Source organism: Streptomyces sp. NPDC001100 (genome assembly GCF_053598575.1).
Genome location: NZ_JBSFKO010000043.1, coordinates 1 through 56,416 on the forward strand (window position 1 = coordinate 1; position 56,416 = coordinate 56,416).

Below are 56,416 nucleotides of genomic sequence, written 5' to 3' on the forward strand. Positions count from 1 at the left end.
AGGGTCAGACGACCCAGGCCGGAATCCCTGGACTTTAGGCCAGGGAGCACGTCAACTACTGATTTCTTGGCTCCAATCCTGGTCGGCATCGTGAGCAGCTTGGAGACCCGGTCCCGCCCGACCGTGTTCAGTCGATGTCCGGATCATCGGACGCTTCGAGGAGGCGGGCGGCAAGGGCGTCGGCCCACTCCACGGCCCAGGTGCGAAGAGCCGTAATGGTGGCTTCGTCGAGGCCGTAGGCGGCGAAGGCTTCGTCGTCGGTCCACTCGGCGCCTGTGAGGTTCGACTGCAGATCCTCGCGCTCGAAGCGTCCACGGGCGTGGCGGCGGCCGAACTCCTCAAGCTCGGCACTGGTCCAGCGGCGGGAGGCTGCGAACACGTCGATCAGATCGCGGGGCGCTCCGCGGTCGGCCAGGGCGCGGACCTTGGTCCCGATCACGTCCTCCTCCGCGAGCACGGGCCCGTACGGGCTCTGGGTGACCGGCCGCCAGAAGATCTCCTTGAGGATGTCGACTTCGCAGTCCTGTCCAGTGGCCGGGTCGGACACGGTGAAACGGGCGGACAGCGGGGCGGTCTCCAGTGCCTGTACCTGCCAGCCCCGAGCTTCCAGGCCGCTACGGAGCGTCGCCGCGATGTCGGCCATCGGTGCCGGGTTCTCGGTGGCGACGTCGAGGTCCTGGCTGGGGCGGTTCACGAGGCGATGCGCCCGCACGGCGTATCCGCCGGTGAGGACCAGTGGATACGGGGCGCCGAGGGCGATCACATCCGCCAGGAGCCGTGCGTGCAGCTCCGGCATGTCCGTCACGCGGCTGCCCGGGTGCGGGAGGCGAGCTGGGGGAAGGCGTCTTCCCATACGGTGCGCACGGTGCGACCGACAAGGGTCCGCAGTACCGGCCACATCTGGAGGAGCAGGTTCTGGTCGAGGAAGCGGGGAAGGTCGTCGCGCAGGCCCTCGTGCAGGACGGTTCGGTACAGGCCCATGCGCTGGCGAGGATTGCCCATGTCGTACGAGGTCATCCCGGACCAGGCCACGTGCAGTGGCAGCTCCACGACCCCGTGTGTCGGGCCGCGCAACTCGTCGAGCGACTCCGGCAGACGCCGCCGGAACTTCTCCCGATACAACGCGAGATCTTCGGCTTCCGCACTCGAGAGGTTTCTCGACGTGGGTGCGGGGTGCTGTCGGCTGGAGGGCATGCCGTCATTATGGCGGCTGGGAAAGTCATGCGTGTCAATCCCCTCGCAGTGTGGAGACGATCTATGCGGCCAGTCCCTCGGCGAGGGTGGCTCGGTACTCGCGTTCGTAGTCGATCGGGCTTTTGAACCCGCATACGCTGTGTAGCCGCCTAGTGTTGTAGAAGTCGGTGATCCAGGTGGCGATCCTGATCCGGGCCTCGGTGCGGGTGGTGAAGGTGTGCCGGTGGACGTACTCGACCTTGAGCACACTGTTGAACGCCTCTGCAACTGACGGGGAAGGCACCCGCTTGAAGTTTGCCCGTGATCTCGGACACTCGATGGTTATGCCGCGAGGGTGTGTTGATGCCTTTGCCTGGTCTCGGCTGGGGTGAGGTAGCCGAAGGCCTTGTGCTTGCGCAGGCGGCGGCGGTTGTAGAAAGTCTCGATGAAGTTGAAGACCTCGGCGCGGGCGGTGGCCCGGCCGGGCCAGATTCTGGTGCCGATTTCCTCTTTGAGTAGGGCCCAGAAACTCTCCGCAGCGGCGTTGTCGAAGCATGATCCGGTGCGTCCGCAGCTCTGCCGCAGCCCCAACTCGCTTATGTGGTAGCGGAATTGGGCCGACGTGTACTCGCTTCCGCGATCACTGTGTATGACGCAGCCGGGTTTCAGACCGGCTCGGCCGTGGGCCATGTTGAGGGCATCCACGACGAGTTCGGCCCGGTGATGGTCGGCCATGGCGTAGCCGACGACCTCGCGGGTGGCCAGGTCCAGCCAGCAGGCGAGGTAGAGCCAGCCCTCGGCCGTCGGGAGGAAAGTGATGTCTCCAACCAGCTTCGTGCCGGGGATGTCGGCGTGGAAGTCGCGGCCGATCAGGTCCGGGGCCGGCCTGGCCTTCTTGTCCGGCCGCGTCAGGGACCGGCGCCGGCGACGGTGGGCGCCCTGGATGCCGTGCTCACGCATCAGGCGGGCGACGCGCTTGTGGTTCACAGACCGTCCCAGACGCCGCAGTTCGGCATGGACTCGCGGGACGCCGTAGGTTCCACGGGAGGCGAGGTGGATGACGGTGATCTCGTGGGTCAAGGCCGCGTCGGCGGCCTGGCGGGCGGCGCGGGTCTTCTGCGCGGCGAGCCAGGCGTAGAAAGAGGAGCGGGCCACCTTCAGCAGCCTGCAGAGGAAAGCGACGCCGTGGGTGGTCTTCTCCGCCTCGATGAACGCGTACGTATCGTTCACCGATCGCTCTCTTTCGCGAAGAAGACCGCGGCTTTTCGCAGGACCTCGATCGTCTTTGCCTGCTCGGCGTTCTGCCTGCGCAGCCGCCTGAGCTCCTCGCGCTCCTGCGTGGTGAGCTCGCCAGGGCGGCCCTCGCCCTGGTCTGCCCTGGCCTGGCGGTACCAGCCGCGCAGGGACTCGGAACTGATGCCGAGCTCCCGGGCGACGGCGGTGACCGTCTTGCCCGAGGAGTCGACGAGCGCGATGGCGTCCCGCTTGAACTCCTCTGTGTACCGCTTCGTGTACTTGCTTCCCACCTGGTGCTACTTCCTCTGGAACATCAGATCCCAGTCTCCAGGTGTCCACGATCAAGGGGAAGCTTCACAAGTTGAAGTGACCCCTTGAACGGCATGCAGAGAGCCACGTTTCTCGCGAGGGTGCGTGGTCCCCGTCTTTGGCGGTCCGCCGGGTACTAGCTTTCGTGTTCGTAACCCGAATATGGTTGGTACTTGTTCAAGCGCCTCCTGCCGACGCAGCTGCAGACGAGGGAGGTGACGTTGGTTGGGGGACCAATGAACGTGGATGATTGGTCGGCGATATCCAGTGTCGCGTCTGCCACATTGGCCTTGGCGGCGATCGCAATCGCTGTACGGACTCATCAAACAGAGTACCGACGATCTAGGTTTGAAACCGCTCGGAGTCTGCTCCAAGAAGTCAATTCTGGTGAGACGGTGGCCGTTCGCCACCGCGTGGCACAACTCCATTATGGGCATCAACACGGGATCACCCCTGATTTGAGCGATGAAAATCAGGTGCGGCTGTACTTCGCTGCCTATTACACGATGCTTTGGTGCTTCGAACGAGTTGAGGCTGGGCGGACCTCTCTTGTTGCGGGCCGCTTTGATCATGGCCGTGACCCAGTTATCGAATACCTGGACAGGCGATTGGCGTGGCATGTTGCCGAGTTTGCCTGTGCATTTCCAAAGGCTCGTGAGCGACTGGCGACAACTGCGTTCGACGGGACAGTCAAGGATAGGGATTCGGTTAGAGGTTTCCTTCGCCTGCTGTCCGCGCTCCAAGCTCGCGGGCTCGTCGACCACGTATTTTCGTCTGGACTCTGCCCAGGGAGCGAGGTCTGTCCGTGTGAGTGTCATCAATGATCAAGCAAGGCTTGGGTAAATGGCGCCCTCCACTTACTCCCGATGCTGGCCCGACATACATAGCAGGGTCTTGGTCCACTCAAGTCTGAGCCCGTATGAAAACGCTCATCCCGCCCAAGATGAGCGAGCTGATGGCCACGGCGGTAAGCACCCATCCTGCATTCAGATATCGATGCTTACGCAGAACGACCCGCGACAGATGGACGACATTGTACGAGAGGGCCTTTATCTCAAATTCGATGTCGGCCTGGCTGATGAGATCCATTGCTGGCGATATTGGGAGATTAGCTATGTCTCCGAAGTACCAAAGAACCTCGGGTTTATAGGTATGCGGATCTTCTGGATCTACTCCGAGTTGAACAAAAGTAGCTTGAGAGTTTGCCCCATGCCGCGACCACAGACACGCCACGGCGCACGTAACTGAACCTAAAACAGCACAAGTGGAGACGAACAGGAAGAACCAAGCTTCGGCGCCGGATATCTTAGTGCGCAAATTATCCGCCGTAAGACTTTGGGCGGTGATGCCGAAAAAAATGGTCACCAGTAAACCATTGACGGTGAGAATGATTTGGGCCTTCGTCTCGGCCACTTTGTACCAGTCCATTGCTCGCTCGTACACACGTCGCACATATTCGAGGTTGGCTGCAGTAGCCCTCGAAGGCCGGAGGGAACCCTCGGGCTCTGATACGTCATCTTCAGGCATGTGCCCCCCAGGCCCACTTTTGTGATTGAAACCTGGGAGCCGACCGTGAGCCTTGCGACAGGCCGAGATGCGGCGCGGGGTAGCCCAGGAGTTTTCGCCATGCGGCAGCTGAAATCAGCTGCCCCCTTTCTCCTCCGATTTGAAATAATATCCAAGGACGAAACCGAGGACGCCCACGAGGCCCGAAGTAATCGGCGCCATCCCTTCGGTGGTTGATTTGACTGCCGCAATCTCCGCGCCACCAACCAGCTTCACGATGAGCACAGGGGCCAAAATGCTCAGCAGCGTGATACCTATGTATCCGTAGACCAATACTACGGCGATGTTTCGACGAGCTCGCTGTTCCTCTCGTAAGAGATTCGCCCGGTCTCGGCTAGAGATTTCCCCGGCTTTGAGAGCCTCTGCAGCCTGGCGACTATTCGCAGATCGCCGGACAGACCTCTCCTCGCCAGATGATTCTGAGGTCACTACATCCTCCTATGACAAATCTGCTAACGATCACTAGGTGAATGGATGCGCTGACGTGTGTATCTAGTGATCGTTTCGGGATCTCTTGCCGTGGTACGGCATGGTTCTGACCTGGGTTTTCCTGGGGTAGTTGGGATGCGGGCAGGCTCTGAGGTGCAGGTTTAGTGATCACTTCGGAATTTAGTGATCGGCTCAGGATTTCTTTATGGCTGCGTGGCCTGGGTGGGTAGGTATGCGCTGGTCAGGGTTGGTCTGGCGGATCGTGGTGGTTACGAGCTCGGCTGCGGGAGCGGATCGGTGTCGGACCGAAAATCCTGCCCGCATGTCAGTGGTGGTGACGGCACTTGGTTCATGACGCTTGAGCGTGACAGCGGCGTCGGTGGGCAGCGGGGTGCTGGCTGGCTCCGGCATTACCAGCGCCCGCTGCTGGCTCGTGGGCGCGGACCGTGTCTGCGAGGCGTGGTGTGACTGAGGTGGATGTGCTGCTTCTGCTCGCGGTACACCAGCTGGTGTCTGCCCCTTCGCTCTCGGGGAGCTGGTCCATGAGAACGTCCGCAGCCGTGAGCGTGGCACGGGCCTGCTCTCCCACGACCCGGCCCAGCAGTACGCTCTGCCAGCGGCCGTGGCCAAGCGCGACACCCCGTGATGGCTGGCCGCCGCCCGTCGTGCGGCTCCGAGAGCGGTCACCCTGCGCAATGGGGCATCGAAGCCCGCGAACAGTTGCAGCTCAACCCCGAGACCACGGAGCGGATCTCATGCCTGACCTTCCAGCCCCTGGCCCCACCGGTGTGCGGATCGCCGGCGATAGATACCAGTGGCTGTGGGCCTGGCAGGGTTGCGTCACAGCACTACGGGACGCTGCCCTCCACACACCCAACCCGGTCGTCGGCGTCGGTGTCGAAGCCGACCAGGCGGGCAACCTGGACGATGTTGTCCTCTACCGGGCCAGCCCTCCGCACACCTACGCCCAGGTGAAGTACACCGCCGACGCCGCCACCCCCGTCAATGAGACGTACCTGTTCACTCCCAGCACCTCCGGCGGCACCTCGCTCCTGAAGAAGATCACCCAGAGCTGGCAGCGTCTGACCGCCGACGGGGCGCCCGTCGACCTGGCACTGATCAGCAACCGGGCGCCCGACCCCGCCGACCCGCTCGTCTCGCTGCGCGATCCACGCACCCAGACCCTCATGCCCAAAGCCGGCCAGCAAGGACCCCGGTCCGCGAAAGGCCGGGCCCGCAGCCGCTGGGCGGCGAACGCCGGGACCGACGAAGAACAACTTCTCGACCTGCTGCGCGTACTGCGCTTCGACATCGCCCGCGACGTCTCCCACCTCCACGAACACCTGCAACTGTTGATGTTCGCTGCGGGCCTTCGCCCCGACGCGGCTGCCGTACAAGCAGGCGCGGACTGGGTGGCCCGCCAGGTGATCAACGGTCAGCGCACGCTGTCACTGGCCCAGATCACCGATGCCGTCCAGACGCTCGCGCTCACGGCCGGTCCCAACCGCGCCGTCGTGTCGATCGCCACCCTCAAGCCCGACCCGATGGCCGACGACGCCGACTACGCCATCGACTGGGCCGACCGCTTCGAGGGAGACACCGCTTACTCCAAGTGCCGACCCAAGGCCCCCGCCACCTGGGCACAGCTTCAGGAGGAGATCGAGGCGGCGCCTCACCGGCTTCCCCCGGGGACAGCCGCTGTGGCGGTAACCGGCAGCCTGCGTCTTGCGCCCGCCTTCCTGACCGGTACCGCCTTCCGCATGGTCACCGGAGCCGACTTGGCCGTACTGCAGCGAGGCCAACTCTGGTCCTCCACCGAGCCCTACCACACTGTGCTCGCTCCCGCCCGGGAGACGCACGCGATCGACGCAGGCCAAGATCTGGCCGTTGCTATCGCGGTGGCCACCGACCCCACCGCCGATGTCCTAAAGTTCCTGCAGAACAGGCAGCTGCCGGTATCGCGGCTCCTGGTCCTGCGCCCGCCCGCGGGGGCGAAGGACAACTCGGTCCCGGACGCCGCCACTGCCAACGCCCTGGCCATCGGAATCCGTGACGCTCTCCGTACGGCCAGCCACGGTGCATCCCGGATCCACCTTTTCCAGGCCTGCCCCATGGGTCTCGCCCTCCTCCTCGGACACCGCTGGAACCGGCTGCGCCCCACTGTGGTGTACGAGCACGTGGCAACGGAGGACGTCTACGAGGCGGCCTTCACCGTGGACGCCTGAACCACACCCGCCTCACCCTCAGGAAGCAGACGTCAAGGCACCCACCACACATCTGACCGCTCCGGCACCACCCCGCCCCGCAGGCGGCGGATGACGCCGGGGCGTTGTCAGTGGCGGGTCCTAGGCTTGTCGGAAGGAACAGCTGTCGGTGCCTCCAACTCGACCCGCTGACCGTCTCCCGACGGCCGACGGCGGCGCGCACTCGGGCTGAACGGCGAGCCTGAGGAGGCACGTGATGGGGATCAACGACGCGTTCGATGAGCTCCAGGCAGAGGTCAACGCCGACATCGACCAGGTCAAGTTGGCGCGCGAACGCCGGGACACCTTCAAGAAGGCTATGTCCGGCGAGGAGGACGTCCTGGAGACGTTCGGATCGGGCTCCCTGAGCCGAAGCACTCAGCTCAAGCCCATCCACGACGTGGACATCGTCGTGGTCTACGACGTGACCGCGCACCCGGACTGGGGCGCACCGGGCGACAGCGCGGGCGAGGCACTGGACCACGCCGGGGATCAGATCCACCGGCTTCTGGGCCAGACCTACGGCACCGTCGCCCAGGAGGTCCGCCGGGCTGTGCCGCGCAACCACGCGGTCAAATGCTTCCTGGACGACAAGGACGAGGAAGAGGCGTTCACGGTCGACGTCATGCCGGCACTGCGCCAGAGCGACGGCACCCTGCTGATCCCGGAGAAGCTCAACCGCTGCTGGGTCCCGGCGGATCCGGAGTACCTCATCCGCAAGGTCGCCGAGCACCAGGGCGCGTGGGAACACTTCCGCCCGCTGGTGAGAGTACTCAAGGACTGGCGCCACAGCGCGCCGGTCCAGGGCCGCATCAAGTCCCTGGTCGTCGAGATCCTCGCGCTGGAGTGCATGCCGAAAGAGGGCAGCCGCGCGGAAGGGCTGAAGACGTTCTTCACCGCCGCCGCGGTCAGGGTCAACGAAGGAGTCTCGGATCCCGCGGGACTGTGCGGGGAAGTGCAGCCCGACCTGGACTACGACGGACTCTCCGACGCGTTCGCCGATGCCGCGGACCTCGCCGAGCGAGCCTGCGCCGCCGCTGCTGCCGGGGACACCGACGGTGCGCTGCGACTGTGGCAGGACATCTTCGGCGACGGCTTCCCCGCACCCGCCAAGCCCGCTTCGAAGATCACAGGCACACCCGCCCTGGTCGCACCCCGGCCGATCAAGGACGCACCCCAGGGATGACAGCCATGGACAGGTCCGACCGTGAACCGATCACATGGTGGAAAGCCGAACCCCGGCGCCTTGAACGAGATCAGTCCGAGATCACCGCACGGTTCAGCGGCCTGGTGTGGAACAGCGACGGCGCCGGCACCTGGACCGGCGTCCTGCCGCGCTGGCCGTTCGACCGCCCGCAACCGCCGAACCTCAGCGCCTGGGTGGGGGAGGAGGGGCTGCGCCTGACCGTTGCCTACAACCAGGCCTACCCCATGGTGGAACCCGCTCTGCTCCCCCTGGACCCCCTGCCGCCGCCCCAGGAGTGGACCCAGACCCGCTGGCACGTCAACGGAGACGGCACCCTGTGCCTGCTGCAGGAACACGCCTGGTGGACCGGACGGGACTCGCTCATCGACCTGCTCCTCAAAGCGGCTGGATGGCGGCTGGAGTACGCGCTGATGAAACACGGCGTCATCCAGGAGATGTCCCGCCGCGGCATCGTCAGCGACAACCGCCACGATCACCTCTTCTCCCAGCCGCCGCCCGCAGCCGGCCAAACAGATACCGCACCAGCAGCCGGCAAAGCGGACAACGGCCCGAAGACAGAGGCGCCGTGCTGATCCTCTTCCCGCACCTGGCCGCCGCCACGATCCGCCAGGCCGGCACATGGGGCCACCTGACCCTGCGGGTCAGCGCCCCGGACGAACTGGCCGTGGTGTGCGCCCTGTCGGACGGCAACAACCCCAAGGTCTCCGTCGACCCCGAGCCCGCCGAACGGCTCCTTGCCAACTGCGACCCCGCTCCCATCAGCCTGTGGTACCGGGTCGAACCCGCACTGCACCTGGCGTGGGCGCAGTGCCGCGCACGCCAGGACACGGTCATTCCCAGAACAGCGTTCCGGGACGCCGTAAGCGGCGGCTACCAGACCTTCGGAACGCCCTACCTCGCCATCACCTACGCACCCGGCCTGGCAGAGGCCTTCCCCGACGCCGCACTGCCCGACCTGGCCGCCTGGCAAGTCACCCCCGAAGGCGCACTCCCGCTCGACATCCTCATCCAGCCCGCCGTCACCGGCATCGCCCAGCTGGAGCCGCACTGGCCGGCAGCACACCTGCAGAAAACCCGTGCTCTCCTGGTCGGGGCCGGCAGCATCGGCAGCGCCACCGCCCACGCCCTGGCCGGCTACGGCATCGGACAGCTGACCCTGATGGACCCCGACCGCCTGTCCTGGCACAACCTGGTGCGCCACACCAGCGCCGGCCGCTACATCGGCCGCCACAAAGTCACCGCCCTGGCCGAAGAACTCACCCGGCTGCGCCCGGACACCCAGGTTCAACCGCTGCCCTGGGACGTGATCACCCAAGCAGACCGCGTACGGGCACTGCTCCCCGCCGTCGACATCGTGGTGTGCACCGCCGACGGCGTCGCGGCCCGCAGAACCATTGGCCACCTCGCACGCCATGCAGGCGTCACCGCCGTCCTGGCATGCGTCCTGCAGGACGGCGCCATCGGCGAGGTACTCAGGCTCCGACCCTGGCCCCGCCACGGCTGCCTGACCTGCCGCCGCCAGGCACTGGTCAACAACGGGGGCATGGACCCGGAGCCCGCCCTGGACGCCGGCTACGGCACCGGCACACGCCACCGGCCGATGACCGCAGTCGGCCCCGACCTGCACCTGGTCGCCCACCTCGCCGCCAAAACAGCCGTCGCCACCATCCTGGAACGCGCCGGGCACCCCGACCAGCGGCTGCCCGGCGAACACGCGCTCCTGGCACTGCGCCGTCAGCCCGACTGCTCCCCGCCCTTCGACCTGAACCGCACCGGCGAACTGCGCTGGCTGTCCGCACCGCCACCGGAACCGGGCTGCCCCACGTGCGAAACGCCATGACCCTCCAGCAGCCGGTCACCCGGGTGCGCATGACCACACGCGCGGTCCGCACCATCACGACGGAGCTGGCCGCCAACGACCACGCCACCGAAACCGGGGGCATCCTCCTGGGCCGTCACGATCGCGACACCGTCGTCGTCCGCCACGCCGGCACCCCCGGTCCCACCGCAGTACGGACACCGACATCCTTCCTGCGCGATCTGGCACATGCCCAAGCGCTCGCGGACCAGGCGTTCGCCGACGACGGCAGCATCTGGGTCGGCGAATGGCACACCCATCCCACCAGCGCCACGACGACCCCCAGCCAGCGCGACACAGACACCTATCGCCGGCTCCTGCGCGACCCGGAACTGGCCTTCCACACCCTCATCGCCGTCATCCTCGCTCCTCACCGGGACAGCTGGGCAGTTCAGGCATGGGCCTGTCGCCACCACAGGATCACAGCCACCCAACTGCAGCTTCCCGTCCACCTCATCGCCCCGACAGACCACCGTGACCGTGGATGCCCGCCATGACCACCCCAGCTGGCCCCGTGGTCGGGAGTGCACCTTCTCCTGCGTCATCGGCTGCGTCTTCTCCTGCGCGTGTCGAATTCCGCGGTGCGCTGTTGCCGCTGGTCAATTGCGTGGTCGGGAGCTTCCAGTTGGGCTGGCATCCCCTCTACGCCACCCGCACCCGCCCAGGACACAAGGAGGAAAGGGAGGTGGGGCGGGAGTGCGGGCGGCGAACGAGGGGATCAGGGCACCGGGTTGATGTTCCGCACGGCCCGCGCCGCGCGATTCCGCCGGCACTTGAGTGCTGGTCATGGGGCAGGGTGCAGCAACGGACTGAGAACGCCGCGCGCTTGTACCCGGGCCGTGTCCCCTTCTTCCGGGACGTCCTCGCCGACCAGGCGCAGGCGCCGCTGCCGGCTCGCGAAGCGGGCTGTCTGCTGGTGGGGGAGGAGCCGTGTCGAGCGGCCCGGCCGCCCGTGGCCTGGCATGCGTCCGGCGGTGTCGTCCGGGCGGTCGCATCATGTCAACACGCCGTCCGGCACGTGGTCCTGCCCGGACAGGACCGGCGACCGTCTTGGTGGGGCGGCCCGCATCGGCGCAGGGAGCGGAAACCTCCGGCGAACCGCACGTCAGAACAGGTCACGGACGGGGTCGTGTGTGCCGAAGGCGCGGGCGCTGGCGTCCTCGATGAATCTGCAGAAGGCTTCTTCGTGGCCGTCCAGGGTGCCGGGGGGACGGTTGTCGTCCCTGCTCCAGCGGGGCAGGCCTGAGCCGTCGATGGCGGGCTGGGGGATCGGGGTGAGCCAGTAGTCGCTGGTAATGACGCGGGCGGTTCCGTCGTCACGGTCGTGTGCGAGGGCCTGAGGGCAGTCGTCGCTGCTGTCGCCCGCGCCAAGGAGCACGGTGGGGGACTGCAGCGCGTCGGCGATCGAGCGGACCTTGCCCACCTCGTCCTCGGTCAGCTGGCGGCCGTGCCGTTTCACCTCGGCGGGAATGATGGTGCCGTCCGCCATGAGCAGGACGATGTCTGCCTCGCCGATCTGCTGCTTCCCGCGGTAGAACTCGACTCCGGGGTGCGCGCCCACCAGGTAGCCGGGCCGGTTCGCCAGCGCCGCGATCAGCCAGCGCATGATCAAGGCGTGGTAGACGGAATCGTCGTCGATGGACCGTCGCAGGGGTTCGGCCAGGCGGTAACGGAACGTCAGCGACGTCAGGGCGAACGGGTCCACCATGGTGCGGCCGCACCGTGGGCAGCCGGCGTTGCCGGTCTGCTGCACCGGGCGCAGGAGTTTGAAGCCGCAGTGATCACAGATGAGCTGGACGACCCGCAGGACGAGGCGTCGCTGCAGTGCCCACCGCAGCCAGGCCTCCGCGACCGAGCGTTTCCCGCCCAGCGCTTTGCTGAGGGAGCTGAGATCGAATGCGCCCGAGGTCTCGGCATCGTGGCTGACGTTGATGTCCGCGAGCAGTTCGGTGAACTGTGCCATCGCGGCGTCGGGATCTTCCTGAGCTGCGGCTACTTGCCTGGCCAGACGATCCGCCCGCGCCTTGAACCAGCTCATGGATGTGCTTGCCGCAGTGGAGTACAGCAGTGAGAGCAGGCCGCGATGAGCCAGCCAGCGAACCTCGTGCGCACCGCCGGTGAGTTCGGCCAGCGCGACGGCGTGCTGTCCGGGGACGGACTCCCGTACCGTCAGGCCGTGTTCACGCGCGGCCGCTTCCAGCAGGGTCCACGTCTGCGGCCACCGCACTTCGGCAACGCCCGTCGCTGACGCACTGACGATCGCGCCGCCTCCGCCGTACTCCGGGTACATCGACCAGCGCCCACCGCGTAGCGGTACCAGCGAAGGCAGCGGCTGCCGGTCGACCTCGACCGTGACACGGACCGACTGGTCCGTGTTCACCAGAGCCAGCGCCTCCCGGTCGTCCTCGGTCAGCGTCTGCGCCAGCGCACGGCCGGCGGCGAAGGACAGCGGCATGCTGGAACTGCGGGCCAGGGGCGCAGGCGTGGGCACCAGCACATCGCAAGGGCTGAGGGCGTACACCGCACGGCGGGGCAGAGCACACCCCACAGCCTCAAGGTCCTCCTGCGGCAGGGTGGCCGAGGTGAGCACCATCATGGGCGCGACGCCGATCACCCAGAACGGCTGACGAGCGACGGCTTCGATCCTCGCCTCCACCTCTGCGACGTCCAGTTCCCCAGCCCGGGTACGGGGCACCGGCAGGCCGATCGGCACGACGGAGGACCAGCCGTGCAGGGCCCGCAGGTTCCACAACAGGGCGGCGTCCGCGACGCTCCGGTGCCCGCAGAGGACGTAGACGTTGCGGCCCAGACCGCGGGCTGCCGCACCTGCTTCCTGCAGCCAGTCATCAACGCCGTTGGTGCCCATCCGCACCGGACGGGGTGTCAGGGACATCCGGCTCAGTCCCACAGGCGTGACCTGCCGGCACCGCGCCAGCAGGTCCTCCATCCCCAAGCTCTCGGGTGTCTGCCGCTCGAGGGCCAGGACATCGTTGAACTGCAGATCATCGCGGGCTCTTGAGTACGCCAGCAGGTCCTCGTCCGGCCGCTGCGGCAAGCGCCCCAGCATGACGCTGTAGACCAGCTCCCAGGGATCGTCCGCCGGTGTGTCGGTCACGGTCACCGTACGCAGACTCTCAGCGTTCCGGGTCCCGGCAATCATGAGAACCGGTGTCTCTTCGTTCGACCCCGTCGGCAGCCGCATCGTCTTGCCCAGTTCGCCGCATCGCTGCTGCCAGGCCTGTGACTCAGCATCAGGAACGACGACCGTCAGGTAGTCGAGCTCGCTGCGCAGCAGCAACGTCCGGTACAAGTCGCTGACGCTGCCGTCGGCAGCCACCGGAACAATGAGGTCGCCGACCCCGCCCCACACCTGGCAGGCACGCTCGATCACCCGCAGCAGGCCTGCGTAGTCGTCGTCGCGAATCAGATAGGCACGTCTGAAAGGCCGCACATGGCGGCGTGCCAGGACCGTTCCCTCCGTGGCAGTCCGGCTCAGAACATGGCGCATGCCGAGATCCCCCTTGCCGCCAGCCCCCGCACCCGCGACGGCCGGCCCGAGCTGTCCGCGGTTTCCTCGACCGATCATCTCGGGCCCGCGACCGGCGCGATGCCGGGACGGGTCAGAAACCGTGCGCGGACCGCCACGCGTCGAGAGCCGGAACGGTCCGCGGGCCGACGACGACCGCGGCGACACCGGGCTTGAGCCGGGCCATGGCATGCACGACGTTGATGAACGGAGAGTCCAGTAGCGCCTGGGATACCCGATCGGCCTCAGGATCGCCCTCTTGGCGCAGCCTGTGCCAGTCGCGCATGTTCGAACAGGCCCTGGAGAAGGCGTCCATCCGCCCCTTGACCAGATCGGGGCGGTTGAGAGCGAACACCCTGATCGTCTCCTCGCCCTTGGCCGACCCCGAAACGGCCGTGTATCTGCCGCTCTTCAGCAGCAGCTCCAGATGGTCAGCAGGGTCCTCTGCCGTGGGGTCGACCAGAAGGCACGCTCCGTCCGCGTCCACCGGGTATTGGGACCGTTTGACGTTGCTGTTGCAGTACGAACAAGCCAGCAGATGGTTCAACCATACGAACGCCCGCAGCGGAGCCCTCTCCAGCGGTTCAAAGTGATCAATGTCCGTGGCGCGGTTGTCGTCGCAGTACATGCACCGCACAGCGCCGCGGGCCATCGCCTCCAACGCCGTGCGCACCTTGGCCTTGGGAGCCTTGGCCGTTTTCCACTGCGCACGAGCTGCCTTCGTGGTTGCACCGGCGTCCTGGACGTGCTTTGTCCACCGTGTCAGCAGAGTCTGCGCATCGGTGGAGACGGGTATCCGCTGGAGCGGGATCACCGGTTCTGCTCCAGTCGGGCCGACACCTCAGCCACCCTGCTCTCCAGAGAACTCGTCAGCAGACTCCCCAGCTCCCGATACTCGGCGATCTCCTCGGCGGTCGCCGACTCCGCATACACCTTGCGCTCCAGCGCCACCAGACGCCGGCGCTGCTGCTCGGCACGGCTGGAGTAGGGCGTCTCCAGGCCGAAGAGTTCCGAGAGCACGGCGTCGTCGCCGCTGCCGTAGACGACACGCCGGTAGAGATCCTCGTCCACCACCTCCGGGGGCCGCTGCTCGTCGACCCCGGGAAGCCGGATGAGGCCGCCCTCGTCGGCCGCCTGACAGATGTAGGGACTGTGACTGGTCACGATGAACTGGATGTTGGGGAAGTGCTCCTGCAGCCAGTCGCCTATTTTGCGCTGCCAGGTCACATGCAGGTGTGCGTCCACCTCATCGATCAGCACCACACCTGGGTTGACGATCGCAGTACCCCCGGCTTCGGTCGGACGGGTCCTCAACGTCCCGTAGGCCCCGTGGAGTTGACGAGCGATGTCGAGCACCAGTGCCGCCACCGTCCGGTAGCCGTCACTCATCTCTTTCAACGGGAATCCCGGCCCCTTGCGCCCGTCCTCGACCACCCACAGACCATCCGCCGTCACGCTCTTGATCTGGTATCGGTCAGGCAGCAGCCCGTCCCGCAGCAAGGCCAGAACCTGATCGAGCAACTGCCAGGCGGCACCACGCTTTTGATCTTCCTCGTACGACCTCAGCCGCAGATCGATCAGCCACGCCACTCCCTCGGCCAGGGACGCATCTTCATGGAAGAGCGTGGCCAGCCGGCCACTGGGCCCCTGGTTCACCATGAGCCGCTGCGCCTCGCTCGAACCGCCGGTCAGCCGCCGGAAGGGCCCGTAACCCGCATAGAACCAGCCGAGTGGGTTCTCGGTCCACGGCCCGCGGGTACCGCTCCTGCCCTTACTCAGCACGTCCATGACCGGCCGGTGGGTGTGCTCGGGCTCAGGCGACTGGCGTGCCCACTGCAGCCCCAGGGAAATCTCACCCAAAGGCTTGTTGCCCGACCCCACGAAGCCGTCGAAGTCCGGATCGCTGGTGACCTGGACTTCGGCCTCGCCCTTCCTGGCGCTGGTGGCGACCCAGCCGGTGAAGTCCGGCACCAGCGCCCGTGCGACAGCCGGCCCTCCCAAGGCCAACGCGATGGCCTGAAGAACGGTGGACTTGCCCGAACTGTTGCGCCCCGCAAGCACCGTCCAGCCGCTGCGCCCGGACAAAGACAGGTCCACAGCACGCTTGCCGCTGAACCCCTTGATGTTCCTGAGCTGGACCCTCGTGACGTACACCCGTGCTCCGTCTCCACTTCCGACCGTTGCACCTCACCAGCAAAACCGCGTGAGGCACTGAGAGGAACTAGATTCCCACGCTGTTCGAACCGATCAGCACCTGCTCTTCAGCGCGCCGCACCAGCCGGCAAGCCACAGCACGCGCCGGGCCCCAGGAGGAGGCGTCGCTGCTCATGGACAGGCACGGCCAGAGCCGCCCGATCAGCCTCCCACCCACGCCGGGACTCTCACGCGTCACCACATCCGTTGACGACCACCAGGCGGACGGTGTCTTCGTGGTGCGGGCCGCCCCCAAGACCCAGACCCGCCCCCGCAAGCGCGCTCCGGATGCTGTTCTGCCCGGAGCCCCTGTCTGCCGTCACATCTGCCAGGCCACCCGCCCACGCCGCCCGCGTCCGGGCCCGGCGGCACACCCCCCACAAGGCCGGATGCGGCGCGCCGGGAACCTTCCGCATCCCAGCCCCGCCCGTGCATGAGCACAAGCCCCCCTCATCCGTTCGAGCGAAGCGCGGGCGTCCGCGCATCACGGACAGGCACGCCGCCCTCCACCCTCGAAACAGGTTCTGACTGTCCCCGAAAGAAGCCGAAAGGAGCACGGCCATAGCCCAACCACCCCGGCTCCGCACCGCACTTCGCCCCTACCAGCAGCAGGCCGTCGACAACTGCGTCACCGAATTCGCCCTCGGCGCACCGCGCTGCCGTATCGACTCCCCCTCCGGCAGCGGCAAGACCTTCATCGCCCTGCACATCGTCAACCGCATGGCGCCCGCAGGCACGTCCGCAGTCTTCGTGCCCACCCTGGACCTGCTGGAGCAGACCGCAGAGGAGTGGCACAAGGAAGGCCGCCCCGGCCGCTACCTGGCCCTGTCCGGCGACCGCTACCTGCCCAAGAACCCGGCCCTGCGCGGCATCCTGACAGCCGTCACCGACGCCGCCGCACTGGCCGCGGAGATCTCCCGGGCCGACGGCCCGGTCAGCGTCTTCGCGACCTACCACTCGCTGGGAAAAGTCGCCGACGCCCACCGGCTGTTCCACCTGCCGCCCTGGGACGTACTCGTCTGCGACGAGGCCCACCGCACCGCAGGCAACCTGCACAAGCCCTGGGCCCAACTGCTGCACGCCCACCGGATCTTCGCCCACCACCGGCTCTTCACCACCGCGACCCCCCGCACCTTCCAGCCTCACCCGGGCCAGGACCTCCCCGCCGACATCGAGGTCGCCTCGATGGACGACCTCAACCTCTACGGCCCGGTCGTCTTCCATCTCCCCCTGGCCGATGCCATCGACCAGGGGCTGCTCCCCGACTACCGCATCGTCGCCGTCGACGTGCATGACGCCGAACTGCGCACCATCCTCAACCGCACGCCGATGCTCGCCGCCCACTCCGAAGGCCTGCGCGTGGCGGCCGCCCAAGTCGCCCTGCGGCGCGCCATGCACGAACACGACCTACGGCGCGTCCTGGTCTTCTGCTCCCGCATCAAGGTCGCCGAGATCTTCGCCGAAACCCTTCCGGAAACGGCCGCCCTGATGCCCCAACAGATGCGGGGCCCGCTCCAGGTCAGCACCGTCAACTGCAACCAGAGCCGCTACGAACGGCTCACCCAGGTCAGCACCTTCAAAGAAGCGTCCCTGACCTCCAGCGACAAGACGCCGCTGCGGGCCGTCCTGACCAACTGCATGATCTTCGCCGAAGGCGTCGATGTCCCCGCTATCGACGCCGTGCTGTTCACCAGCCCCAAAACCAGCACCTACCAGATCGCCCAGGCCGTCGGCCGCGCCCTGCGCCCCCTGCCCGGCCAGGCCAAGGTCGCCCACATCATCGTCCCCATCTACAAGGCCCCCGGCCAAAACCTCGCCGAGGCCGCCGAAGGCACCCCCTTCCACATCCTCTACCAGGTCCTGTCCGCCCTCTCGCTCTACGACGAACACGTCTTCCACCGCGTCTTCCACCTGTACTACTCCACCAGCAACCCCCAGTACCTCGCCGCCCGTCCCGAACGCGCCGACGAACTCATCCCCCTGCTCCAGCTCCACACCGAAGACCCCCACAACAGCATCTGGGAACTCGGCCTGGAAAGCGCCCAGCGCTACCTCGAACAGCACCGCCACCTCAACGTGCCCAGCACCTACTGCAGCCCCGACCGCTTCTACCTCGGCTGGTGGCTGGGCACCCAACGCTCCCTCCACATGATCCACAGCCTCAAACCCGAACGAGCCAAAGCACTCAACGCCCTGGGCATGAGCTGGGACCATCCCCGCAGCAGCATCGAGCACCACCTGAACATCGCCCGCGCCTACCACGCCCAGCACGGCCACCTCGCGCCCGTCCGTGAGGAACGCTTCGGCGGCATCGGCATCGGCCGCTGGATGAGCACCTGCCGCACCAAAGCCCGCCGAGGGCAACTGCCCCACTGCTACCAGCGCGCCCTCACCGACATCAGCCCCTGGTGGAACGCCTGTTGGGACCAGAGCGGGCACTGGCGACGCGCCTACGCGCGCGCCCTCGCAGCCGCCCGCCGCGGCGAACTCGCCTTCCCCGTCCTCACACCCGACCAGGGCGACACATCACTGGAGGCGTGGCTCGACGAGCAACTGCGGGCCCTGCCCCGCCTCAGCGGCGACCAGCACAACCTCCTCGGCGCGCTGCCCCTGCACCACCCCCTGGCCCTGCTGCTGCGCCGGCCACGCAGCCAGCGCGAACGCGCCTTCGCTCGCGGGCTGCGCCTGGCCCACGATTTCTGGCGAGCCCATCGGCACCTCAACGTCCCCTACCGTCACGTCGTCTGGGACTACGGCAAGCCCTTCCGCCTGGGGGAGTGGGTCTCCGACAAACGACTGAGGCCCTATCACTTCAGCCGTGAACAACTCGACGCACTTGAGGCGCTGGACATGCGCTGGTCGCCCACGGTGCCATGAGCCAGCTCTGCCACGCGATCACCGTCCGCCGCGACACCCCCGGCATCCGTCCGCCGCACATCCACGGTGCTCCGCTCCACACCGGAGAGGGCGTGCACCATCCCATGCGGTCGTGTCTTCGCCACCTGGCTTGTCAGGGAGACAGGGCCGGGACGGTCAGGCAGTTGAGAACCTCCACCGCGGCGGCGGTCGCGTCCTGCTGGAGGGCCAGGTCGTCCACAAGAGTTCCGGTGTCGCAGCCGTCGTCACCCAGCATCGTCACGACATGGACCCATTCGCCACCTCCGGTGGCGTAGTCGCGCCAGACCCTGCCGATCGTCGGACTGTCGTGCACCACTCTGTTGCGCCGCTTGACGGCCGCGTCGATGAGGTCAAGCGCCGGTGGCCACTCGGTGTCGCAGAAGCCGTCGATCTTCTGCCGTACGGCGTGCACCAGCCGCCCCGCCGGCTGGTCGGTGCGGGCAGCCGGGTCGAGACGCGAGAGGATCATGCCGAGTACTGCCTCGGTCTCCGCGGCCTGCACCACCACCAGACCGCGGAGCCGGTTCAGTTCCACGGCCTCACTCCCGTCCCAATGCGCCGTGTCCGGGCGGTGATGGGGGTACCGGTCGGCCTGGATGGTGCTCCACGCGATGGCACGTATTCCGTAGCGGGGTGACTCGGACGTCATTCGACGAAGTATCAGTGCTCTCCACGGAGGAGCCAATACCGCGGGCCGCGGCGGGCGGCCACCATCCTTCGACCGGCAGATCTACCGCCAGCGCAACCTCGTCGAACGCTGCTTCAACCGACTCAAAGGCTTCCGCGGCATCGCCCCCCGACACGAGAAGACCGCCACCGCCTACGAAGCAGCGGTCACCCTCGCATCATTCCTGCTCCGGGCAAGATCTGTTTGAAGACGGACCTAGAGAACGATCGGCCCCCAGTACGGGCTCGACACCACCCCGGCCATGGTCAGCAGCCACCAGATCATCGCCAGGGACACGGACAGCTGCAGATGCCGACCAGCCCTCACTACCAGTCCTGCGCGGTCCAACCGCAGGTCCCAGTCCCGCTTGTCACCCATGCCGCCACTCTTCGTCTCGTGCCCGTCCATGCATCCGTCCTCTCCGACGCCTTCCCCGGAGAGTACACCAGAGAACAACCTAGGTAGAGGAAGAGTGATACTGCTGAGAGGTATCAAGTTAGGTAGAGCTCTATTATCGAATCCAGGTACACTGCAGCCATGAGCGGACTTCGGATGACACTGCAGACGCAGTTGGTGATGCGAGAGCTGCTCCAGCGCCCGACACGAGCCCAGTACGGACTCGAAGTAGGACAAGCGGTGGGCCTGCCGAGCGGCACGATCCACCCGATCCTGGCGCGGCTGGAGCGCGCGGGCATCGTGGAGAGCTTCTGGGAGGCAGCCGACGAGCACGCCGAGGCGGACCCGCCTCGGCCGCGTCGGCGCTACTACCGGTTCACCGAGGATGGCGCGGAGGCAGCTCGGCTAGCTCTCGCGGCCGCGTACAAGGGCGGCCAGACTTCTGCCCGCCTGACCGGGAAACCGGCTACCGACTCCTGAAGGATCGACAGGTCTTCTCCATGGACGTTGTATTCACGGCTGCTGTCGGCACGCTAGCCGGGGCTACGGTGACGGCTTTCGTCCTGCGTATCGGAAGGACTTTCAAGCGGGTCACTAAGAGCCGCACGCCCGACGAGCAGCGTCAGGACGTAGCTGCTCTGTGGCAGGAGTTTCTCAAGCTGTCTGCTCTGTGGCGGGAGTTTCGCACGCTGCTGTCCACGCTCACGGGCACCCCTCCTCCGAGTTTCCAGGAACTATCTGAACAGCTGGCGGCCTTGCGCAAGAACACCGAATCCCGGGTTGGCGTGAAGCTGAGGATGATCGGCCTGGTGCTGCCGGCTGGGGAGCGGGAGCGGTACGTGGAGCAGTGGATGGACGAGCGGAATGCCATCCGCCGCGGTGAGTTCCCCAAGCAGCGCTTCCACGGCCTTCGTCTCCTGTGCGGGGCCGTGGTGCAGTCGTACGAGACTCGCGTCCACGCCCGCCGAAGCGTCGAATAAGGCAGATGGCGACAGCATCTGCGCGCGACCTCTTGTTCGACCGGCAGATCTACCGCCAGCGCAACCTCGTCGAACGCTGCTTCAACCGACTCAAAGGCTTCCGCGGCATCGCCACCCGACACGAGAAGACCGCCACCGCCTACGAAGCAGCGGTCACCCTCGCATCATTCCCGCTCCGGGCAAGATCTATTGAAGACGGACCCTGGTCCCATGGTGACGCGAGTTCGAGGCACACGTGAATGGTCCGGAGCCGGATGGGTCTCTCGGTCCCGTGCTGATGACGCTCGGCACACTGACGGCGGGTTCTGTCGCCGGCCGTCCAGGAACCCCTAGCAGCATTGCCACCCACACCGGTCCTGTGCTGTGAGTTCTCGGCCGACTGCGGGGGCGGGGTCTGTGTCGCTAGGGTCGTGTCTATGAGTCCTTCCGACACCGGCTGGTCCTGGTTGCCCGACCACCAGCTTCACGTGGTCGCGACGCTGGCTCATGTGGACCACACGATCGACCGGCTGCTGCGGCTGACGCATGACTACAGCGAACAGGGACCGGTCACGTTCGCCGATGTGGTCAACGGTGATCGAGTAGAGGCTGTAGTCAAGGCCGTTGCCCCGATCCCGCACGCCCTCCCACGGCTCGTAGCCGACGCCCTCACCCAACTGCGGGCCGCGGTGGAGCACACTCTGTACGCGGAGGTCGAGGACGCTCTGGGAAGGCCCTTGACGGACGAGGAGGCACGGGGTGTCGAGATGCCTGCCACCGCGGATGCCGGGAAACTCGCCGCATGGTTCCGGGACGGCCGGCGGCGCAGACTCCCGCCGCTGCACGCCGGCACGCCTCTTGCGCAGCGTATCGAGCGGCTTCAGCCGTTCCAGCGCCGCGACCCTGACGAACATCCGCTGCGCCTCCTGGCCTCCTACACCAATCTGGCCAAGCACCGTGCCCCGGCTGTCCTGGAACCCCGGCTCGGGGCTGTGTACCCGGACGATCCGCACAGTGACCTGACCGTCGCGCTTCCGCTCAAACCCGGGCCCCGGCCCGGCGACGGCCTGCCGCTGATGGAAGGTGATGTGCTCGCCAGCGCCCCGCGCGGTGCCCGTATCCCCTTCTCCGTTGTCACGACGGTGTCCCTACAGCGCCCGCACACCAAGGTGTGGGCCATCGCAGCCCACGAGCTGCAGCTTCTTGAGGAATGGGTGCGCACCATAGCCGTCCCCGTGCTCATCACCGGCGGTCACGCGGTGAGCCCGCTGCCGCCACAGTTTGACATCGAGATCGGGCGCGGGGATCTGCGTGAAGGACTGGCAACCGCGGGCCCGACACCCGCCGTTGTACGTGCCAGGGACAGGATCACGGCCATCGTGGCCCGTGTCGGTCTCGTCGAGGTTCTCGCCCCTGCCCCAGAAGGACCCGAAGCCGAAACGGTCCGGGGCTGGCTCGACTCACTGAAGGACCAGGAGGTCCTGGAACACGCGGTTCGTCTGGGACGCGTACGCGACCAGCCGCATGAACTGATCGAAGTCTGCCGCGAGTTGATCGCCGAGGCCATCAGCCACCGGGCACGTGACCCGCACACCGTGCACGCGGACGGCAGCGAAGCGTAGCCGGACGACGGGCCGTGCAGCCGGATCCCGTGGTCACGGCACGAGCACACGGATCCCAGTGATACCCCCCCGCAGGCGCATCACAGCGACCCCGCACCACAGTGATCGCCGAACCGGCCGCCCGATGAGGGCCTGCGCTGTTTCAGGGACTCAACTGGGCTGTCGCGGCGTCGATTTCCTTCATGGTGATGTTCTCGCTGCCGCTGCGGATCGCGATGACGGCTGCGGTGGAGACGACGTAGGCGAGGGCTTTGAAATAGCCGCCGGTGCGCCGGTGCAGTACGACGGCATGCTTGCTCAGGGCGTTCTTCTCCAGCCGGTACAGGCTCAAGTCGGCCTCGAAGCCCATCAGCACTTCCCGGAAGGTCGTGTCGTCCTCGGTGTTCAGGGGCAGGGGGTGCAGCCAGGTCACCGGCAGCAGCGCGGTGGGGGAGGGCGAGGCGGGCGCTGCCGGGCGGTCCGCCCGCTCAAGCCGTACCCGGTTCTCCTCGCTGACCCGGGCCAGGTCCCCGGCCAGGATGCGGGCCTGGTGCAGGAGGTGACTGGCTCCGGTGCCGCAGAAGACGAGTGAGATGCCCAGCTTGTCGCGCAGGTAGTCGAAGTAGGGCAGCACGTTCGCCAGGTGCTGCGGCGAGGCACGGTTGATGTCGTCGATGAGCAGCAGACGGGTCTGTGCCGTCTCCAGGACGTAGTTGACCGGCAGGGTCAGGTCGGGGTTGCGGCGCATCTCCAGGACTTCGGCGAGGCTCTTCGGCTCGGGCTGCAGGCCCAGATAGGAGGCGATCTCCCAGACCCAGTTCACCCTGTGCTCCGGGTCTGCGGGGGCGGTGATGTGCACCACCGGGATCGTGTTCTGGCGCCTGCCGCCCGTGCCGGCTTCGATCTCCTGCTGGGCGGCGCGTCCCGTCGCCCGCAGCAGGCAGGTCTTGCCGGTGCCGGCGGGCCCGTCGATGACATGGTCCATCAGCCCGTCACGGCGACCGCTGTTGGCGTGGATCGCCTCGACGACCGTCTCCTGCATGTGGGTCATCGCGGCGGTGGGCACCATCCGCAGATGCCGGTGGTAGGCGATGGACTGCTCGTCCGTGGGCCTGTCCGGGCCAGGGCTGCTGCCCGCTCGTGCGGGCGGTTTCACCTCCTCGTCGACGAAGTGGGTCCAGCCGGTGACCTGGAACAGCGGCAGAGGCCGCATCGGGGTCTCTTTGAGCTGCTGGCGCAGGCGCGCCTCGCGCTTGTCGCGCAGCTCCACGGTCGCTTTCATCACGCTGCCCTCTCGTACACGGTTCCCAGTTCATTTCCTCCGCAGGGCCGGCTCCGGCGCGAGGAGCGCACCCCGCGGTCCGGCCCTGTGCCTTCGTCGTTCACGGCTCCATACCGCCAGGCGTGTCCACCTCCCACACGTCGATGACGCCCTCGTCGTCCTCACCGCTGTCCTCGCCGTCCGCACCGGAGCCGGGGTCGTCGAGGAGTTCGGCGTCGACGACCTCGTACGCCTCGGACGGCATCCCGGCGGCGGGGGCGTCGGGCGGGCCGCCGGAGGTGTCGGCATCGGCGAAGAGGGCCGCGAGCGGGTGCGGAGTCGGCCCGCCTTCCTGTTCTCCGCCGGTGTCCGCCCCTGTGGGCAGGGCCGGCGGGGCGGGCACCGGCCTGGGCGCCATGGGGGAAATGGGCAGCGCCGGGCGGGGCCGAAGGGTGGACAGGTCGAACTCCTCCAGGCCCGCATAGGGGTCCTGGGAGGGTTGCTCGGTGTCCAACTCCAGTCCCTGGAAGGGCGGTTCGGCTCCGGTGCGTTTCGGCGGCGGCTTGCGGCTGCGCCGCCTGCGGTTGCGCTGTGCCAGGGCCAGGGCGATCGCCTCTTCGTCCTGCTCGCTGCCGCCGGCCGCGCGGTGCTGCTCGGCGTGCTCCTGCCACATGTCCGCGGTCCACAGATCGGTGAGCAGGTGCCGCAGCCGGAAATCGCAGGTCACCCAGGTGCCAGCCGTGTGGTCGTACAGCCACACCCGCTCGGGCCGGTAGGGGTTGAAACGGCATTCCCACTTGTCCCCTGCGCCGGGCAGCTTCGAGCCGCCGCGCAGGAGGATCTCCCGGTAGTGGGCGGCGTCCTGCGTGACGGGCTGATAGGTCCGATAGCCGATCATGAAGCCGCCCTTGCCGGGGACGACCCACCGCGACAGCAGGAAGAAGCGGTTCTGGGCGGGGGAGAGCGGCACGGGCCGGTAGCCGCTGCGGGCCACCTGGACGGCATACATGTCGTTGGGGGACAGCACGACGCCTGGCCGGAACGGGTCGCGCAGCCCCGCATCGGGGGTCTGCTGGTACTCAAGGGCCACCCATTCCTGGGCCATCTGCTGGAGCTCGGCGATCGTGAACAGCGGCATCCGCTCGATGCCGCGGCCGCGCTTCTTGTGGCTGCGGCCCTGCCAGCCGTGCCGCACGTACTGGCTGAAGCGGTGCGCGAGAGTGGTGAAGGAGTGCTCGACGAGCGACTTGTCGGGCCCGGTCCTCTTGCGCGCCGGGCGGCGGGCGATGCGCAGCCGGTCGCAGACCTCGGTGAAATGCTCGCTCACGTAAGGGCTGCCCTGGTCGTAGACGATCAGTTCGGGGCGGATGACCGGGCGGGCGGCGGTGGCCTCGGTGAACCGCTCGTCCGCCGCGCGCAGCGCCCCGAACGGCAGGGTGGAGGCGGCGGCCGCGCTCAGCGGGTCCCAGCCGGGCATCACCGGCCAGGGCGCGAAGGCCTGGGCCAGCAGCAGGGTCAGGTCGATCGCCCTGGTCGCCTGGCCCGGCTGTCCGCTCTCGGTGTCCCGGGGACGGCTGGGCGTGATCATCAGCGCGCACATGCTGTGACTGGCCACGTCGATCAGCCAGGTCAGCTCCGTGGCGGTGGGCCGGCCGTCGTCGCCGCGGGCCAGGATCCGCAGCGGCGTGGTGTCGACCTGGGTCACCTGCCCCGGCCGCAGCACGACCTCCCGCCCGCCGTGGGGGAGAGGCGGGGCGGAGGCCAGCGCGGCCCGGGCCCGTGTCGGCCGGTCCAGGATGTCGGCCAGGCCGGACTCCTTCATCCGCAGATAGAAGGTGGACCGGGAGGGCAGCAGAGCCGCCACGGCGGCCGGATCACCGAGCTCCTCGCCGTAGCGCGCGTGCAGGAGATCCTCGACCTCCTCGCGGATCAGCTCGATGGTCACGTCCGACTCGTGCGCGCGCCGGGCCACCACCTCCTGCATGGCGGTCAGGCACCGCGGATCGGTGAAGCCCCCCGCCCGTTTGTCCCGCGCGGCGGGCAGCAGCACAACCGGATTCTCCCCGGCCGCTTTCCACTTGCGCCGCTTGTCGGCAAGGGTGTGGGCCGAGCAGCGGATGCCATCAGCGGCCAGCCGCGCCGACATCGCGGCGCACCGCTGGGCCAGCGTCGTTTCCGGCCCGAATCCCCGCTTATGCGCGCTGCGGCCCGGCGCCAGGCCGGTGTCGATCTCCACCATGCGCGCCTGCCACAGAGCGGCCTCCTGCCGGCCCTCCTGCCGCCCCCACCCGCCAACGGCCGCGCCGCCGACGGCCGGTGCCCCACCGCCGCTGAGGACAGCGAAGTCTTCCGCGCCCGCCAGCCACCGGTACGACACCGCCCGGGGCACCTCCTGGCCGCCGTCCTGAGGCACCAGGGTGACCTGCGCCCCCTGCCACGCCACCACCTCCCACTCGCGCCCCTGCCAGTGCACCCGCGCCCCCATGGACAGCGACCCCGCAGGCCGGCCCTCACCCGATCCCGCCATGCGCCCCCTCCCGGCCCTCAGGCCGCCCAGGCCACGGCATCGGGCAGCAGCGGCTGCGCGATGTCGAACAGCAGCCGCCGCTGCCAGAGCATCCGGTAAGCAAGATCAAGACCCGTCAGCTCATCCAGCCCGCTCGCCGCCACTCCCGCCCGCAGCCCCGCCGGCTCCCTGAACGCCTCCAGCAGCGCCCGCCCTTGACCTTCCTGGCCGCCTACGGGGAACCGGTAGCCGGCCAGCCACCCCAGATTGCGTCCACGCAGCCCCGCCGGCTCACGCACCTGCCGCACCCGCCACCCGGCCACCCGGGCTACCTCCTCAAGCACCTCAAGCCTTGATGCGGGCAGGCTCTCCTGGCGAGCAGTCACCAGCACCAGCACCTCACGCGCACCGTCGGCCGTGCGCGCCAGGAAATCCGGGCGCCACCGGCGAAGGCGGCCTCCCGCCCGCCACCGCAGTTCCACCGGGCCGGCACTGAACGCCGCCCAGGCCGGCTCGAAGTCCAGCTCCACCGCCAGCCGCCACTGCCGCAGGCTGCCGCACACCACGGTCTGCTCCCGCGTCGCCACCGGCCAGTAGGTGATGATGCCCTTGCGGCCCCGGTAGGGCACCGGCTCGCTCACCGGCCCGAACTCCTCCAGCACCACGCCCCGAAGCCCAGACGCACCGCACGAGTGCACCGGCCCGTGCGGCTCGCGGTACAGAGCCACGACGCCCTGGCCCGTGCCCGGCACTGCCTCACCTTCCAACAGATCGCCGGAGGTCTCCACCGCGCTCACGCTGCCCACCCCCGGTCCCACAGCCGCACGACCCCGCACACCTGCCCGGCCAACAGCTCCTCCAGCTTCAGCCGCTGACCGTGCGCCAGCTGGCCGACGAAACCGCCCGCCGCCGATTTCTCCCTAGCGGCAGCGGCCGACAGAAGCCGAACAGCCAAGCTCCTGCCACCTGTTCACCGACCCCCACCACTTCCCGGCGACGACCCCCACCACTTCCCGGCGACGACCGCCGCCAGGGCCGGCCCCGCATCTCACCATGCTGCTCCGCGTCGCGCCGCGAGAACTTCTCCGCATGCCGAATACGCCTGAAAGGGTGAACAAGTCTGCGATTCGGGGAAACCGGCAGCCCTCTGCCCGTACGGGCTATCAGGCTCCAGGCAGGCAAGGGAAGAAGCGGGTTTCTGGTGCCGCTATGGCCTCCAGGGCACCTACGGTCACCCAGCCGCCGAAAGTGCGGGTCAGAAGGGGGCCCGGAGTGTGTTGTCCAAACGTACCGGGGCGTGTGTGGGCTGTGATGCTCTCCACGGTGACGCCAGGAGCGGTCTCGACCAGCGCGAGGCCGTCGTCGGTGACGTCGAGGACGCCGAGGTCGGTGATGATGCGGTGGACGCGTTGCTCACCGGTGAGCGGCAGGGTGCACTCCTTGAGGATCTTCGGACTGCCGTCCTTGTGGTGTGGTCCATGAGGACGATGACCCGGCGGGCGCCGTGGACGAGATCCATCGCGCCGCCCGTACCCTTGACCATCTTGCCGGGGATCATCCAGTTGGCCAGGTCGCCATGTGCGGAGACCTGCATGGCGCCCAGGACAGTGGTGTCGATATGGCCGCCGCGGATCATGCCGAACGACAGGGCGGAGTCAAAGAAGCTGGCGCCGGGCAGGACGGTGACGGTCTCCTTGCCCGCGTTGATCAGGTCGGGGTCGACCTCGGCCTGGGTGGGGTAGGGGGCCGGTGCCGAGGATGCCGTTCTCGGAGTGCAGGACGACGTGCACGCCGGGCGGGAGGTGGCCGGGGATCAGGGTGGACGGGCCGACACCGAGGTCGACGTAGGAACCGTCGGTGGGTTCGGCGGCGGCGCGGGCGGCCATCTGGTCACGGGTCCAGGCCATCAGGTCCGTACCGTCCTCTTCTCGATCTGTTTGTCGGCGGCCTCTTCAGCGGTGAGAGCCACCACCCGCTGGACGAAGATGCCGGGCAGGTGCACCTCGTCGGGACGCAGTTCGCCCACTTCGACGAGTTCCTCGACCTCAGCGATGGTGATGCGGCCGGCCAGGGCGGCCAGCGGATTGAAGTCGGCGGCTGCGCGGCGGAAGCAGAGGTTGCCGTGCCGATCGCCGCGCCAGGCGCGGACGAGTGCGTAGTCGGTGGTGATGCCGTGCTCCAGGACGTACGGGCGACTCGCGAAGTCGCGGGTCTCCTTCGGCGACCGAGCCGTCGGGGACATAGCGCCAGGGCAGGCCGCCTTGCGCGACCTGAGTGCCGACGCCGGCCGGAGTGTAGAAGGCAGGGACGCCTGCGCCGCCCGCCCGCAGGCGTTCGGCGAGCGTGCCCTGCGGAACGAGTTCCCCCTCCAGCTCGCCGGACAGGTACTGCCGGGCGAACTCCTTGTTCTCACCGACGTAGGAGCCGGTGACCCGGGCGATGACGATTGAACTGAAGCACGAGGAGGCAGAGGGCCGGCAGCCGGTCTGCCAATAGGTTAAGTTTGGAAAGGCAACCCAGATGGTTAGGTGAGGAGCCTGCATGACGCTGAGCGGCGAGCGGGGAGGAGGCCGTGGCGACGCGGCCGGTCCTCCCCATGGCAGGGCGGCCGCGCACGGACGTGACATCGGGAGCCTCCACGTGCGCGGCAGGCCATGAGCGAGGCTCCACGGGGTGCCGTGGCCCGGAAGAGGAAGGCCGTCGTGGCGGCCCTGAGCGTGTGCGGAGAGCGATGGTCCCTTCTCGTGATCCTGGAGATCTCTCAGGGAGTGCACCGCTTCAGCGAGATCCTCCAGTCCACCGGTGCTCCTCGCAATACCCTGGCGACCCGGCTGCACAAGCTCCAGTTGGCCGGCCTGCTCGAGCGGCGGCAGTACAGCACTCAGCCGTCACGCTACGAGTACCACCTGACGGACGCCGGACATGACCTTGAGCCGGTCCTGGCAGGGCTGTCGTGCTGGGGTGACAGATGGGTGCTCGGAGGGCAGGAAGCATGCCCTGCGCCCAGGCGGGGCTGCCCACCGCAGACTCCCGAAGTCGGGGACTGGCATCCGCTCGCCAATCCCCGCAAGGTTCCCGACAGTGCCGACGACGCCGACGGCATGAGGCCATCCAGCCGTACCGCAGCCCCCGCAGATCCCCTCGGAAGCGAGACAGGACGTGACGACCGAAGAGGGCCGTAACGCCGCCCAGCCGGTACTTGGGCCTCTGACCGCTGCAGCGATCTTCCTCGTCGTCAGTGTGAACCCCGGCGGCGAGGAAGCCGCGCGCAGCCTGCTGTCCCAGGTGTCGCAGCCGCAGCGCGCGGTCGGCTTCGGCTACCCGGAGGGCGGGCTGAGCTGTGTCGCCGGTGTGGCCTCGGCGGTGTGGGATCGCCTGGCGTGGCCTGCGCCGTAGGCTCGACCCCGGCTCCCTGCATCGCAGAGCGGGTAGGTGCCGGCCGGCCGGCACCTACTCCCGCACCGGGTGGCCGCCTCGCGGCTGCGGGATGCATCGGTGACATCAGTCTGAGTAGTTAAATAAAAGTTGGCTGGGTGGATCGGTTCGGGCAAGTCGGTCGGCGGGAGAGCCTCCCGGGCTCGCCGCCGGACGATCGCAGCCGGCGCGTGGTGAACGCGGAAACCGCGGCCCCGCCGCACGGGGCCTCGCCCCTCGGGCGACGGGCCGCGGCAGCGGTGTGCGTTGCCACCGACGGCCGTCTGCGCAGGGTTCCGGGGCCGGCGGGGCAGGAGCAGCTTCCCGGACGACTGGAGAGACCGGCCGTGCGAGGTCAGGCCTGTGCCAGATCGTCCAGCCGGGACAGCGCAGACTGGAGTTGTCTGCGCAGGTGATCGGTTGTCGCCCCAGGCAGTCCGAAGCGGGCGCGCCGCAGGTCCGTGGCGTGAAAGGCGATGCGGTCCAGGTCCCTGAGCTGACGCAGAAGTTCCGAGGCCCGCAACTCCTCCGGATCCTGTGTGCGGGGGTCATTCTCGTGCGGACCCCCCGTCGTGGCCTCGAGGGCTGCACCGCTCGTGAACAGTGCGAAGTCGCAGCAGCCGTGCATGTAGTGGTGAGGCTCCTCCGCCATGGTCGGCAACGTTCGTAGCAGAAGCCTCGCCCTCCGCGAAAGCGCCCGGGCTCGCCTCGTCGGGCCGTCCGCGGCGGACGGCCCGACGAGGCGAGCATGCCGGCAGTACGCTGGAACACGGCCAGAGCGGAAAACGACAGCGGTCGGGCGGCGGTGCCGATGGAGCCGGTAGAACGCCCGCTGGACGAGCCGGAGGGCGAGAGGCCCTTCAGGCCGGGCGACCGTGACGCACTCCTGCTGTCCACCACCAGCCGACTGGTGCGAGAACTCGGCGCGGCCGCCGTGACGGTCTTTCTCCATGTACCCGGCACTGCGGAACTGCGTGCAGCAGCCGTCGCCGTGACCCCCCTGGGAGTCGGTTCCATCGAGCGGGTCTCGGTGGACGACGACGTCTATCCATCGGCCCGGGCCTGGCGCACCGGCAGGGTGGCCACGGCGCAGTCCGCGTCGATCATGGCAGGCCACCCGATGCTGTCCGTTTTCGCCCCCTTTCCCTACCAGGCCTCCGCGGCACCGCTGGCCTCGGCGACACGCCGCTTCGGGACGCTCACGGCCTTCTGGCTGCGGGCGAACGTCCGAACCGACCCGGGGGAACTGGAACGGCTGGAACAGGCCGCCTCCGCCCTCGCCGCCCGGCTGGATGAGCTGGCGCAAGCGGAGATCCCTCTGACTCCGCCCGCGGTACCGCTGGTGACGGCGGTCGAAGAAACAGGGACGGGCCCTGGGAACATCACCTCGTCCACCGCTCCGCTGATCTACCACCTCCACAAGCTCGCGATCCGCCTCGCAGACGCCCCCAGGCTCCAGGACGTCATCGACCGGACGATCGAGCGTGCGATGGGCGGCTTTCTGGCCCGCGCCGCAGTGATCACCCTCGTCGACGGCGAACGCCTGCACCTCGCGGGCGCGGCGGGTTGCGGTGCGGAGTATCTCCGCACCGCAGAGGGAACCCTGCTCGGCCAGACATCGCCCGAGGCCGACGCCATCACCAGCAGGCGGCAAAAACTCTACGACCCCATGGACGGGCGAACCCGCGGGCGCCTGGTCGGCGAAGCAGCGGATGCCGGATGCTTCTGGGCCGTCCTGCCCCTGTCCACCGGCCGACTGCCGGCCGGGGCGCTCTCCCTGGCCTTCGCCACCGAACGCACCGACATCGTCGCCGAGGAGGCAACGCTTACGGCTCTGGCCACGACAGTCGCCCAGGGGCTCGAGCGTGCCCGGACGAACGAGACGCAGCACGCGCTGGCGGAAGCCCTCCAGCAGACCCTCCTGCCGCGGATGCTGCCGCAGCCGGCAGGCATTGTCGCCACCAGCAGGTACGCATCGGCCACCAGTGGAATCGAGCTGGGCGGTGACTGGTACGACCTGATCACCCTCCCCAGCGGAAAGATCGTCATGGCGATCGGGGACGTCGAGGGCCACAACACCTCGGCCGCGGTCGTGATGGGACAACTGCGCAGCGCAGTACGCGCCTACGCCGCCGAGGGACACGACCCGGCACGGATCCTTGAACGGGCCAACCGGGTCCTGGTCGACCTGGACACCGGTCTGTACGCCACATGCTGCTGCGCCCTGCTCGACCCCGATACCGGCGCCCTGCAGATGGCCACCGCCGGACATCCTCCGCCGGCGGTCCGCACCACCGACGGAGCCGCTGCCCCATGGGACCTCGACGTGGGAATGCCGCTCGGCGTCGACGCCGAGGTGCGCTTCGAGGCTGCAGAAAGGCAACTCGCGCCGGGGACTCTGCTCGCCTTCTACACCGACGGCCTGGTCGGCTTCGCGGATGCCCTCGACCCGGAAGCCCTGCAGGAGGCCTTCCACGGCGGCAGCCTCGAGGCACTGGGGGACGGCCTCATCGCAAGATTCGACAACCAGCGCACGCGACACACCGACGACGCCGCCCTGATGCTGGTCCTCTACGAGGGGCCCTCGTCCGAAGCCCGGGAAAACGTCCGGCAGCTACGGATCCACCGACGTGACCTGCAGGGAGCACAGCGTACCCGCCGACTGCTGCGCGAATGGCTGGAGGGATGGGGACTGTCCGACATGATCGACGAAGAAGAACTGCTGGTCTCCGAGATCGTCACCAACGGGCTGGTGCACGGCGACAGTGACGTCCACGTCTACGTGCGCAGGTATACCGAGCGGGTACGGGTCGAGGTGCGCGACAGCGATCCTCGACCCGCGCGTACCGTGACCATTCCGCGCGAGGAGGACCAAGCCGAAGGCGGACGGGGACTGGTCATCGTGTCTGCTCTGGCGTCGGCCTGGGGCAACTCACCCAGCGGCCGCGGCAAAACAGTCTGGTTCGAACTCCCCGTCCCTGACGCGCAGCACTGACCCGCCTCCCCGGCACACGCACACGACGCGGCGACAGAAGCCGGGCGCCCCGCGGATCCCGCACGGGGGCGGCACCCAGTTGCATCGCCGCGACCGGCCTGTCGTTGTCGGCCCGGCCCGAGGCGCCGGCGTGTCAGTTCGCCAGTTCGCCGGACTCCTCCGGCACCTCGTCCTTCGGATAGGCATCGGTACGGATGGTCGCGACGTCCGCCCACGGCACCTCGTAACCGAGATCGTCGATGAACGCCACGTGCACCGGCCGGTCGGTGCGCCGCGCCCGGCGCTCGATGCTCGGCCCCTCGGTCCGGGGCAGATGGCGGTCCCCCCACTGCTGCAGCGCCCCCAGCACCACCTCCAGCTCACGGCCCGCATCGGTGAGGTGGTACTCGTAGCGCGTGCGGCTGCCGGGTTCCTGATAGGGCTCCCGGTACATGACCCCGGACTCCACGAGCGTCCCCAGCCGGCGACTCAGTACGTCCGCCGCCAAACCCAGGGCAGACCGGAAGTCCGCGAACCGGGTGGTACCGGTCAGGGCCTCCCGCAGGATAAGCAATGTCCAATTCTCGCCCAGTACCCCCAGACTCCTGGTGACGGAGCAGGTGGAGTCGTGCATCCATGAATGTGCCATGGAACTAATGCTACCTGAGTCTTCGGTCCGGATCCAGATGGCGCTAATCCGTCGGACTTAAATGATGTACAACATGAAAAGCGCCTCCTGCTTCCTTGTGGGGGCGGTCCCGGGAATGAACTGAGCCGCCTTTCGGGGCGCCTTGTGGCCGCGCTCACGATTGGCCCGGCCGGGTTCTGCCCAGGCATCGCCGTACCGCCATCCCGGTGATCCGGTGACGCGTCTCGCGACCCTGTCCCGTGAACGCTGTACGGGATCACCGCGTCGCGGTGTCGATTGGCGGAATCGCTGGTTGATGCCGTGATCACCCCAGTTAGCCGCTGATCACCGCCCGAAGGTGCGGGGCCGCCGGGCGCCGCCGGCGGGTGTTCGCCGGCGGCGCCCGGCGGCCCCCCGCTCGTCTCTCCCTGCCTGGACCCCATTCTTTTCTTCGGCAGCACATAAAGAGCTGGAACGGCTGGACGGCCGAGGAGTGAAGACCAGAGTGGATGCGTGCAGAAAATAGATATATTTTCCCTCGGGATAATATACCGAATTCCGCAATGTGAGGATTCATTCGGGGTGTGGAAAACCCACCTGAATATTCGGATGGATTAATTCTGATCCCCGCTCGGATCATTACGTGGACGGCAGGCCATTTCGGCGACTTGGCTCCGGCCGGCTTGGCGGATGCGGGAGCGCGCTGCCGTTGAGGATCCTGTCGCCGACGCGCCGGGCCCGCTGCGAGGCCGGTCCGGCTGGATTGCCTGTGAAGACTCAGCATGCTAGGTTGTTTGCCAGGACTCAGCAGGTCACGGCAGGTCGATCGTTGCCGCAGGTCTTCGGCCGTGGAGCAGACCGGTGCCGGAATGCGCCTCAGCAGGCGCTCTCTGGCAGGTGGGACGGACCATGAGCCTGCCTGTGGTGCTGAGTGAGGCCCTCTTCCGAAAGCCCCGTATGGAAACCGACCCTGGACACAGCAATCTGATCAGCCGTAAAAGCCGGCTCACCGCGCCGGTGCGGCGTAATCGGAATGCCGCTCACGGCCGGGCCGGAAACGCACGGGTCCCCCGCGGCCGCGGGGGACCGGCGTCCCTTCGGGATCGAAAGTTCAGCCGATCCTACGGAAGCCGCCCTATTCCGCAGGCCCCGAATACGAGTGACCCGACTGGTAGTCCGTCGCTGCCGGTGGCCGGGAGGGCCGCCCCTCAATGGCGCCGCCCTCGCCCGGCCGAATGGGCGAAAAGCGCAGACGACGCGCTGCGGGGAGCAGCGATGGCTCTCCGACCTCCTGCCGGGGGCGGTGCCGACTGAAACCAGCGGCCTCTCAGCTCCAGGAAGGCCATCCAGCCACCCCGCCCGACAGCCGCGCCGCGCGCGGCGTGAACAGAGGACGCACGACTATGTCGACGCCCCAACCGACCGAGGCAGCGCCGGTCCTCAGCGACGCGCAGTGGACCCGGCTCAAGACGTACGGGAATGAGCAGCTCACCGAAGCCGGCGACATCCTCTTCCAGGCCGGTGAGGCCAACGCAGACATGATCCTCGTGGAGTCCGGCGGGATCGAGATCCTGCGGCCGGCAGGCTCCGACGCCGACGAGGCCGTCGTCGCCAGCTACGAATCGCGCCAGTTCAGCGGCGAACTGAACCTCCTGACCGGACAGACCACGTACCTCAACGCCCGCGTCTCGGCGCCCGGAGCGGTCTACCGGGTGGGACCGGCGTCCTTTCGACGGCTCATGGACGAGGATCCCGAGCTCTCGGACATCATCCTGCGGGCCCTGCTGGCACGGCGCGAAAACCTACGGGCCAACGCCGCAGCCAGCAGCATCGTCATCGTCGGCCATGACCTGTCAGCATCCGCCATGGCGTTGCGCACCTATGCGGCACGCCAGCGCCAGCCGCACACCTGGGTTCTCGCCGACACCCCGGCGGGAGAGACCCTGACCCGCGTCGTGGACGCCGCCCCCGACGACTTCCCGCTGGTGATCACGGGGACGACGGTGCTCAGACGGGCCACTCCCGCCCTCCTGGCCGAGCACCTCGGGCTGTCCTACCAGCACGTCCACGGCAGGACACTGGACCTTGTCGTCATCGGCGCGGGCCCGGCAGGACTTGCTGCCGCCGTCTACGGCGCCTCGGAGGGCCTGCAGACGCTGGTCCTTGACTCCGTGGCGGCAGGCGGCCAGGCAGCGGCCAGCTCGCGGATCGAGAACTACCTCGGCTTCACCTCGGGCATCAGCGGGGCCGACCTGACCGCCCGCGCCGCGGTGCAGGCGCAGAAGTTCGGGGCCCGCATCGCCAGCCCCTGCGAAGTCGCCGAACTGAGCGCGCATGGTGACACGCTGCGGGTGGTATTGAAAGACGGCACTGAGATCGACAGCCGGGCAGCCGTCATCGCCACCGGCGCCAGCTACCGGTCGCTGCCGCTGCCCAGGTGGAGCGAGTTCGAAGGCGCGGGTATCTATTACGCCGCCACCGAGCTGGAGGCCCGTACCTGCGGCGCTCATCCGGTAGCCGTCATCGGCGGCGCGAATTCTGCTGGCCAGGCCGCCCTCTACCTCGCCGGCAGGGGCAGCACCGTGAACCTGGTGGTGCGCGGATCGGACCTCGGCGCCGGCATGTCGTCCTATCTGGCCGACCGCATCCTCGCCCACCCCGCGATCACGGTGCGCACCTCCACCGAAGTGACCCGGCTGTGCGGCGGCGACCGGCTGGAGGAGATCCAGGTCCGGAGTAACGCGGCGCCGACAGACGCCGAGGTCGAACTCGAGTGCCGGGGCCTGTTCTGTTTCATCGGCGCACGCCCGGCCACGGACTGGCTGGGGAGCGCGGCCATGGACGAGGACGGATTCGTCCTCACCGACGTCCACCTCAGCGACGACATGCTCCAGGACCGGTGGGCGGACCTGGGCCGCAGGCCGCTGCCGTTCGAGACCAGCCTTCCGCGGGTCTTCGCCACCGGCGACGTACGCGCCGGTTCCATGAAACGCGTCGCCGCAGCCGTCGGCGAGGGCGCCAGCGCCATCCGGTCGGTGCACATGTCGCTGAGCCCACTCACCGCCTAAATTCCCCGCCCAGCCGACACAGTCCCACCCGCCTTGCCTCTCGCGTCAATGCCGCCGCGCCAGGATCTGATGAACCCACGCCCTCCTCACCCGAAGCAGGACACGCCATGACCGCATCACGCACCCCTGTCGTTTTCATCCACGGCCTGTGGCTGCACGCCTCCAGCTGGAGCCCCTGGCTCGACCTGTTCCGCGAGGCGGGCTATGAGCCTCTCGCCCCGGGATGGCCGAACGAGCCGGACACCGTCGCGGAAGCCAGGCGCACCCCCGAACTCGTCGCCGACACCAGCATCGCCGCCGCCACCGATCACTTCCGCGGCGTCATCGAGTCCCTCGACCAGGACCCCATCGTCATCGGCCACTCCTTCGGCGGTCTGATCGCCCAGAAGCTTCTCGGCGAGTCCCTGTGCAAGGCGGCGGTCGCCGTCGACCCCGCCCAGATCAAGGGAGTGCTGCCGCTGCCGCTGGCGCAGATCCGTTCGGCGCTGCCTGCTCTGGGCAACCCTGCCAACCTGCGCCGGGCGGTCTCCCTGACGCGCGAGGCGTTCCGCTATGGCTTCGCCAACGCCCTGCCGGAGCAGGAGGCCAACGAGCTCTACGACGCCTGGACCATCCCCGCTCCTGCCCGGCCCGTCTTCCAGGCGGCCACTGCCAACTTCTCGCCCCGCTCGCAGGCCAAGGTCGATACCGGCAACTCGGCCCGCGGCCCGCTGCTGCTGATCTCCGGCACCGAGGACCACACCGTGCCGGACGTCACCACCCGCGGCACGTACAAGCAGTACCGGCACTCCAGCGCGGTCACCGAGCTCAAGCAGTTCGCGGGCCGTGGCCACTCCCTGACCGTGGACAGCGGCTGGAAGGAGATCGCCAGTTTCGTCCTGCAGTGGCTCGAGGAGCACCAGCTCTGACAGCTGCCGGGACTCCACCGGGTCGTGATGAGCGCCGAGAGGAACAGACATGACCGCCTCGTACGAAACCATCAGCACCAGGCTGGAAGGCAACGTTCTGTCCGCCACCTTCAACGCCCCGCCGATCAACCTCATCGGTCCCGAGGTCGTGCGCGACCTGGTCGGACTGCTTGAGGAGCTCTCCCGCCCGGCCGCAGCCCGCGTGGTGGTCTTCGACAGCGCGGATCCCGACTTCTTCTTCCCGCACGTCGACATGACCAAAGTCCTCCAGTACACCGCCGAAGCCGCGAAGGCCGGAGGCCCGGGCGACGCCTCCCTGGGGATGCTCTTTCGCAGGCTGAGCCAGATTCCGGCCGTCACCGTCGCCAAGCTGCGCGGCCGCGCGCGGGGAGCGGGCAGCGAATTCCTCCTCGCCTGCGACATGCGCTTCGCCTCCCTGGAGAACGCCGTCCTGGGCCAGCCCGAAGTCGGCATCGGCGCCCCGCCGGGCGCGGGCGCCATCCAGCACCTCACCCGTCTGATGGGCCGGGGCCGAGCCCTCGAAGCCGTACTGACATCGGCCGACTTCGACGCGGAACTCGCCGAGCGCTACGGATGGATCAACCGCGCGGTGCCCGATGCCGAACTGGACGAGTTCGTAGCCGGCATCGCCGCGCGCATGGGTGACTTCCCCCGCGATGCGCTGATCGCGGCCAAATCGGCCATCAACGCCATCAGCCTGCCCACCGCGGCCGACGTGCGCGCGGATGCCGCACTGTTCCAGCAACTCGTACGGGGCGAGGAAGTGCAGCGACGCGCGGCCGAGCTGTTCAAGCAGGGCTTCCAGACCCGTGGCCGTACCGAGCTCGACCTCGGCGACGCACTGCGCGACTTGAAAGCCACCGACTGATGCAGAAGAACACGGCCATCCGCGCCGACCACCGCCTCATACCGCCCCAGCCCGGCGTCCCGCTCGCCGGCCGGCGAGGATTCTGGATCGTCACCACGGTCCTGGCCTTCTCCCTCACAGCCGCCAGCGCCCCCACCCCGCTCTACGGCGTCTACGCGGCCGACTGGAACTTCTCGGAGATCACCCTGACCGTGGTGTTCGCGGTCTACGCCGTGGCGCTGCTGGGAGCGCTGCTGGCGTTCGGCACGCTCTCCGATGCCATCGGCCGCAAGCCCGTGATCATCATGGCTCTGGCGTGCCAGGTGATCGGCCTGCTCTGGTTCATCACCGCCGACAGCGTCGCCTGGCTGGTGGCGGCCCGTATTGCGCAGGGCCTGGCAACGGGCCTGGTCAGCGCGGCGGTATCAGCGGCCCTGCTGGACCTGCAGCCCCCGGGGCGGACCGGCCTGGCCGCGCTCATGAACGCACTTGTCTCCACGGCGGGCCTGGGCGCAGGAGCCCTGGGGTCCGGAGCCCTGGTCGAGTACGCTCCGCATCCCGAACGCCTGGTCTACGTCGTCTTGCTCCCGGCCGCCGTGCTGCTGCTGGTCCTGACGGCCGTCCTCGTCGACGAGAGTGTCACCACGAAATCCAGGCCGCGCCTGTGGAGCAGCATCAGTGTGCCCAAGCCTGTGCGGCCCGCCTTCCTGGCAGCGGCGCCCTGCCTGGTCTCCACCCTCGCCCTGGGCGGACTGTACTTGTCCCTGGGACCGTCCCTTGCGAGTCAGCTCAGCAACAGCCACAACCATCTTCTGGGCGGCGCCGTGCCCGCCATGCTGTGCGGCACTGGCGCCCTGGCGACCGCGGTACTGCGCTCGGCGCCGGCCCGGAGCTGCATGATCGTCGGCTGCACTACCCTCGTATCCGGCTCCCTCTTGACGGCGGCAGCCCTGAGCCTGGGCAGCCCTGCCCTCTTCTACGTGAGCACGGTGATCGCCGGAGTCGGCTTCGGCACCGGCTATCTCGGGGCCCTGCGCAGCCTCGTGAGCCTGGTCGGCCCACAGCATCGGGCCGCACTCGTCTCCGCGATCTACATCGTCGTGTACACGGCCTTCTCCGTCCCGGTCGTCGTGGCCGGCGTGATGGCCACGCACATCGGCCTCAGGCACACGGCGATCACTTTCTGCGGGGTGTTGGCAGTGCTCGCCCTGACGGCACTGGTGGCCACCCTGCGCAGGCCGGCCCGGCCGCAGCACCCCGCGCCTTCCGACCGTGCGGGTCTGCCTGACCCGCAGTCCTCCTGAAAGGAACTACCTGCTATGTCTGCCACCGTTCTTCTCGTCCACGGCGCGTTCGCCGACGGCTCCAGCTGGAACAAGGTCATAGCCCACCTGCGCAAAGCGGGCATCACCGCCCGCGCCATTCCCAACCAGCTGCGCGGGCTGACCGCTGACGGCGAGTACGTGGCCAGCGTGGTCGCCCAGACCGAAGGCGATGTCGTCCTGGTCGGCCACAGCTACGGCGGCCCCGTGATCACTTACGCCGGCAGCACGGCCGACAATGTCAAGGGCCTGGTCTTCGTCGCCGCCTTCGGCCTCGACAAGGGCCAGAGCGCCCAGGAAGCGACCGGCGGCTACCCGGAGCCCGAGCTGGTGAGCGCGCTGCAGCCCTGGTCCTACCCGGGCAGCGACGTCCCCGAGCTCACCATCCAGGTCGACAAGTACCGTTCCGTGTTCGCTGCCGACGTCACCGACGAAGAGGCGGCGGCTGGCGCCGCCAACCAGCGGCCCGCCTCCGCCGTGGCGCTGGGGGAGCCGCTGTCGGTCGAGCCGGCCTGGAAGCGTGTGCCGAGCTGGTGGGTGGTTGCCGGGGCTGACAATTCCATCAACCCGGACTACCAGCGGGCGACCGCCGAAGCCATCGGGGCGACGGTCACGGAGCTGGAGGGCGGCTCGCATTCGATCGCCGTGTCGCGCTCCCGCGAGGTGGCGGACGTGATCATCGAGGCGGTCCGCTCAGTGTCCTGAATCTGATGGGGGCGAGGCATCGCCTGGCCCGCAAGCGGCCAGGCGATGCCTGGTCTCAGCCAGAATGTGGTCGGAGAGCGCCGGATCTGCCTCACGCACCGCGCGGGAGAGCACGATGGCGCCCACCATCCCGGCCAGCAGGAAGTAGTCCGGGGCGGCGGTGCCGTCGTCGTCGACCTGAGCGTGGCTGGCCGATCCGAGAGCACGCGCCATCCCGGTGATGCCGGAGGCGAACACGTGCTGGAGTTCCACAGATTCTCGGCCTGCGTCACCCGCCAGAGCTGCGACTGTGCACCGGCTTTGCGGGTTGTCGCGGTGCGCGGTGGACACGTAGTCCTCAAGGACCCGCCGAAGGGGGGAACCGGCGTCGGATCCGCTGTCGGGCGGGGCTTGTTCGTGCTGAACCGCGGTGATGCTGTCGCGTGTTCCCCGGGCGCAGGCCTCTTCGGTGAGTGCTTCCTTGGAGTCGAAGTGGCCGTAGAACCCGCCGTGGGTGAGGCCCGCGGCTTTCATGATGTCGTCGATGGAGACACCGGTGAGCCCGTTCACCCGGAACAGGGTCGCCGCGGCGTCCAGGACACGCTCACGGTTTGCTGTGGCCTGCTGGCGTGTGACGCGCATCCCAACCTCCGGGGTGAGAGCTGCCTGCCCTGCCGCATAGATGTTACATGTCATGCATGTGCCTCTACAGGTTGCGCAGCATTTAACTTCCCGTGGGCGTCCACGCCAGGCCGAGTCCGGCCGTCGAAGACGCGGAGCTGCGTCTGCCTCCTCGCCGGGACCTCCGACGAAGGGAGCGGACCTGGGCAAAGCCGGGGAACAAACGCCTGCCGCTCGCATGCGGGCGTGTGCAGCCTACGAAGAGCCTCAGCCGGGTGCCGCCGGCCCGGGGGAGGGCGACCTCGCTCGGCGCTGAGGAGCGACCGGGCCGTAGCGCGAGGAGCCCGTGCAGGTGGCCGGCCCTGACCCTCGCCTGCTGCACGGGCATGGCACCGAGGGCCACCGTGGGTCCGCAGAGGTGCGCCCTCGCGCGCCTTGCGGTCGGGCGCTCGCATCCGGCGCGCCCGGTGGGCCGCGCAGAGCAGGGGGAAGCGGAGGGCGCGGGCGCAGCAGGGCGGGGCCCGCGAGGGCGTCCCTGCTGCCGTTCTCGACGCCAGACGCGCTGTCGTTGCCCTGTGTGCCACGCGTCGCATCGATGCCGCAGTGCTGCAGGCCTGCACGGCTCTTGCCCACGCGGACATGCGCGGAGATTCAGCCGAACGTGGGCAGGACGCGCCCGGCGGCCCATTCGGTAACGACTTGATAACGCGCTGGCCGCGTGACGGCCAGAAGATCCTTCCCGCGGGTGCCGCGCGGCACCCGCCAACTTCCGGCGGCAACGGGGCCCTTGGGGGCGGGCGTCGAGGTATCCGGCCGCCGTCGGCCCTTTGCGATGGTCCGATCCCGCGACGGAAGGGGTGGGTGGATCGGGAGTCGAGGGGTGAGCACCGAGCGATCTGGATTGCCCAACACAACTCAGTGGGCTAAGTTGTAAATCAGAACTCAGATGCCGCTCTCGGACGCAATCGCGCCGAGACCGCGGCAACATACAGAAAGGGCCCAGCATGACCGTCACCGGCACTTCCGAGTGGTACGGAACCTTCAGGGAGGGCAAGGGGACCCTCTCCACCACCACGGACACCCTGAGCGGCACGCCCTACACGTTCGCCAGCCGCTTCGAGGGGGCACCGGGCGCGATACCGGAGGAACTCCTGGCCACGGGCCACGCAGGCTGCTTCAACCACGCCCTTGCCAACATCTCCGGCCAGAACGACCTCACCGTCGAGTCGGTCACCACGGCAGTCGAGCTGTCCATGGGGACCGACGACCACGGGCCGGCGATCACCAAGATCCACGTGACGACCACGGCCCGGATCCCCGGCGCCAGCCAGGAGAAGTTCCAGGAGATCGCCGAGGGCGCGAGGGCGTGGTGCGCCTTCTCCAAGGCCCTGTCGGTCGACATCACGATGGACGCCACCCTCGCCGGCTGAACACGCCAGACGCCGCCGCCACCGGGCGCCGGTGCACCCACAGAAAACCGAGGAAAACCATGTCATTCGTCGAAGACTTCAAGCCCACACAGCTCACTGTCACCGAGACGTCACCGACGCTGTGGCGGGTGACGTTTGACAACCCCCCGGTCAACGTCATCGGCCCGGACCTGATGCGCGATCTGAAGGAACTCCTGACCGAACTGGAGAGCAACGACACGGTCAACGTCGTGGTCTTCGACAGCGCCAACCCTGAATTCTTCCTCGCGCACTACGACCTCGAGGCGGACCCGCAGATCGCGGAGGCACTGCCCGGCACGACGGGCTTCCCGGCCTGGGTCGACATCCTGGTACGGCTCAGCAAGCTGCGCGCCGTCACCATCAGCGCGATCCGGGGCATCGCCCGCGGAGCGGGCAGCGAGTTCGTGCTCGCCACCGACATCCGATTCGCGAGCGCCGAGAAGGCGATCCTGGGCCAGATGGAGGTCGGGTTCACCGCCGTGGCCGGCGGCGGAGCCACCGCGCGGCTGGCGGGCCTGGTCGGCCGCGGACGCACCTTCGAGATCATGCTGGGAGGCGAAGACTTCGACGGTGTACTGGCAGCACAGTACGGCTACGTGAACCGCGCCGTACCGGATGCGCAGTTCGAAGCGTTCGTCGACGCCTACGCCACCCGGGTGTCCAAGTGGGATCACCAGGTGCTGACCGACCTCAAGGGCTTCGTCAACGAGTTCACCCTTCCCGCGGACGAGGTCTTCCCGCGCCAGTCGGACGCCTTCTGGGCTGCGGCCTCCCGCCCGGAATTCCAGTCCATCAACGGCCAGCTGTTCCAGCGGGGCCTGCAGAAGAACACCCACATCGAGCGCAACCTGGGTGCCGAGATGGGCCGCACCTTTCCCAAGCCCACCCCGTGACGGGTTAGCTCTGGCTGACCCGTCTGAAAAAGCACCACCACGCAGCGCGCGGGGCCGTCCGGGCGGTGAGGGGCGCACGCCATGCACAGGGACTGCCCCCTCATCGCAGCACAGCAGCGCCGGCCGGTCCTGCGTCACCACACCGGCCCCACTTCCCTCAAGGAGACCGCCAGGATGACTCTCCATGGAATCAACCCTTCCATTCCCCCCTCCGGCAGCGGCTGTGTGGAGTGCGACGAGAGCGGGGGCTGGTGGTTTCATCTCCGGCGCTGCGCCGAGTGCGGGCACGTCGGCTGCTGTGACGACTCCCCGTCCCAGCATGCCCAGGAGCACTGGCTGCAGGCGGGTCACGAGATCATGCAGAGCTTCGAGCCGGGAGAATCCTGGTTTTGGAACTACCGAACCCAAGAGGGCCTGAGGGGGCCTGCCCTGGCCCCTCCCCACGCCCACCCGCTCGACCAGCCGGCCCCGGGACCCGCCGGGCGCGTCCCCGCCGACTGGCAGTCCAAGCTGCACCCCTGACCCCGGGACCGCCGGCCAGTGCCCGCGCGGAGCGGCAGCCGAGCGGGGGAGACGCTGGCTGGCGTCACGCACTCCGGCCCGCGTCCTTGTGACGCAGCCTGCGGCCCCTCCTGCCGCCCGTTCCCCTGAACTCAAACGCCGCGAGCTCAGGCGGGTGAGGTGCGGCGGCGAGACCGCAACCGTGCGCGACGCTACCCCTCTGGATTGTTAGTTGCAACTCAGAAGCTGGGTCTGTGATCCGTGGCGCCCTCACCCGGTTTCCGCGTTTTCACCGAGAGCGTCGACCCTATTTGCCCGTGCCCTGGCTCATGGCCGACCGGCCCGTCCCTGGAGGTACTGCAAACAGCCGGAGGCTCTCCAGGGGGTAGCGCGTTGGCGTGACCGCTTCGCTCAGGGCTTCCTCGAACACGGGGGTGCCGCGTTGCAGAAGGTCCAGCGCTGCGGGAGTCAACTCGACATCGGCGCCTCGCCGGTCGTGGTCCGACGTCCGCCTCATGAGCAGTTCGCGCTCGTGTAATCGTGTGACGAGTCTGCTGGTTGCTGACTGGCAACACGGTCAGCGCAAGGAACTCGCGGGTACTCAGCCCGAGGTGTTCCTGCAGCTTCCGTTCTATGTGGGCTTCGATCTCACGGTGGAGCTGGTCGAGGGTTCTCCATCGCTGTCCCAGCATGGTCACGTGGCTCATCGCGCGCTCTCGATAGGGTGTCTGGGGAAGTACTACTGGGTGAAGGGCAGACCGGCGCGGACGGGCAATCGGCTCACCGGCCGGCACGTGGCTTCGTGGCCGTATGTTCCGCCACAGGGCTCACCAGGCCTGTTTCAGCCGCTAGGCAAGGGGGCGTCGTCGGACTCTTTGCGGCGGTCCGGTGGTTCATCGGCCGTCTCCGGGATTGGCCTGATGGCCTGAGGCGAGCGCCGCCGCTGCGAGCGGGGCGAAGTCAGGGTCTGTCCTGCGATCTCTGCGCCGCCATGGCGGCCCCGACGATGCCCGCGTCATTGTGCAGCTCCGCGGGAACCACCGGGGTCCTGATGCTGTGCAACAGGGGCAGGAAACGGTCTGCTTCGCGGCTGATCCCGCCGCCCAGCACGAACAGCCCCGGGCAGAAGAGCATCTCGAGGTGCGCCAGATACCTCTCCAGGCGGCGCCCCCACAAGGCCCAGCTGAGCCCTTCGGTCTTCCGGGCTCGGGCGGACGCCTGCGTCTCTGCGTCGTGACCGTCCAGTTCCAGGTGACCGAGTTCCGTGTTGGGCACCAGGACGTCGTCCACGAAGACGGCACTGCCGATACCGGTGCCCAGAGTCAGCACAATCGTGGGCCCGCTCCCGGGTCGGGGAGTCGCGTGCGCCTGCTGGCGTCCGGCTCCGTGGGCCATCTCTGCGATTCCGGCAGCATCGGCGTCGTTCATGACGACCACAGGCTGGTCCAGATGCTCAGCCATTAGGCTCGCGGCGTCCCTGCCGACCCAGTTGGGATGCATATTGGCCGCGCTCTGAGTGATGCCGTTGGCCACCACGCCGGGAAAGGCGACCCCGACAGGGCCCCGCCACCCGAAGTGCTCGACGACGCCGCGAACTGCGTCCGCCACGTCCTCGGGCTTTCCCGGGTGGGGAGTTGCTACCTCATACCGGCTCGAGGCGAGCATTCCGGCCTCGAGGTCGACGGGCGCGCCCTTGATACCGGTGCCGCCGATGTCCACACCGAATGCTTGCATGACCTTCCGAATGACGACGGGGAATGTGGCCGCCTCGGGTACGTGCCGAGGCCATGCCCCCTCTCGATCCTTCGGCACTCAGGCCGGGACGGGGGCGGAAGTCGAAACGCCGTGAGTGTCTTCGGCGGCCGCCCCATGGCCGTCATCCGAGCCGGGACACTCACGGCGTCCAACGCGCCACGGACTTTGCGGGTTCGTCAGGGGGAACCTGCACGGGGGAGTCGGTCCGGGCGCGTTGGTCCGAAAGCGGTCAGCGGGCCTGCGCAGCCTGCTCTACAAGCCCGGTGACCGCGCCCGGGTTGGTGAGGGCCACCACGTGGGGGGCGTCCACCTCGATGGTGCGGGCGTGGGCGCGCTCGGCCATGAACCTCTCCGCAGCTGCCGGAATGGTGTGATCGTTCTTGGCGACCAGGTACCAGGACGGGATGGACTTCCACGCGGGCTGGCCCGACGCCTCGTTGGTCGCCTGGGCGGTGACCGGACGCTGCTCGGAGCTGAGCGCAGCGACCTCCGGGTCGCTGACGGAGTCGTCCAGGAACATGTCCCGGTAGTGGTCGGGCTTGAGGTAGAGGTCGATTCCCTGCGTGCCGTCGGCCTGAGTGAAGGGCACCGCGTTCAGCGCGGTGGGCACCGGGGCGTTGGGGTCGTCAGTGATGTGCGTCCCGGGGAACTTGGCCACCAGCTCGTTGGAGGTCTCGCCCTTGTCCGGGGCGAACGCGGCGATGTAGACGAGAGCCTTCACGTTGGTGTTGCCGCGGGCGGCGTTGGTGATGACCGACCCGCCGTACGAGTGGCCCACCAGGATGATGGGGCCGGTGATCGACTTCAGGTAGTCGGACACGTAGGCCGCATCACTCGACAGGCCCCTGAGCGGCAGTGCGGCCGCGTCCACCGGGTATCCGTCGCGGTGGAGGCGCTTGATGACGCCGTCCCAGCTGGATGAGTTGCTCCAGGCGCCGTGGACCAGGACAACGGTCGGCTTGGGCCCGGAGGATTCGTGCTGTGCGGGGCTGGCCATGGCCAGAGGTGCCAGGCCGGCCACAAGGGCGAGGCTGGCGGCCCCAACCGCGGTACGTGCAGTAACACGTCGCAACATGGTGCAACTCCAAGGGTGATATGCCGCGGCAACTCCTGTACAAGCACCACAGCGTTCGTGTGTCTGGCTGAGCGTCGGGGGGCCGCAGACCTCCGGCCTGTGCGCTCCTCCGTGCGGTCCGCCCGCTTCGTCATGGCCTTCCGGCCGGATGCGGTGCGGTCTGCGCTGAGGGTTCCCGAGCATACGCTAAGTTGCCTTAAACAATCCAGAGGGCTAGGTTGTTCTGGGTCACAGGAACGGCAGGGGCGGGTCGGGTCTCTCCCGGCCGGGCAGGCGAACTCCAGGAAGGTCTGGTGGTGCGCTGGCCCGTCGGCAAGAAGACCAGATGAAGCCGCTGTCGGGCAGCAGGGAGGCGCACGGTTCTTGGTGGCGGCGCCTGTGGGCGCAACGGCGACAAGGGAACGGTGGTGCGGGTGAGCAAGAGAGCTCACTTGCCTCCTGCAACTCAGCAGGGCCTCGGCCACCCTGATGTCCCTGCCGCTGGCAGAAGCCGAACAGAGGAAGCAATGAAACCTGACATCCACCCCGTCTCGCGCTACGTCGTCTTCCGCGATCGTGCCGGAGGCGCGGCGTTCCTCGCCCTGTCGACGCTCGACTCCGACAAGACGGTCGTGTGGGAGGACGGCGCCACCTACCCCGTCGTCGATGTCGAGGTGTCGTCGGCCAGCCACCCCTTCTACACCGGGGCGGCACGCGTCATGGACACAGCCGGCCGAGTCGAGCGGTTCGAGCGCCGTTACGGACGGCGCGCGGATGCCGGGGGAGAGGCCGACGGACGCCCGGCGGAAGACCGCTGAGGGCGGGAGGCGGCGGTACACCCCGCATGCCGCGGCCGCGGCGGAGACGCGCGTGATCTCGAAACCGGCGCCGCGCGCCGTGGGAACGGTGACGCGAAAGAGCAGCACTCACTTCAGCGGATGAGGGATTGATGTGGACGACGTCACCGAAGCGCAGCGTGGCGCCGTGAAACCGGCACCGAGCAGTCCCCCGTGGGCCGTTCACCTCCTGTCGCTTGCGGCCGGCTCGGCCATCGCGGTGGGAGTGATCTACCTTCCGCAGACACTGCTGACCGCCATGGCTGCCGACTACCACGTCACGAGTTCCGCCGCAGGCATCCTGCCCACCGCTGTCCAGGTGGGGTATGCCCTGGGGATCTTCCTGTTGGTTCCCCTGGCCGACCGGGTTGCTCCACGACGTCAGGTGACGACGCAGTCAGTGCTTCTCGCGGCCGCGTTGCTGCTGACCGCTGCCATGCCTGACGTGGTGGCTGCTGCCGCGGGATTCGCCATCGTGGGACTGGTCGCCAACATCGCGCAGATCATCATTTCGGCGTCAGCCAAACTCGCACCGCCGGGCGCCGCGGGCAGCACTGTGGCGACGATCGTCGGGTCGCTGGCGGTCGGAATCTTCGGCGGACGGATCCTGGCGGGGCTGCTCGTCGGCACGATCGGATGGCGCTGGGTGCTCGTGGCCTTCGCCGCCCTCGTGCTGTCCGTACTGCCCGCCCTGCGCGGGGCCCTTGCCCCGGTGCAAGCGAGCCCCGGTCCGACGGGATACGGCAGGCTGCTGCGGTCAGTGCTGAACGCTGTGCGCCGTAGCCGCACGACAGCCGAGTCCGTGATCTTGCAGTTCTTCGTCTTCGCGGCGTTCAACGCCCTCTGGGCCGCCATGGTGCTGCACCTGAGCGGGCTCCGGCACGGATGGTCCTCCGGTCAGGCGGGTCTGTTCGGCGTGGTAGGTCTGGCGGCCGGTCTCATCAGCCCGATCGTGTTCCGCGCGCTGAAGGGGCTGAGCGAACTCAAGATTTCCGGAATATTCCTCCTCGTATTCTTCGCGGCCATGTCCTCCATTGCTTTCGACGCGGATTCCATTCCCCTCTTCGCCGCCTCAGCCTTCCTGGCCACGTCGGCGAACCAGTTCATCCAGACAGCGGCTCAGCGGCGCGTTCTCGAGGCGAACAGCGAACATCCGGCAGCAGCCAACGCGGCCTTCATGATGGGGGTATTCGTCGGTGGCGCCGCCGGGTCGTTCGCTGGTGTGGCTGCCTTCACGGCGGGGGGAATGAAGCTGGTCGGCGTTCTGGGGGCGCTGCTGATCGTATGTGCAAGCGCCGTATGGGGGCTCGCTGTTCAGCGCGAACGCCAGGAAAGCGGCGCCTTCAGCCCCCTGGGCCGCACACCCTAGGCCGCCTTCCCATCTCCACCTCGGGCGGCGAGGTGCGGATCGATTGCACCCGCCGAGATATTCATCCCATCCCCAGCTTCACCTTCAGTGAAAGAGACGTGAAATGACGGAACAGCTCAGCTATCCCATCGGCACGACCGGACTGGTACTGATCGACCTCCTGAACGACTTCCTGGCCGGCGACGGGAAGATGAACCCTGCCATCGCCGAACAGCTCAAGAGCCAGGATCTGATCGCGAGACTGGAGCGCCTTCTGGCCGGTGCGCGCGAAGCCGGCGTCAAGGTCCTCTACGCTCCCCATGGCCTCGACGAGCACACCTTCGACGACATCAAGTACATCCACCCGACATTCCAGGGCGGCCTCGCGAACCAGGTGTTCTGGAAGGACAGCTACGGCGCCGACTTCTACGAGTCGCTGCGCCCGCAGGACGGCGAGACCGTCCTGGGCCGGCACCGGATGTACGACTCCTTCATGGGCACCGACCTGCAGGAGCAGCTGCAGGCCCAGGGCATCGAGAAGGTGGTGTTCGCCGGACTGACGTCCGGGACGTGCATCGAAGGAACAGGACGCCACGCCCTTGAGGCGGGATACCACGTCACGTTCCTCACGGATGCGGTTGCCGACTTCACGGCCGAGGGGCACCGCGCCGCCGTCGACATCGCCTACCCGGCGTTCGGGCACACGGTCACCACCATCGACGAGTTCCTCGCCGCCGTGGACAAGACCGCCGAGCAGTAAGCGACAGGATTCCCCTCCGTTCCGTCCCACCCCCGTGGTCGGTCCCGGAGGGGAGCAGAGGGTCAGCGATGGTGGTCGCTGACCCTCGCGCGCGGCCGGCAGCCCCGACCGGGTACGCCGCAAAAAGGCCGCGCAACGCCAGTGCCCGGGAGCAACGACGTAAGCCGTTGCTCCCGGGCACTGCCCGCTGACCGCTCTCGCGGCCGAGGACGGGCCGCCTGTTCGGGCGCTACTCCTGACGGTTTGGTGTCCTGCTCTGCGCTGCACCGCGGATGAGGTCGGCAGCCTTCTCCGCGATCATGATAGTGGGGCCATTGGTGTTGGCTCGCGTCACTTCGGGCATGACCGAGGCGTCCACCACGCGCAGGCCCGACCCCCCTGACACGCAGTGAGGGGTCAACGACGGCCAGGTCGTCCGTTCCCATCGCGCAGGTGGAGGCCGGGTGATAGGTGGTCTGCGTCCAGCGGCGTACGCCCGCGCGCAGGCTGTCCTCGCCGGTGTCCTCCGCATCCGGAATCAGCGATCCGATGGTGTGCAGATGGAAGGGGCCGGTCTGGCTGATCTCCACCGCCTCGCGGAGGCCGGCCACCATCACCTCCAGATCGCGGGGGGGGGGTAGAGGGCGAAGTCGATGTCGGGGTGGTCAACAGGACTTGAGGAGCGCAGGCGTACGGTGCCCCGGCTGCGAGGCTTGAGGACCACCGTGACATTGGTGAACGCCGACCCGGTCAGTGCAGGCAGGCCTTCCCCCAGAACCGTTGCCCCGGCCATGAACTGAAAGTCCGGGACGCCGGCATCTCCCGTCGTGGACAGGAACCCTCCCGCCGCGGCAAAGGCCGAGGCGAAGGGGCCGCGCCACTTCTCCTGGAACAGCTTCAGAGCAGAGGGGTCGCTGACGAGCTCCGGCACGGTGGGAGTGCCGACGTAGACGATGTGGGGGACAGCCGGGTGATCCTGCAGATTGCTGCCGACTCCCGGCAGGTCGACCAGTACCTCGATGCCGTGCTCCTGCAGATGGGCCGCAGGGCCGATGCCCGAGAGCATCAGCAGCTGGGGGGAGTTGATGGATCCTCCCGACAGCACGACCTCGCTCTGCGCGCGCACGGTGACCTCGTCGCCCGCGGTGCCGTGGTAGGACACGCCCACGGCGCGTCCCTTCTCCAGGGGTACACGCGTGACCAGGGAGTGCGGGCGCACCGTCAGGTTGGGTCGGGACAGTGCTGGGTGCAGGTAGGCATCCGCGGCCGACCAGCGGCGGCCGTCGCGAATGGTGGACTGGTACAGCCCGGTCCCTCAGCGCCGAACACGCTTCGCCAGCGCTCGTAGTCGTCCGGGTTCCTGCGCAGGTAGACGTTGGCATTGACCGACGAGCTGCCGCCGTACCCCCGGCCGCGGGGCACCCCTACCGGCTTGCCGAGGTGCTTCAGCTCGACCGACAGATAGCCCCAGTTGAACTCCCCTGCCAAGAGGGGCAGGAGGGACCAGGGCATCGCGTGCCTGGGATCGCGGTCCTCGCCGCCGGCCTCCAGGAGCAGGATCGTCACGGACGCGTCCTCGGAGAGCCGGTTGGAGAGCACGCTCCCGGCGCTGCCGGCTCCGACGATGACGTAGTCGAAAGAATCGGGTGATGACATGCAGGACTCCTGACGTGTGTGCAGGACTGCTGGGCGAACCGCGGATGTGAGGAGGGCAACAGCCCGCACTGCCAGGAGCACCCCCGCAGCCGTGCCGTCAGATGCAGCCTTCCGGGGCGTCGCCGACATGAACTTCGCACGCTGCTTGCAGGGGCACCCGGTATGCGGACGGGGATGCCGAGAACCCTTGCCCGCACTCACCTAAGTAGGAAAATGCAACTTAGATGAGTGCGGGTGGGATGAGCAACCGCACAGGCGGCCGGCGTGCGCCTCGTGGGGCCGGAGGTCGCCGAACTGCTGCCCGAGCCGACTCTGGCTCAGCAGTGGGACCTGGCGGCGCATGAGGTGGCGCACAACGCGCATGTCGATCCGATGCCCGGTGAAGCGGCGAAGGAGGCCGCTCACGGGCTTTCCGGCCACATAACCGACCTTCGGCGGGTGTCGTCTCCTCCGTCGAACTTCTCCGCTCAGTGTCGGGTCGACCCCTCTGGCGGCCGGGGTGAGGGTCAAGGCTGAGGCTGCGGGCAAGTCAAGAGGTCGCGTCGCCGCATGGAAGAGCGCTTCACCATCTGAGTTGCATTATAAGATTCAGATGTGCTTGTGTGCACTGCTCCCTGATTCGCCTGCGCATGAGATTGGTGGCGTGTAGCCGTTGATGACCCTGGAAGTCGGCGTTGTCCTGCTGGCCGTCGTTCTGGGCCTGACCTGGGTCGCACGGCGTTTGCACGTCAGCGAACCCGTGCTGCTGCTCGTGGGCGGTGTACTGCTGGGGCTCGTCCCCAAATTCCAGCACGTGGGTCTGCCTCCCGACCTGGTCCTCCTCATCTTTCTCCCGCCGCTGCTGTATGCCGAGTCGCTGACGATCTCGCTCCGGCAGATCCTCGCCAACCTGCGGACCATAGCGATGCTCTCGGTCGGGCTGGTGCTCATCACGGTGGTCACGGTCGCGGGCACGGCGCATGGTCTCGGCATGGCATGGCCCATGGCCTTCGTCCTGGGAGCCGTTCTCGCCCCCACCGACGCCACGGCGGTCTCAAGTGTCGCGCAGGGCATGCCACGCAGCACGCTGACGACAATGCGCGCGGAGAGCCTGGTCAACGACGGTGCGGCTTTGGTCGTGTTCTCAGTCGCCGTGGACATCGCCGCCGACGGCCAGCCGCTGGACTGGGGCTTCGCGGCCGCGCGATTCGCGTTCAGTTATCTCGGCGGTCTCGTGATCGGCGTTGCCGTAGCCGCCGTCGTGATCGCTATACGGCGACGTGTCAAGGACCGGGCCATCGAGAGCGGCTTGAGTGCTCTCACCCCGTTCGCGGTGTACCTTCCTGCGGAACTCACCGGAGCTTCCGGTGTGCTCGCAGTGGTCGTCAGCGGTCTCCTCATCAGTCGAGCCAGCCCCCTCCTGGTCACAGCCAGAAGCCGCATTCAGACGCTCGCCTTCTGGGACGTGACCACCTTCCTGCTCAATGGCTCGCTGTTCGTGCTGGTGGGCATGCAGCTTCCCAGGGCGGTGAACGGGCTGCGTTCACTGGGTCTTATGCAGGCATGCCTTCTCGCGGCCGCCGTCGGCGCAGCGGTGGCCGGTACCCGGCTCGCCTACGTCCACCTGGTGCCGTCACTGCTGCAGGCCATTCACCGAAGGCGAGGGGGCAGCACACGCTGGGCGGGTGCCCGCCAGCGTATGCCCATCGCGTGGGGAGGTGTGCGGGGGGCGGTTTCTCTCGCTGCGGCGCTTGCCGTCCCGGAACACGTGGCCGACGGCGCAGCGCTGGCCGGCCGAGATGTCGTGGTGTTCACGACGGCGGCGGTCATCGCGGGCACCCTCCTGGTTCAGGGGCAGACACTGCCGCGCGTCATCCGGTGGGCGCGTCTGGAGGAGGATCTTTCCGAAGCGGATGAGGAGCGGCTGGCCAGGCAGCGCGTGGTGGAAACAGCGCTGGCGGTACTTCCTGCCCACGCTTCGCGACTCGGTGCCGCGCCGGAGGTGGCGGCCCGCGTGGAGCGGGAGCTGCATGAGCAGGCTCGCCTCCTGGGCACGGACAAGGAGCCCGCCCATCACATCGAACGGGATCTCCGGCAGGCATTGCTGGACGCCAAGAGAAGCGCTCTGGTCGACCTGCGCGACGGGCGCCGCATCGATGACACTGTGCTGCGGCGGGTCCAGGAGACCTTGGATACTGAAGAGGTATGGCTTGCGAGGCGGGAAGCAGCCGCCAGGTCAAGGAGCCATGTCCCCGCACAGCCGTCGATCCGGGCGGATTCACCGGCGGAAGGCGGCTGAACTGCGATGGTCCGCTCCGTATGATGCTCCATCAATCGATCGACGACCGACGGGACACAGCCGGGAAATCTTTCGAGAACTGTGCCGACGTGAACCGACTCGCGTCGGAGCAACTGTTCGCCGCGAGTCGCAGTGAAAAGCCGTTCTGTCGAAGGCTTGAGAGGCATCTCTCGGCGACAGAGCCCTTCGCGTTCCGCGATCGGCCCTCCGGATGCGGAGCCCCGGACTGCCGGCCTCGGCGAGCCCCTCCCCATAGAGAGTTGGGCCAATAAGGCCGCTCCGTCAGATTCACGTCTTTGGTGGGCCATGCTCTGGTGCCGGACTTCGTCACATCGCCTTCTCGGCGCGCACACCCATCGCCCCGGCTCGAGTATCACCCCTTCTGTACTGGGTGCGCCGTCCAGCAGGTGCGGATGCGCTGGGGCCGGCATTCCAGCGCCCGCGACCGGGGTCAGACGGTCAGGACGATCTTTCCGCGGGTGCGTCCCGCCTCGCTGAGGCGCCACGCTTCGGCCGCCTCGGCCAGCGGCAGCGCGTGTTCCACAGGCACCGAAAGCTTCCCCGCGTCCGCGAGGTCGGCGAGAGCTGACAGACCGGCCGCGTCGGGGCGGCCCCACACGGCGTGGCCGCCCTTCGCCGCCACCTCGCCGTCGGCGATCGATGCGACCCGGTCACGCCGCTTGAGCAACTGCTGCGACACATCGACCGAGCCGCCGCCGACGAAGTCGAGGGCCGCGTCCACACCGTCGGGCGCCATTCCCGTACACAGTCGGCGAGTCCGTCCCAGTAGCTGACCGGCTCCGCGCCGAACTCGCAGAGGGAGCCGTGGTTGCGTTCGCTCGCGGTGCCGATCACACGGGTGCCGAGCGCGACGGCGATCTGCACGCTGAGCGAGCCGACACCGCCCGCTGCGGCATGAATCGGCGCGGCATTCCCGTCCGCAGACGATGCCACCCTGAGCCCGGTCCGCAAGCGTGCGGATCGGCTCCGGGCGGCGGGGCGGTGGCTATCCGCTTCGCGGCGACTGGAGCGCCACAGGCCGCGGAGGCGGCGAGGACCGCTGGGCGGCCGCTGCGTACTCGCTGCCCCCTGGTCGTCTGCCGTATCCACCCCTTGTGGCGCGGCAACCTTGCCCCTGGGCTATTTGCGAGTCAGTACTTGGGTGGGGAGGGCGCCGCGCCAGCGCGCCCGCTGAAAGCGGTCGCAGGCGACGATGACCGAGAGGCCGATGGCCGCACCGATCAGGACGGCTTGGACGAAGGTTGCGTGGAAGCCGTAGGCGAGGACACCTGCGTCGGCGCCCGCCACGAAGCCGGTGACGATCCCGATGCTGCCCGCGACGGTGAGCATCATCTGCATCACCCGCCGACGTGGGCTGAGCATGGCTGCGGACTGTTCCGTCTCCGCCGACGACTGCAGCAATTCCGCGGTGTCCGGTGCCAGGATCGCGTACTGGGTTCGGAGGGCGTTGATCCGCACGAAGAACTGCCAGTCGTCAATGGCGATTTCCACGCAGCGCATGAACGTGGCGATGCCGAGGAAGCACAAGCATGACAGCACCAGCACTTCGAATGTGACGATACCCGTCGAGCGCCCCGCCGTGGGACCCTGGAAACCGATGGCGATCAGTCCTGCTGACACGGCGCCCAGGAAGATGCTTGCCCGACCATTGGCCTCACCGATGGTCGCGGCTCGCTGAGTCTGCAGGTTGTAGTGCTGGGTTGTGAGAAGGGTGATCGTCGCCGACAGCTGTGCGCCCTCGGGGTGGCGTGCCGGCTCCGCGGGGCCCTTGTCCGGGCTTGCCATGTGACTACTGGCCCCGGCACGACTGCGCAGGGACACTCATGGCTGTCACGATGCGTTGGCATCGTGACCGGGGCCGCACTGCGGCCAGCCGCTTCGAGGGAAGCCGCCACGGTGGTGCAAAGGCGGAGCACACGATGGCCACGAAGCCCCTTTCGGTCTGCCCCTGTGCGGGCACGGCGTCCGGCCCGACCTGCCGCCAGCGGACACCAGATTCCGTGGTGCGGGTGCACCGCACCGTCGGGGCGCGCCACCTGAATGTGCGGGCCACTCGATCGGACGGTAGGCGGTCGACTGGTCAAAGCCATGTTGTGTGCCGACGTCAGCCTCTGGAGCGGGAAGCTGTCTCACAGCTCGGTGATCTGCTGAAAGTCGAGGCTCATCAGGTCGTGTGCGATGAAGGGAAGGCGCCGCGCCTGAGTCTGAGCGGTTTCGATACCGGGCGCTTCGAGGATCATCACGATCTTGCCGGGTTGTGTGATGGACCGGAATGCGGACCGGACGAATGCTGACGCTTTGAGCTCGTCGAGGACGCGGGTCTCCTCTGGCATGAGCGCGCCAATTGCGGAAGGGTTGGTGATCGTGCCGGTGGCAAGGATGAGCATGGCTGTCCTATGCGAATGGTCGGGTACGGAGAGGCTCTGGGGGAGAGCGTCCGTTCGGCTCAGTGGGTGCACGGTCGCCCCGTCGTTGATCACCTGCGCGTTCGATGCCGGTTGGCCCCTTGCTCCCGATGGCCTCCGGTGTGCTTGGCCGAACGATGTGACGCCCGCGAGTTTTCGCTGCCGACGTGCCAGCGGTCGTGGATTGCCGACACCATCCTCTGACTGGCCGGTCCTATGGCGCAGCCGCGTGGCGAACGGATCGTTGTAACGTAACTCATTGGATCTGTTTGGGCAACTCAGGAGGCGCCTGTTCGACCGGGGGGCGCCGGCGAGCCGGGTACGTCGCCATGCGATGCCGCATCGGATTGCGGGCAGACAATGACAAAACAATGCCAGTTGGGGCGTCGTGAGCGACATCAGGGCGTCGAGGTCTACCCGCGTGCGGGAGGATAGCTTCCCCTCTGAGTTGCTGAAAACGATCCAGCAGGTTAGATTGCAAGTTCTAATCCAGATACTGGAGGAAACATGAAGATCGGCGAGATGACGGCTTTCGTCACCGGCGCAAATCGCGGCCTGGGCAAGCACTTCGCTGAGCAGCTCGTGTCTCGGGGGGCTAGGGTCTACGGCGGCGCGCGCAACCCGGCGTCGATCGACGTGCCCGGTGTCATCCCGGTTGAGCTCGACGTCACGGACCCGGAGTCGGTCACCGCTGCTGCCAAGGTGGCAACGGGTGTCTCACTTGTCATCAATAACGCAGGCTCCTTCACCGGAGCCTCGGTGACGGACGGATCCCTGGAAGACATCCGCCTGGAGATGGAGACGCACTACTTCGGCACGCTGGAGGTCAGCCGGGCCTTCGCCCCGCAACTGGCGGAGAACGGCGGCGGCGCCATCCTCAACGTACTGTCCGTGCTGTCGTGGCTCACCTACCCGGGGTTCAGTGCCTACTCGGCGGCGAAGTCGGCCCAGTGGTCGTTGACCA

At 68.0% G+C, this 56,416-nt stretch carries 51 protein-coding genes and 6 pseudogenes (1 of these 57 cut by a window edge); 28 read left to right on the forward strand and 29 right to left on the reverse strand.

Annotated elements, in window-relative coordinates:
- Positions 1–127: 127 nt before the first annotated feature.
- The 7 genes from ACWDEW_RS40900 to ACWDEW_RS40930 all read right to left on the reverse strand — a co-directional run bounded on the left by ACWDEW_RS40900 (position 128) and on the right by ACWDEW_RS40930 (position 4,509).
- Positions 128–796 carry a nucleotidyl transferase AbiEii/AbiGii toxin family protein gene (locus ACWDEW_RS40900; RefSeq protein ID WP_450520217.1) on the reverse strand — a complete coding sequence of 223 codons (669 nt, stop codon included), beginning with the start codon at positions 794–796 and terminating at the stop codon, positions 128–130.
- A gap of 5 nt (positions 797–801) precedes the next feature.
- Positions 802–1,194 carry a hypothetical protein gene (locus tag ACWDEW_RS40905; RefSeq protein WP_450520219.1) on the reverse strand — a complete coding sequence of 131 codons (393 nt, stop codon included), beginning with the start codon at positions 1,192–1,194 and terminating at the stop codon, positions 802–804.
- A gap of 61 nt (positions 1,195–1,255) precedes the next feature.
- On the reverse strand, positions 1,256–1,477 hold the full coding sequence (locus ACWDEW_RS40910) for an integrase core domain-containing protein (RefSeq protein ID WP_450520221.1): 222 nt from the start codon (positions 1,475–1,477) through the stop codon (positions 1,256–1,258).
- A 38-nt stretch (positions 1,478–1,515) separates the two neighbouring features.
- Positions 1,516–2,403 carry an IS3 family transposase gene (locus tag ACWDEW_RS40915; protein ID WP_450520222.1) on the reverse strand — a complete coding sequence of 296 codons (888 nt, stop codon included), beginning with the start codon at positions 2,401–2,403 and terminating at the stop codon, positions 1,516–1,518.
- On the reverse strand, positions 2,400–2,699 hold the full coding sequence (locus tag ACWDEW_RS40920) for a transposase (protein ID WP_450520224.1): 300 nt from the start codon (positions 2,697–2,699) through the stop codon (positions 2,400–2,402). The genes ACWDEW_RS40915 and ACWDEW_RS40920 overlap by 4 nt, the downstream gene beginning before the upstream one ends.
- A gap of 922 nt (positions 2,700–3,621) precedes the next feature.
- Complete coding sequence (locus tag ACWDEW_RS40925; protein ID WP_450520226.1) at positions 3,622–4,146, reverse strand: hypothetical protein; 525 nt, start codon at positions 4,144–4,146, stop codon at positions 3,622–3,624.
- 213 nt (positions 4,147–4,359) lie between these two features.
- Positions 4,360–4,509: a hypothetical protein gene (locus ACWDEW_RS40930; protein ID WP_450520228.1), complete on the reverse strand. Its 150-nt coding sequence runs from the start codon at positions 4,507–4,509 to the stop codon at positions 4,360–4,362.
- Positions 4,510–5,468: 959 nt separating this feature from the next.
- Between ACWDEW_RS40930 and ACWDEW_RS40935 the strand changes: the two genes are divergently transcribed.
- The 5 genes from ACWDEW_RS40935 (at position 5,469) to ACWDEW_RS40955 (ending at position 10,518) form a co-directional block, all read left to right on the forward strand.
- Entirely contained in the window at positions 5,469–6,938 is a 1,470-nt protein-coding gene (locus ACWDEW_RS40935; RefSeq protein WP_450520230.1) for an SAVED domain-containing protein, read from the forward strand.
- A gap of 235 nt (positions 6,939–7,173) precedes the next feature.
- On the forward strand, positions 7,174–8,142 hold the full coding sequence (locus ACWDEW_RS40940; RefSeq protein WP_450520232.1) for an SMODS domain-containing nucleotidyltransferase: 969 nt from the start codon (positions 7,174–7,176) through the stop codon (positions 8,140–8,142).
- 5 nt (positions 8,143–8,147) lie between these two features.
- On the forward strand, positions 8,148–8,735 hold the full coding sequence (locus ACWDEW_RS40945) for a hypothetical protein (RefSeq protein WP_450520234.1): 588 nt from the start codon (positions 8,148–8,150) through the stop codon (positions 8,733–8,735).
- Positions 8,729–10,003 (forward strand): HesA/MoeB/ThiF family protein, encoded by a 1,275-nt coding sequence (locus tag ACWDEW_RS40950; protein ID WP_450520236.1) that lies wholly within the window; start codon positions 8,729–8,731, stop codon positions 10,001–10,003. Before ACWDEW_RS40945 ends, ACWDEW_RS40950 begins: the two co-directional genes overlap by 7 nt.
- A 29-nt stretch (positions 10,004–10,032) precedes the next feature.
- Positions 10,033–10,518, forward strand: coding sequence for a Mov34/MPN/PAD-1 family protein (locus tag ACWDEW_RS40955; RefSeq protein ID WP_450520238.1), 486 nt, complete (start codon positions 10,033–10,035; stop codon positions 10,516–10,518).
- 608 nt (positions 10,519–11,126) lie between these two features.
- Here ACWDEW_RS40955 and ACWDEW_RS40960 read toward each other — a convergent pair.
- The 3 genes from ACWDEW_RS40960 to ACWDEW_RS40970 form a co-directional block, all read right to left on the reverse strand.
- Positions 11,127–13,529 carry a hypothetical protein gene (locus tag ACWDEW_RS40960; RefSeq protein WP_450520240.1) on the reverse strand — a complete coding sequence of 801 codons (2,403 nt, stop codon included), beginning with the start codon at positions 13,527–13,529 and terminating at the stop codon, positions 11,127–11,129.
- 112 nt (positions 13,530–13,641) lie between these two features.
- On the reverse strand, positions 13,642–14,361 hold the full coding sequence (locus ACWDEW_RS40965) for a hypothetical protein (RefSeq protein WP_450520241.1): 720 nt from the start codon (positions 14,359–14,361) through the stop codon (positions 13,642–13,644).
- A complete protein-coding gene (locus ACWDEW_RS40970) occupies positions 14,358–15,701 on the reverse strand; it encodes an AAA family ATPase (protein ID WP_450520243.1) in 1,344 nt (447 codons plus the stop codon). Before ACWDEW_RS40970 ends, ACWDEW_RS40965 begins: the two co-directional genes overlap by 4 nt.
- A 600-nt stretch (positions 15,702–16,301) precedes the next feature.
- Here ACWDEW_RS40970 and ACWDEW_RS40975 point away from each other — a divergent pair.
- Positions 16,302–18,617, forward strand: coding sequence for a Helicase associated domain protein (locus ACWDEW_RS40975; RefSeq protein WP_450520356.1), 2,316 nt, complete (start codon positions 16,302–16,304; stop codon positions 18,615–18,617).
- 133 nt (positions 18,618–18,750) lie between these two features.
- Here ACWDEW_RS40975 and ACWDEW_RS40980 read toward each other — a convergent pair whose 3' ends face one another.
- Positions 18,751–19,287, reverse strand: a complete 537-nt coding sequence (locus tag ACWDEW_RS40980; RefSeq protein ID WP_450520244.1) for a hypothetical protein — start codon at positions 19,285–19,287, stop codon at positions 18,751–18,753.
- Between the two features lie 49 nt (positions 19,288–19,336).
- Between ACWDEW_RS40980 and ACWDEW_RS40985 the strand changes: the two are divergent.
- Positions 19,337–19,513: pseudogene (locus ACWDEW_RS40985) on the forward strand (IS5/IS1182 family transposase); the annotation flags it as partial.
- A gap of 8 nt (positions 19,514–19,521) precedes the next feature.
- On the opposite strand, the gene ACWDEW_RS40990 reads toward ACWDEW_RS40985, so the two are convergent.
- A complete protein-coding gene (locus ACWDEW_RS40990) occupies positions 19,522–19,713 on the reverse strand; it encodes a hypothetical protein (protein ID WP_405814256.1) in 192 nt (63 codons plus the stop codon).
- Positions 19,714–19,842: 129 nt separating this feature from the next.
- Between ACWDEW_RS40990 and ACWDEW_RS40995 the strand changes: the two genes are divergently transcribed.
- From ACWDEW_RS40995 to ACWDEW_RS41005, 3 genes are all read left to right on the forward strand, one after another.
- Positions 19,843–20,181 (forward strand): helix-turn-helix transcriptional regulator, encoded by a 339-nt coding sequence (locus tag ACWDEW_RS40995; protein WP_450520246.1) that lies wholly within the window; start codon positions 19,843–19,845, stop codon positions 20,179–20,181.
- 20 nt (positions 20,182–20,201) lie between these two features.
- Complete coding sequence (locus ACWDEW_RS41000) at positions 20,202–20,681, forward strand: hypothetical protein (protein ID WP_450520248.1); 480 nt, start codon at positions 20,202–20,204, stop codon at positions 20,679–20,681.
- A gap of 416 nt (positions 20,682–21,097) precedes the next feature.
- Positions 21,098–22,282, forward strand: coding sequence for a hypothetical protein (locus ACWDEW_RS41005; protein ID WP_450520250.1), 1,185 nt, complete (start codon positions 21,098–21,100; stop codon positions 22,280–22,282).
- 142 nt (positions 22,283–22,424) lie between these two features.
- Here ACWDEW_RS41005 and ACWDEW_RS41010 read toward each other — a convergent pair whose 3' ends face one another.
- From ACWDEW_RS41010 to ACWDEW_RS41035, 6 genes and pseudogenes are all read right to left on the reverse strand, one after another.
- Positions 22,425–23,543 carry an AAA family ATPase gene (locus tag ACWDEW_RS41010; RefSeq protein WP_450520252.1) on the reverse strand — a complete coding sequence of 373 codons (1,119 nt, stop codon included), beginning with the start codon at positions 23,541–23,543 and terminating at the stop codon, positions 22,425–22,427.
- A 100-nt stretch (positions 23,544–23,643) separates the two neighbouring features.
- Positions 23,644–26,049, reverse strand: a complete 2,406-nt coding sequence (locus ACWDEW_RS41015) for a transposase (RefSeq protein ID WP_450520254.1) — start codon at positions 26,047–26,049, stop codon at positions 23,644–23,646.
- Positions 26,050–26,066: 17 nt separating this feature from the next.
- A complete protein-coding gene (locus ACWDEW_RS41020; protein WP_450520255.1) occupies positions 26,067–26,825 on the reverse strand; it encodes a TnsA-like heteromeric transposase endonuclease subunit in 759 nt (252 codons plus the stop codon).
- Positions 26,822–26,983 (reverse strand): hypothetical protein, encoded by a 162-nt coding sequence (locus tag ACWDEW_RS41025; protein WP_450520257.1) that lies wholly within the window; start codon positions 26,981–26,983, stop codon positions 26,822–26,824. The genes ACWDEW_RS41020 and ACWDEW_RS41025 overlap by 4 nt, the downstream gene beginning before the upstream one ends.
- A gap of 343 nt (positions 26,984–27,326) precedes the next feature.
- Positions 27,327–27,935, reverse strand: a pseudogene (locus tag ACWDEW_RS41030) (3-oxoacid CoA-transferase subunit B); the annotation flags it as partial.
- Positions 27,935–28,469 (reverse strand): annotated as a pseudogene (locus tag ACWDEW_RS41035) (CoA transferase subunit A); the annotation flags it as partial. The pseudogenes ACWDEW_RS41030 and ACWDEW_RS41035, both read right to left, overlap by 1 nt.
- A 213-nt stretch (positions 28,470–28,682) precedes the next feature.
- Between ACWDEW_RS41035 and ACWDEW_RS41040 the strand changes: the two are divergent.
- A complete protein-coding gene (locus ACWDEW_RS41040; RefSeq protein WP_450520259.1) occupies positions 28,683–29,210 on the forward strand; it encodes a winged helix-turn-helix transcriptional regulator in 528 nt (175 codons plus the stop codon).
- Positions 29,188–29,424, forward strand: coding sequence for a Dyp-type peroxidase domain-containing protein (locus tag ACWDEW_RS41045; protein WP_450520261.1), 237 nt, complete (start codon positions 29,188–29,190; stop codon positions 29,422–29,424). The genes ACWDEW_RS41040 and ACWDEW_RS41045 overlap by 23 nt, the downstream gene beginning before the upstream one ends.
- A gap of 373 nt (positions 29,425–29,797) precedes the next feature.
- Here ACWDEW_RS41045 and ACWDEW_RS41050 read toward each other — a convergent pair whose 3' ends face one another.
- Positions 29,798–30,094, reverse strand: coding sequence for a hypothetical protein (locus tag ACWDEW_RS41050; protein WP_450520263.1), 297 nt, complete (start codon positions 30,092–30,094; stop codon positions 29,798–29,800).
- A gap of 96 nt (positions 30,095–30,190) precedes the next feature.
- Between ACWDEW_RS41050 and ACWDEW_RS41055 the strand changes: the two genes are divergently transcribed.
- The gene (locus tag ACWDEW_RS41055; RefSeq protein WP_450520265.1) at positions 30,191–32,437 is read left to right on the forward strand and encodes an ATP-binding SpoIIE family protein phosphatase; all 2,247 of its coding nucleotides are present in this window, start codon (positions 30,191–30,193) and stop codon (positions 32,435–32,437) included.
- Between the two features lie 133 nt (positions 32,438–32,570).
- Here the strand turns inward: ACWDEW_RS41055 and ACWDEW_RS41060 are convergent, their stop codons facing one another.
- On the reverse strand, positions 32,571–33,065 hold the full coding sequence (locus tag ACWDEW_RS41060) for a winged helix-turn-helix transcriptional regulator (RefSeq protein ID WP_450520267.1): 495 nt from the start codon (positions 33,063–33,065) through the stop codon (positions 32,571–32,573).
- Positions 33,066–34,447: 1,382 nt separating this feature from the next.
- Here ACWDEW_RS41060 and ACWDEW_RS41065 point away from each other — a divergent pair.
- The 5 genes from ACWDEW_RS41065 to ACWDEW_RS41085 all read left to right on the forward strand — a co-directional run bounded on the left by ACWDEW_RS41065 (position 34,448) and on the right by ACWDEW_RS41085 (position 39,915).
- Positions 34,448–36,112, forward strand: coding sequence for an FAD-dependent oxidoreductase (locus tag ACWDEW_RS41065; protein ID WP_450520269.1), 1,665 nt, complete (start codon positions 34,448–34,450; stop codon positions 36,110–36,112).
- A 107-nt stretch (positions 36,113–36,219) separates the two neighbouring features.
- Complete coding sequence (locus tag ACWDEW_RS41070) at positions 36,220–37,020, forward strand: alpha/beta hydrolase (protein ID WP_450520271.1); 801 nt, start codon at positions 36,220–36,222, stop codon at positions 37,018–37,020.
- Positions 37,021–37,069: 49 nt separating this feature from the next.
- The gene (locus ACWDEW_RS41075; RefSeq protein WP_450520273.1) at positions 37,070–37,909 is read left to right on the forward strand and encodes an enoyl-CoA hydratase/isomerase family protein; all 840 of its coding nucleotides are present in this window, start codon (positions 37,070–37,072) and stop codon (positions 37,907–37,909) included.
- On the forward strand, positions 37,909–39,192 hold the full coding sequence (locus ACWDEW_RS41080) for an MFS transporter (RefSeq protein ID WP_450520274.1): 1,284 nt from the start codon (positions 37,909–37,911) through the stop codon (positions 39,190–39,192). The genes ACWDEW_RS41075 and ACWDEW_RS41080 overlap by 1 nt, the downstream gene beginning before the upstream one ends.
- Positions 39,193–39,207: 15 nt before the next feature.
- A complete protein-coding gene (locus ACWDEW_RS41085; RefSeq protein WP_450520275.1) occupies positions 39,208–39,915 on the forward strand; it encodes an alpha/beta fold hydrolase in 708 nt (235 codons plus the stop codon).
- On the opposite strand, the gene ACWDEW_RS41090 is transcribed toward ACWDEW_RS41085, so the two are convergent.
- Positions 39,904–40,536 (reverse strand): TetR/AcrR family transcriptional regulator, encoded by a 633-nt coding sequence (locus ACWDEW_RS41090; RefSeq protein ID WP_450520277.1) that lies wholly within the window; start codon positions 40,534–40,536, stop codon positions 39,904–39,906. The two genes, ACWDEW_RS41085 and ACWDEW_RS41090, sit on opposite strands and share 12 nt — an antisense overlap.
- 983 nt (positions 40,537–41,519) lie before the next feature.
- Here ACWDEW_RS41090 and ACWDEW_RS41095 point away from each other — a divergent pair.
- The 4 genes from ACWDEW_RS41095 to ACWDEW_RS41110 all read left to right on the forward strand — a co-directional run bounded on the left by ACWDEW_RS41095 (position 41,520) and on the right by ACWDEW_RS41110 (position 44,289).
- Positions 41,520–41,945: an OsmC family peroxiredoxin gene (locus ACWDEW_RS41095; RefSeq protein ID WP_450520279.1), complete on the forward strand. Its 426-nt coding sequence runs from the start codon at positions 41,520–41,522 to the stop codon at positions 41,943–41,945.
- Between the two features lie 59 nt (positions 41,946–42,004).
- Positions 42,005–42,859: an enoyl-CoA hydratase/isomerase family protein gene (locus ACWDEW_RS41100; protein ID WP_450520281.1), complete on the forward strand. Its 855-nt coding sequence runs from the start codon at positions 42,005–42,007 to the stop codon at positions 42,857–42,859.
- 174 nt (positions 42,860–43,033) lie between these two features.
- Entirely contained in the window at positions 43,034–43,381 is a 348-nt protein-coding gene (locus ACWDEW_RS41105; RefSeq protein ID WP_450520283.1) for a UBP-type zinc finger domain-containing protein, read from the forward strand.
- A gap of 521 nt (positions 43,382–43,902) precedes the next feature.
- The gene (locus ACWDEW_RS41110; protein WP_450520285.1) at positions 43,903–44,289 is read left to right on the forward strand and encodes a hypothetical protein; all 387 of its coding nucleotides are present in this window, start codon (positions 43,903–43,905) and stop codon (positions 44,287–44,289) included.
- 31 nt (positions 44,290–44,320) lie between these two features.
- Here the strand turns inward: ACWDEW_RS41110 and ppgK are convergent, their stop codons facing one another.
- On the reverse strand, positions 44,321–45,094 hold the full coding sequence (ppgK, locus tag ACWDEW_RS41115) for a polyphosphate--glucose phosphotransferase (protein WP_450520287.1): 774 nt from the start codon (positions 45,092–45,094) through the stop codon (positions 44,321–44,323).
- 250 nt (positions 45,095–45,344) lie between these two features.
- The gene (locus ACWDEW_RS41120) at positions 45,345–46,112 is read right to left on the reverse strand and encodes an alpha/beta fold hydrolase (protein ID WP_450520289.1); all 768 of its coding nucleotides are present in this window, start codon (positions 46,110–46,112) and stop codon (positions 45,345–45,347) included.
- Positions 46,113–46,696: 584 nt separating this feature from the next.
- Here ACWDEW_RS41120 and ACWDEW_RS41125 point away from each other — a divergent pair.
- The 3 genes from ACWDEW_RS41125 (at position 46,697) to ACWDEW_RS41135 (ending at position 49,113) form a co-directional block, all read left to right on the forward strand.
- A complete protein-coding gene (locus ACWDEW_RS41125; protein ID WP_450520291.1) occupies positions 46,697–46,987 on the forward strand; it encodes a type B 50S ribosomal protein L31 in 291 nt (96 codons plus the stop codon).
- A 133-nt stretch (positions 46,988–47,120) separates the two neighbouring features.
- Complete coding sequence (locus ACWDEW_RS41130; protein ID WP_450520293.1) at positions 47,121–48,374, forward strand: MFS transporter; 1,254 nt, start codon at positions 47,121–47,123, stop codon at positions 48,372–48,374.
- Positions 48,375–48,477: 103 nt separating this feature from the next.
- On the forward strand, positions 48,478–49,113 hold the full coding sequence (locus ACWDEW_RS41135) for a cysteine hydrolase family protein (protein WP_450520295.1): 636 nt from the start codon (positions 48,478–48,480) through the stop codon (positions 49,111–49,113).
- 229 nt (positions 49,114–49,342) lie between these two features.
- Here ACWDEW_RS41135 and ACWDEW_RS41140 read toward each other — a convergent pair.
- The 3 genes and pseudogenes from ACWDEW_RS41140 to ACWDEW_RS41150 all read right to left on the reverse strand — a co-directional run bounded on the left by ACWDEW_RS41140 (position 49,343) and on the right by ACWDEW_RS41150 (position 50,748).
- Positions 49,343–49,706: pseudogene (locus tag ACWDEW_RS41140) on the reverse strand (GMC oxidoreductase).
- Positions 49,706–50,398: a GMC family oxidoreductase gene (locus ACWDEW_RS41145; protein WP_450520358.1), complete on the reverse strand. Its 693-nt coding sequence runs from the start codon at positions 50,396–50,398 to the stop codon at positions 49,706–49,708. Before ACWDEW_RS41145 ends, ACWDEW_RS41140 begins: the two are co-directional and overlap by 1 nt.
- On the reverse strand, positions 50,314–50,748 hold the full coding sequence (locus ACWDEW_RS41150) for a GMC family oxidoreductase N-terminal domain-containing protein (protein ID WP_450520297.1): 435 nt from the start codon (positions 50,746–50,748) through the stop codon (positions 50,314–50,316). The genes ACWDEW_RS41145 and ACWDEW_RS41150 overlap by 85 nt, the downstream gene beginning before the upstream one ends.
- A 261-nt stretch (positions 50,749–51,009) precedes the next feature.
- Here ACWDEW_RS41150 and ACWDEW_RS41155 point away from each other — a divergent pair.
- A pseudogene (locus ACWDEW_RS41155) lies at positions 51,010–51,180 on the forward strand (dihydrolipoyl dehydrogenase); the annotation flags it as partial.
- 223 nt (positions 51,181–51,403) lie between these two features.
- Positions 51,404–53,026, forward strand: coding sequence for a Na+/H+ antiporter (locus tag ACWDEW_RS41160; protein ID WP_450520298.1), 1,623 nt, complete (start codon positions 51,404–51,406; stop codon positions 53,024–53,026).
- Positions 53,027–53,477: 451 nt separating this feature from the next.
- Here the strand turns inward: ACWDEW_RS41160 and ACWDEW_RS41165 are convergent.
- From ACWDEW_RS41165 to ACWDEW_RS41175, 3 genes and pseudogenes are all read right to left on the reverse strand, one after another.
- Positions 53,478–53,947: pseudogene (locus ACWDEW_RS41165) on the reverse strand (zinc-binding dehydrogenase); the annotation flags it as partial.
- A 219-nt stretch (positions 53,948–54,166) separates the two neighbouring features.
- Complete coding sequence (locus tag ACWDEW_RS41170; RefSeq protein ID WP_450520300.1) at positions 54,167–54,832, reverse strand: hypothetical protein; 666 nt, start codon at positions 54,830–54,832, stop codon at positions 54,167–54,169.
- Positions 54,833–55,176: 344 nt separating this feature from the next.
- Positions 55,177–55,434, reverse strand: coding sequence for a hypothetical protein (locus tag ACWDEW_RS41175; protein ID WP_450520301.1), 258 nt, complete (start codon positions 55,432–55,434; stop codon positions 55,177–55,179).
- 525 nt (positions 55,435–55,959) lie between these two features.
- On the opposite strand from ACWDEW_RS41175, the gene ACWDEW_RS41180 reads away from it, so the two are divergent.
- Positions 55,960–56,416: the 5' portion of an SDR family oxidoreductase gene (locus tag ACWDEW_RS41180; RefSeq protein WP_450520303.1), read on the forward strand. It continues 242 nt past the right edge of the window; only the first 457 of its 699 coding nucleotides appear in the window; its start codon is at positions 55,960–55,962; its stop codon lies off the right edge, out of view.

Bases quoted from the DNA above. Each gene is read 5' to 3' on its own strand.
- ACWDEW_RS40900 (WP_450520217.1), bottom strand. From the start codon at position 796: ATGCCGGAGCTGCACGCACGGCTCCTGGCGGATGTGATCGCCCTCGGC.
- ACWDEW_RS40905 (WP_450520219.1), bottom strand. From the start codon at position 1,194: ATGCCCTCCAGCCGACAGCACCCCGCACCCACGTCGAGAAACCTCTCG.
- ACWDEW_RS40925 (WP_450520226.1), bottom strand. From the start codon at position 4,146: ATGGACTGGTACAAAGTGGCCGAGACGAAGGCCCAAATCATTCTCACC.
- ACWDEW_RS40935 (WP_450520230.1), top strand. From the start codon at position 5,469: ATGCCTGACCTTCCAGCCCCTGGCCCCACCGGTGTGCGGATCGCCGGC.
- ACWDEW_RS40940 (WP_450520232.1), top strand. From the start codon at position 7,174: ATGGGGATCAACGACGCGTTCGATGAGCTCCAGGCAGAGGTCAACGCC.
- ACWDEW_RS40945 (WP_450520234.1), top strand. From the start codon at position 8,148: ATGGACAGGTCCGACCGTGAACCGATCACATGGTGGAAAGCCGAACCC.
- ACWDEW_RS40955 (WP_450520238.1), top strand. From the start codon at position 10,033: ATGACCACACGCGCGGTCCGCACCATCACGACGGAGCTGGCCGCCAAC.
- ACWDEW_RS40960 (WP_450520240.1), bottom strand. From the start codon at position 13,529: ATGCGCCATGTTCTGAGCCGGACTGCCACGGAGGGAACGGTCCTGGCA.
- ACWDEW_RS40980 (WP_450520244.1), bottom strand. From the start codon at position 19,287: ATGACGTCCGAGTCACCCCGCTACGGAATACGTGCCATCGCGTGGAGC.
- ACWDEW_RS40990 (WP_405814256.1), bottom strand. From the start codon at position 19,713: ATGGACGGGCACGAGACGAAGAGTGGCGGCATGGGTGACAAGCGGGAC.
- ACWDEW_RS40995 (WP_450520246.1), top strand. From the start codon at position 19,843: ATGAGCGGACTTCGGATGACACTGCAGACGCAGTTGGTGATGCGAGAG.
- ACWDEW_RS41000 (WP_450520248.1), top strand. From the start codon at position 20,202: ATGGACGTTGTATTCACGGCTGCTGTCGGCACGCTAGCCGGGGCTACG.
- ACWDEW_RS41005 (WP_450520250.1), top strand. From the start codon at position 21,098: ATGAGTCCTTCCGACACCGGCTGGTCCTGGTTGCCCGACCACCAGCTT.
- ACWDEW_RS41010 (WP_450520252.1), bottom strand. From the start codon at position 23,543: ATGAAAGCGACCGTGGAGCTGCGCGACAAGCGCGAGGCGCGCCTGCGC.
- ACWDEW_RS41015 (WP_450520254.1), bottom strand. From the start codon at position 26,049: ATGGCGGGATCGGGTGAGGGCCGGCCTGCGGGGTCGCTGTCCATGGGG.
- ACWDEW_RS41040 (WP_450520259.1), top strand. From the start codon at position 28,683: ATGAGCGAGGCTCCACGGGGTGCCGTGGCCCGGAAGAGGAAGGCCGTC.
- ACWDEW_RS41050 (WP_450520263.1), bottom strand. From the start codon at position 30,094: ATGGCGGAGGAGCCTCACCACTACATGCACGGCTGCTGCGACTTCGCA.
- ACWDEW_RS41055 (WP_450520265.1), top strand. From the start codon at position 30,191: ATGCCGGCAGTACGCTGGAACACGGCCAGAGCGGAAAACGACAGCGGT.
- ACWDEW_RS41060 (WP_450520267.1), bottom strand. From the start codon at position 33,065: ATGGCACATTCATGGATGCACGACTCCACCTGCTCCGTCACCAGGAGT.
- ACWDEW_RS41065 (WP_450520269.1), top strand. From the start codon at position 34,448: ATGTCGACGCCCCAACCGACCGAGGCAGCGCCGGTCCTCAGCGACGCG.
- ACWDEW_RS41070 (WP_450520271.1), top strand. From the start codon at position 36,220: ATGACCGCATCACGCACCCCTGTCGTTTTCATCCACGGCCTGTGGCTG.
- ACWDEW_RS41075 (WP_450520273.1), top strand. From the start codon at position 37,070: ATGACCGCCTCGTACGAAACCATCAGCACCAGGCTGGAAGGCAACGTT.
- ACWDEW_RS41080 (WP_450520274.1), top strand. From the start codon at position 37,909: ATGCAGAAGAACACGGCCATCCGCGCCGACCACCGCCTCATACCGCCC.
- ACWDEW_RS41085 (WP_450520275.1), top strand. From the start codon at position 39,208: ATGTCTGCCACCGTTCTTCTCGTCCACGGCGCGTTCGCCGACGGCTCC.
- ACWDEW_RS41090 (WP_450520277.1), bottom strand. From the start codon at position 40,536: ATGCGCGTCACACGCCAGCAGGCCACAGCAAACCGTGAGCGTGTCCTG.
- ACWDEW_RS41095 (WP_450520279.1), top strand. From the start codon at position 41,520: ATGACCGTCACCGGCACTTCCGAGTGGTACGGAACCTTCAGGGAGGGC.
- ACWDEW_RS41100 (WP_450520281.1), top strand. From the start codon at position 42,005: ATGTCATTCGTCGAAGACTTCAAGCCCACACAGCTCACTGTCACCGAG.
- ACWDEW_RS41105 (WP_450520283.1), top strand. From the start codon at position 43,034: ATGACTCTCCATGGAATCAACCCTTCCATTCCCCCCTCCGGCAGCGGC.
- ppgK (WP_450520287.1), bottom strand. From the start codon at position 45,094: ATGCAAGCATTCGGTGTGGACATCGGCGGCACCGGTATCAAGGGCGCG.
- ACWDEW_RS41120 (WP_450520289.1), bottom strand. From the start codon at position 46,112: ATGGCCAGCCCCGCACAGCACGAATCCTCCGGGCCCAAGCCGACCGTT.
- ACWDEW_RS41125 (WP_450520291.1), top strand. From the start codon at position 46,697: ATGAAACCTGACATCCACCCCGTCTCGCGCTACGTCGTCTTCCGCGAT.
- ACWDEW_RS41135 (WP_450520295.1), top strand. From the start codon at position 48,478: ATGACGGAACAGCTCAGCTATCCCATCGGCACGACCGGACTGGTACTG.
- ACWDEW_RS41150 (WP_450520297.1), bottom strand. From the start codon at position 50,748: ATGTCATCACCCGATTCTTTCGACTACGTCATCGTCGGAGCCGGCAGC.
- ACWDEW_RS41160 (WP_450520298.1), top strand. From the start codon at position 51,404: ATGACCCTGGAAGTCGGCGTTGTCCTGCTGGCCGTCGTTCTGGGCCTG.
- ACWDEW_RS41170 (WP_450520300.1), bottom strand. From the start codon at position 54,832: ATGGCAAGCCCGGACAAGGGCCCCGCGGAGCCGGCACGCCACCCCGAG.
- ACWDEW_RS41175 (WP_450520301.1), bottom strand. From the start codon at position 55,434: ATGCTCATCCTTGCCACCGGCACGATCACCAACCCTTCCGCAATTGGC.